Annotated in this window: 27 protein-coding genes (1 of these 27 running past the window's edge); 4 read left to right on the forward strand and 23 right to left on the reverse strand. The window is 68.9% G+C overall.

Going from position 1 to position 57,671, the window contains the following annotated elements:
* The 14 genes from PV766_RS14670 to mftE form a co-directional block, all read right to left on the reverse strand.
* A partial coding sequence (locus PV766_RS14670; protein ID WP_421097287.1) for an amino acid adenylation domain-containing protein occupies positions 1-9,956 on the reverse strand: 9,956 nt, incomplete at its 3' end.
* Positions 9,957-10,097: 141 nt separating this feature from the next.
* Positions 10,098-30,959, reverse strand: a complete 20,862-nt coding sequence (locus PV766_RS14675) for a non-ribosomal peptide synthase/polyketide synthase (protein ID WP_421097288.1) — start codon at positions 30,957-30,959, stop codon at positions 10,098-10,100.
* Between the two features lie 282 nt (positions 30,960-31,241).
* Complete coding sequence (locus PV766_RS14680) at positions 31,242-31,592, reverse strand: hypothetical protein (RefSeq protein WP_064062529.1); 351 nt, start codon at positions 31,590-31,592, stop codon at positions 31,242-31,244.
* Between the two features lie 65 nt (positions 31,593-31,657).
* Positions 31,658-33,619, reverse strand: coding sequence for an acetoacetate--CoA ligase (locus PV766_RS14685; protein WP_421097289.1), 1,962 nt, complete (start codon positions 33,617-33,619; stop codon positions 31,658-31,660).
* Positions 33,620-33,786: 167 nt separating this feature from the next.
* Complete coding sequence (locus tag PV766_RS14690; RefSeq protein ID WP_016932945.1) at positions 33,787-34,056, reverse strand: GlsB/YeaQ/YmgE family stress response membrane protein; 270 nt, start codon at positions 34,054-34,056, stop codon at positions 33,787-33,789.
* 145 nt (positions 34,057-34,201) lie between these two features.
* Entirely contained in the window at positions 34,202-35,869 is a 1,668-nt protein-coding gene (locus PV766_RS14695; RefSeq protein WP_421097290.1) for an AMP-binding protein, read from the reverse strand.
* 98 nt (positions 35,870-35,967) lie between these two features.
* Positions 35,968-37,275: an MFS transporter gene (locus PV766_RS14700; protein ID WP_245207768.1), complete on the reverse strand. Its 1,308-nt coding sequence runs from the start codon at positions 37,273-37,275 to the stop codon at positions 35,968-35,970.
* A gap of 262 nt (positions 37,276-37,537) precedes the next feature.
* Positions 37,538-38,086 (reverse strand): hypothetical protein, encoded by a 549-nt coding sequence (locus PV766_RS14705; protein WP_421097355.1) that lies wholly within the window; start codon positions 38,084-38,086, stop codon positions 37,538-37,540.
* 141 nt (positions 38,087-38,227) lie between these two features.
* Positions 38,228-38,758: a DUF779 domain-containing protein gene (locus PV766_RS14710; protein ID WP_064062532.1), complete on the reverse strand. Its 531-nt coding sequence runs from the start codon at positions 38,756-38,758 to the stop codon at positions 38,228-38,230.
* 88 nt (positions 38,759-38,846) lie between these two features.
* Positions 38,847-40,370, reverse strand: coding sequence for an aldehyde dehydrogenase (adh, locus tag PV766_RS14715; RefSeq protein WP_026003462.1), 1,524 nt, complete (start codon positions 40,368-40,370; stop codon positions 38,847-38,849).
* Between the two features lie 66 nt (positions 40,371-40,436).
* Positions 40,437-41,735: a transcriptional regulator gene (locus PV766_RS14720; protein ID WP_421097291.1), complete on the reverse strand. Its 1,299-nt coding sequence runs from the start codon at positions 41,733-41,735 to the stop codon at positions 40,437-40,439.
* A gap of 36 nt (positions 41,736-41,771) precedes the next feature.
* A complete protein-coding gene (gene mftG, locus PV766_RS14725; protein ID WP_421097292.1) occupies positions 41,772-43,232 on the reverse strand; it encodes a mycofactocin system GMC family oxidoreductase MftG in 1,461 nt (486 codons plus the stop codon).
* A 1-nt stretch (position 43,233) separates the two neighbouring features.
* Positions 43,234-44,667 (reverse strand): mycofactocin biosynthesis glycosyltransferase MftF, encoded by a 1,434-nt coding sequence (gene mftF / locus PV766_RS14730; protein ID WP_129978262.1) that lies wholly within the window; start codon positions 44,665-44,667, stop codon positions 43,234-43,236.
* Positions 44,664-45,347, reverse strand: coding sequence for a mycofactocin biosynthesis peptidyl-dipeptidase MftE (gene mftE / locus PV766_RS14735; protein WP_037222272.1), 684 nt, complete (start codon positions 45,345-45,347; stop codon positions 44,664-44,666). The genes mftF and mftE overlap by 4 nt, the downstream gene beginning before the upstream one ends.
* A gap of 97 nt (positions 45,348-45,444) precedes the next feature.
* Between mftE and PV766_RS14740 the strand changes: the two genes are divergently transcribed.
* On the forward strand, positions 45,445-46,428 hold the full coding sequence (locus tag PV766_RS14740; RefSeq protein WP_421097293.1) for a GNAT family N-acetyltransferase: 984 nt from the start codon (positions 45,445-45,447) through the stop codon (positions 46,426-46,428).
* Between the two features lie 3 nt (positions 46,429-46,431).
* Here the strand turns inward: PV766_RS14740 and PV766_RS14745 are convergent, their stop codons facing one another.
* Genes PV766_RS14745 through mftA form a run of 7 tightly spaced genes read right to left on the reverse strand, consistent with a single transcriptional unit; the run spans position 46,432 to position 54,091 of the window.
* The gene (locus tag PV766_RS14745) at positions 46,432-48,390 is read right to left on the reverse strand and encodes a mycofactocin system FadH/OYE family oxidoreductase 2 (RefSeq protein WP_129977320.1); all 1,959 of its coding nucleotides are present in this window, start codon (positions 48,388-48,390) and stop codon (positions 46,432-46,434) included.
* A gap of 2 nt (positions 48,391-48,392) precedes the next feature.
* Entirely contained in the window at positions 48,393-49,205 is an 813-nt protein-coding gene (locus tag PV766_RS14750) for a mycofactocin-coupled SDR family oxidoreductase (RefSeq protein WP_064062537.1), read from the reverse strand.
* Positions 49,206-49,256: 51 nt separating this feature from the next.
* Positions 49,257-51,158, reverse strand: a complete 1,902-nt coding sequence (locus PV766_RS14755; RefSeq protein WP_421097294.1) for a mycofactocin system FadH/OYE family oxidoreductase 1 — start codon at positions 51,156-51,158, stop codon at positions 49,257-49,259.
* A 13-nt stretch (positions 51,159-51,171) separates the two neighbouring features.
* Positions 51,172-52,380 (reverse strand): pre-mycofactocin synthase MftD, encoded by a 1,209-nt coding sequence (gene mftD / locus PV766_RS14760; RefSeq protein WP_016932566.1) that lies wholly within the window; start codon positions 52,378-52,380, stop codon positions 51,172-51,174.
* Positions 52,381-52,399: 19 nt separating this feature from the next.
* On the reverse strand, positions 52,400-53,641 hold the full coding sequence (gene mftC / locus PV766_RS14765) for a mycofactocin radical SAM maturase (RefSeq protein ID WP_016932567.1): 1,242 nt from the start codon (positions 53,639-53,641) through the stop codon (positions 52,400-52,402).
* Between the two features lie 38 nt (positions 53,642-53,679).
* Complete coding sequence (mftB, locus tag PV766_RS14770; RefSeq protein WP_064062539.1) at positions 53,680-53,994, reverse strand: mycofactocin biosynthesis chaperone MftB; 315 nt, start codon at positions 53,992-53,994, stop codon at positions 53,680-53,682.
* Position 53,995: 1 nt separating this feature from the next.
* Positions 53,996-54,091 (reverse strand): mycofactocin precursor MftA, encoded by a 96-nt coding sequence (mftA, locus tag PV766_RS14775; protein WP_006553546.1) that lies wholly within the window; start codon positions 54,089-54,091, stop codon positions 53,996-53,998.
* A 122-nt stretch (positions 54,092-54,213) separates the two neighbouring features.
* Here mftA and mftR point away from each other — a divergent pair, with 122 nt between their 5' ends.
* From mftR to PV766_RS14790, 3 genes are all read left to right on the forward strand, one after another.
* On the forward strand, positions 54,214-54,864 hold the full coding sequence (gene mftR / locus PV766_RS14780; protein WP_064062540.1) for a mycofactocin system transcriptional regulator: 651 nt from the start codon (positions 54,214-54,216) through the stop codon (positions 54,862-54,864).
* Positions 54,861-55,664 (forward strand): mycofactocin oligosaccharide methyltransferase MftM, encoded by an 804-nt coding sequence (mftM, locus tag PV766_RS14785; protein ID WP_421097295.1) that lies wholly within the window; start codon positions 54,861-54,863, stop codon positions 55,662-55,664. Before mftR ends, mftM begins: the two co-directional genes overlap by 4 nt.
* A 65-nt stretch (positions 55,665-55,729) precedes the next feature.
* Entirely contained in the window at positions 55,730-56,176 is a 447-nt protein-coding gene (locus PV766_RS14790) for a hypothetical protein (RefSeq protein WP_016932571.1), read from the forward strand.
* A 9-nt stretch (positions 56,177-56,185) separates the two neighbouring features.
* Here PV766_RS14790 and PV766_RS14795 read toward each other — a convergent pair whose 3' ends face one another.
* Both PV766_RS14795 and PV766_RS14800 read right to left on the reverse strand, forming a co-directional pair.
* Entirely contained in the window at positions 56,186-56,863 is a 678-nt protein-coding gene (locus PV766_RS14795) for a MadR family response regulator transcription factor (RefSeq protein ID WP_421097296.1), read from the reverse strand.
* On the reverse strand, positions 56,860-57,671 hold the 3' portion of the coding sequence (locus tag PV766_RS14800) for a MadS family sensor histidine kinase (RefSeq protein ID WP_016933913.1). 562 nt of this gene lie beyond the right edge of the window; the window shows 812 of its 1,374 coding nt (coding positions 563-1,374); its start codon lies off the right edge, out of view; it ends in the stop codon at positions 56,860-56,862. The genes PV766_RS14795 and PV766_RS14800 overlap by 4 nt, the downstream gene beginning before the upstream one ends.

The following is a 57,671-nucleotide window of genomic DNA, read 5'->3' on the forward strand; positions in this document are numbered from 1 at the left end:
GCATAGGTCAGCGACCCACCCTCGAACACCAACGCCGTCGCATCCGGCACCCGCGAAACCTGCTCGTCGAACAGATCGACCAGGGTCGACGTCTGCTCCACCGCACGGTCGGTGGCGTTCCACGACTCGAGGATCTCGACCCGCTCGGATCCGTCGAGCATGTCGATGTCGCCGACGGCCGTGGCCGGGTCGGTGACGATCGCTTCGAGGACACGCACGAAGCGCTGTGCGAAGCCCGCGACCGTCGACTCGTCGAACAGATCGGTCGCATACGTGAAGGTGGCATCGATGACGTCGGGCGCACCGTCGTCGTCGTAATGGTCGAACACCGTGAGCTGCAGGTCGGTCTTGGCGAGCTGCAGTTCGAAATCGGTGGAGCTCACCGTCAGCCCGGGCAGTTCGAGCTGGGTGCGCGCCAGATTCTGGAACGACAGACCCACCTGAAAGAGCGGGTTGCGGGCGGTCGAGCGCACCGGGTTCAGCACTTCCACCAGGCGTTCGAACGGCACATCGGCGTTCGCGAACGCGCCGAGGTCGGTCTCACGGGTGCCTTCGAGGAGTCGCTCGAAGGACTGGGCCGGATCGACGTCGCTGCGGAAGACCAGCGTGTTGACGAACATGCCGATCAGATCGTCGAGCTCGCGCTCGCCGCGACCGGCGATCGGGGTGCCGATCGCGATGTCGCGCGTGCCCGAGAGTCGGGCGAGCACGGTCGCGAAGGCCGCGTTGACGACCATGAACAACGTCGCGTTCTTCGACCGCGCAAGTTCCTGCAGACCGCGGTGCAATTCGGGCGAGATCGTGAATTGCAACGATTCGCCGCGGAAGCTCTGACTCGGCGGACGCTGACGATCGGACGGGAGGTCGAGCTGGTCGGGCAGGCCGGCGAGCGCCTGCTTCCAGTACGCGACCTGCTTCGCGGCCAACGATTCGGGGTCGTCCTCGCGGCCGAGCACCTCGCGCTGCCACAACGCGTAGTCGGCGTACTGCACGGGCAACGGCTCCCACGCCGGCGCGTCGCCCCGCGACCGTGCCACGTAGGCCGTCATCAGGTCTCGGGTCAGCGGGCCGACCGACGCGCCGTCGGCCGACACGTGGTGTACGACCAGCGCGAGAATGTGCTCGTCGTCGCTGACGCGGAAGATGCGCACCGCGACCGGCACCTCGGCGGTCACATCGAAGGTCGTCGACATGAAGGCCACGATCTCGGGTTCGAGTTCGGCCTCCGCGACGTCGCGCACGACGAGTTCGGGCAGCGCACCGTCGAGCGGGAGCACCACCTGGTGCGGTCCGTCGGGCGAGTCCGGGTAGATGGTGCGGAGCGATTCGTGCCGGGCGATGACGTCGCGTGCTGCCGCGCGGAGCGCGTCGACATCGAGGTCGCCGACGAGCCGCACAGCGATCGGGATGTTGTCGACCGCCGAGGACGCCGTGTCGAACTGGTTGAGGAACCAGTAGCGCTGCTGCGCGAGCGACAGCGGAACCCGGTCGGGTCGTTCGCCGGCGACGAGGGGACGGCGCGGGCCACCCGACACTCCGTGTTCGAGGCGCGCCGCAAGGTCTTCGACGGTCGCGGCTTCGAACAACAGTCGCAGGGGCACGGTGGCATTCAGCGCGGCACCGATGCGGGAGACCACTCGGGTGGCGATGAGCGAGTTTCCGCCGAGCGCGAAGAAGTCGTCGTCGAGACCGACGCGGTCGACGCCGAGAACCTCGGAGTAGGTCGACGCCACGACCTGTTCCGTGGAGGTGGTGGGAGCGCGGAACGCCCTGACCTCGAAGACGGGATCGGGCAGTGCCTTGCGGTCGAGCTTGCCGGACGCACCCAGCGGCATGGCGTCGAGGAGCACGTAGGTGGCGGGGACCATGTAGGCCGGCAACTGCGCGGACAGTGCCGCACCGGCCACCGCCTGATCGAAGGTCGCTCCGGGCTGCGGGACGACGTAGGCGACGAGCTGGTCCTGCCGGACGAGCACCACGGCCTGGTCGACCTCGTCGAGGTCGAGCAGCGCGGTTTCGATCTCCCCGAGTTCGATGCGCAGACCGCGGAGCTTGACCTGGAAGTCGGTGCGGCCGATGTAGTCCAGTTCACCCGTCTCGTCCGGCCGGCGCACGAGGTCGCCGGTGCGGTACAGACGCTCACCGTCGCCGAAGGGCGAGGCGACGAAGCGTTCGGCAGTGAGATCGGGGCGCTGCACGTAGCCGCGCGCGAGCTGGACGCCCGCGAGATAGAGCTCTCCCGCGACCCCTACGGGGACGGGCGCGAGACGCTCGTCGAGGACGTAGACGCGGGTGTTCCACACGGGCGCACCGATCGGCACGGACACCGTGTCGGCGTCGGTGACCTCGTGATAGGTCACGTCCACGGCCGCCTCGGTGGGACCGTAGAGGTTGTGCAGACCGGCGTCGGTCAGCAGTGCGCGTGTGCGGGCGGCCAGTGCGGGCGGCAGGGCCTCGCCGGAGGCGAAGACGTGACGGAGCGAGGTGAGTTCGTCGACCGAGGCCTCGGCGACGAACACCGCCAGCATCGACGGCACGAAGTGCACGACCGTCACGGCACGCCGGTCGATCACCGACGCCAGGTACCGCGGATCCCGATGGCCGTCGGGTACGGCGACCACGAGACGGGCACCGATCTGCAGGGGCCAGAAGAATTCCCACACCGACACATCGAACGTGAACGGGGTCTTCTGCAGTACCCTGTCGGCCTCGGTCAGGGGGTATTCGTGCTGCATCCAGCGCAGGCGGTTGACGATCGCGCCGTGCGGCACCGCCACACCCTTGGGCCGGCCCGTCGAACCCGACGTGAAGATCACGTAGGCCGTGTTCGACGCCCGCAACGGGGACGTCCGCTCCGCGTCGGTGACCGGTTCGGCCGACGTCGCGGACAGATCGAGGGAGTCGACGAGCAGGCTCGGGACAGACCTCTCCCCCGGGACACGGAATCCGTCGCGTGCGGTGGTCAGCACCACCACCGGCGCCGCGGTGTCGAGGATGTAGCCGTTGCGCTCGTCCGGCTGATCCGGATCGATCGGCACGTAGGCACCACCGGCCGCGACGACGGCGTACATACCGACCAGCAGATCCAGCGAGCGACGCACGGCCAGACCCACCCGCGCATCGGGGCCGACGCCGAGCGAGATCAGGTGCCGTGCAAGGCGGTTCACACGCTCGGAGAAATCGCCGTAGGTCGACGACTCACCCTCGAACTCCACCGCGACCGCATCCGGCGACCGCCGGACCTGCTCGGCGAACAGATCCACGAGGGTGGAGGTGCCGTCGAGCACACGGTCGGTGTCGTTCCACCGCTCGAGCAGATGCACGCGTTCGGCGTCGTCGAGCAGATCGACATCGCCCACCGTGACCGAGAGGTCGCCGGTGACGGCATCCAGCAGACGGACGAAGCGGTCGGCGACACGTTCGACGGTGCGGGCATCGAACAGATCGATGGCGTAGGTCAGGCCCACCGAGTACTCGGCCGCACCGCTCGCAGTGGGCGTCTCGGTGACGACGAACTGCAGGTCGAACTTGGCGGTCGTGATGTCGAGGTCGACGGCCCCGACGGTCAGACGGGGTAGCTCGAGCGTGCCGGTCTCGAGGTTCTGGAACGACAGCATCACCTGGAACAGCGGATGACGTGCCGTGGACCGTTCGGGATTGAGCACCTCGACGAGTCGTTCGAACGGCAGGTCGGCGTGGCCGAACGCTTCGAGGTCGGCGCCGCGCACCCGGCCGAGCACCTGCTCGAACGACTCGCCGCCGTCCACCCGGGTGCGCAGCACCAGGGTGTTGACGAACATGCCCACCAGGTCGTCGAGCGCCGCGTCGCCACGGCCGGCCACCGGAGTGCCGATCGCGATGTCGTCGGTACCCGACAACCGCGCCAGCAGCACCGCCAGCGCCGCGTGCACCACCATGAAGGGAGTCGCGTTGCGTTCGCGGGCGAGCGTGACGATGCGATCGTGGAGCGTCTCGTCGAGCGTGAACTCGTACAGGGCGCCCCGGTTGGTGGCGACCGCGGGGCGGGGGTGGTCGGCCGGCAGGTCGAGTTGCTCGGGCAGACCCGCGAGCGTCTGCCGCCAGAAGCCGACCTGCGACGAGATCACCGACTCCGGATCGTCCTCCGAGCCGAGCACCTCCCGCTGCCAGATGGCGAAGTCGGCGTACTGAACCGGCAGCGGTTCCCAGCCCGGCTCCCCTCCGGCCGCCCGGGCCGCGTAGGCGGAGACGATGTCGCGGGTGAGCGGACCCATCGAGAAGCCGTCGGCTGCGATGTGGTGCACGACCAGCGCCAGCACGTGTTCGGTCGCCGACACCGCAAAGAGCTGCGCCCGGAAGGGTGCCTGCGTGGAGACGTCGAAACCGGACGAGACGAGATCCGTGATGCTCTGCACCAGCTGCGTCTCGGTGACATCGATCGGTGACAGGTCGGGTTCGACCTCGGACACCGGCAGCACCTGCTGGTAGCCCACACCGTCGACGTCCGGGTAGATCGTCCGCAAGGATTCGTGCCGGCCCAGCACGTCGGCCACCGCGGAGCGCAGCGCCTCGACGTCCAGCGCGCCGGTCAACCGGACCGCGACCGGAATGTTGTTGACCGCCGATTCCGGTTCGAACCGGTTGAGGAACCACATCCGCTGCTGCGCGAGCGACAGCGGCACACGCTCCGGACGCTCCTGCACCACGAGCGGCGTGCGGCCCTGCGCGTCGCTCTGCTCGACGCGGGCGGCGAGCGCGGCCACACCGGGCGCCTCGAACAGCACACGAACGGGCACAACGGTTCCCAGTTCCGAACCGAGACGCGCGACGACCTGCGTGGCGATGAGGGAGTTGCCGCCGAGCGCGAAGAAGTCGTCGTCGAGTCCGACGCGATCGACGCCGAGGACGCCGGCGAACACGCCGGCGACGACCTCTTCGACCGGGGTCGTGGGTGCACGGAAACCGCGGGTCTCGAAGACCGGATCGGGCAGCGCCTTCCGGTCGACCTTGCCCGAACTTCCGAGCGGCATCTCGTCGAGGACCATGAACTGCGACGGCACCATGTAGGCCGGGAGCACCGTGCTCAGCGCGGCCTGCGCGGCGTCGCGGTCGAAGGTCGTGTTCGGGGCCGGGACCACGTAGGCGACGAGTTGTTCGTGCCGCACCTGGGCGGCGGCCTGCGAGACCCCGGTGTGGTCGAGCAACGCGGTCTCGATCTCCCCGAGCTCGATGCGCAGACCGCGGAGCTTGACCTGGAAGTCGGTGCGGCCGAGGTACTCGAGGTCGCCGCTGTGGTCGTTGCTCCGGCGCACGAGGTCGCCCGTGCGGTACAGGCGCTCACCGTCGCCGAAGGGCGAGGCGACGAAACGCTCGGCGGTGAGATCGGGGCGGCCGACGTAGCCGCGCGCCACCTGCGCGCCCGCGAGGTACAGCTCGCCCACGACCCCGGCGGGAACCGGCGACAGTCGCGCGTCGAGCACGTAGGCGCGGGTGTTCCACACCGGAGCGCCCATCGCGACGGAACCACCGGTCGTGCCCGCGACGGGGCGGGCGGTGGCGTGCACCGTGGCCTCGGTGGGGCCGTAGAGGTTGTGGAGTTCGGCGGCGCTGATCCGGGAGAACTGCTCGGCCACCGACAGGGGGAAGGCCTCACCCGCGACGAGCACGGTGCGCAGCGACGCGCAGTCGTCCGGCGACGCCGACGCGGCGAAGACCGCGAGCATCGACGGGACGAAGGAGGTGATCGTCACCGCGCGCTCGCGGATGACCGTGCCGAGGTAGGCGGTGTCGCGGTGACCGTCCGGGGCTGCGATCACCATGCGTGCACCGACGGTGAGGGTGCCGAACAGTTCCCAGACCGACACGTCGAAGGTGAACGGGGTCTTCTGCAGCACCACGTCGTCGGGGCCGATCCCGTATGCGGTGGTGATCCACCGAATCTGGTTGACCACGGAGGCGTGGGCGACGGCCACACCCTTCGGGCGGCCGGTCGAACCCGAGGTGAAGATCGTGTACGCGGTGTTCGTCGGACGCAACGGCGCGATGCGATCGGCGTCGGTGATCGGTTCGGCCGGTGTCGCGGCCAGGTCGAGGCTGTCGATCGCGAGCGACGGCGCCGATGCCGTGGCCGGCACGCGGTATCCGTCGCGCTCGGTGGTCAGCACCACCACGGGTGCCGCGGTGTCGAGGATGTAGCCGTTGCGATCGTCCGGCTGATCCGGATCGATCGGCACGTACGCACCACCGGCCGCGACGACCGCGTACATACCCACCAGCAGATCCGGCGAGCGACGCATCGCCAGACCCGCCGACGTCTCCGGCCCGACACCGAGCGAGATCAGGTGCCGCGCAAGACGGTTCACACGCTCGGCGAACTCGCCGTAGGTCAGCGACTCGCCCTCGAACTCCACCGCGACCGCATCCGGCGACCGCCGGACCTGCTCGGCGAACAGATCCGCCAGGGTTCGGGCGTCGCCGAGTTCGTGCTCGGTGGCGTTCCACGTGGCGAGCACATCGGTGCGCTCGGCGTCGTCGAGCAGCGCGACATCACCGACCGGGAGTGCGGGCTCGGTCGCGACCGCGGTGAGGATCCGGGTCAGGCGCTCGGCGAAGGACTCCATCGTCCGGGCGTCGAACAGATCGGTGGCGTAGGTGAGGTCGACGAGATAGCCCTCTGCGGTGGCGTCGTCCGAGACGGTGACCTGCAGGTCGAACTTCGCGAGTGCCGCGTCGACGTCGAGCGCCGAGACGGTCAGGCCGGGCAGCTCGAGAGAGTCGGCGTCGAGGTTCTGGAACGCGAGCAGTACCTGGAACAGCGGGTGGCGGGCGGTCGACCGTTCGGGGTCGATGAGCTCGACGAGCCGTTCGAACGGCAGGTCGGCGTGGCCGAACGCTTCGAGGTCGGCGCCGCGCACCTGTCCGAGCACCTGCTCGAACGACTCGCCGCCGTCCACCCGGGTGCGCAGCACCAGGGTGTTGACGAACATGCCCACCAGATCGTCGAGCGCCGCGTCGCCACGGCCGGCTACCGGAGTGCCGATCGCGATGTCGTCGGTACCCGACAACCGCGCCAGCAGCACCGCCAGCGCCGCGTGCACCACCATGAACTCGGTGGTGGAGGTGCGGCGAGCCAGATCGCGTACGGCGGAACGGAGTTCGGATCTCAGGACGAACCGGTGCGAGGCGCCGCGGTAGCTCGCGACCGCCGGTCGCGGACGGTCGGCCGGCAGGTCGAGCTGCTCGGGCAGACCCGCGAGCCTTTCCCGCCAGAACGCGACCTGCGACGAGATCACCGACTCCGGATCGTCCTCCGAGCCGAGCACCTCCCGCTGCCAGATCGCGAAGTCGGCGTACTGCACCGCGAGCGGTTCCCACTGCGGGGCGTCGCCCGAGACGCGTGCGGCGTAGGCGGTGACGACGTCGCGGGTGAGCGGACCCATCGAGAAGCCGTCGGACGCGATGTGGTGTACGACCAGCACCAGCACGTGCTCGGTGTCGGAGACCGCGAACAGGCGTGCCCGGAAGGGGACCTGCGAGGTCACGTCGAAGCCGGTACCGACGATCTCGGTGGCCCGGGCGATCAGATCGGACTCGGCCACCGGAACCGGCGTCAGATCGGGCACCACCTCGTCCACCGGCAGCACCTGCTGATAGCCCACACCGTCGACATCCGGGTAGACCGTCCGCAGCGACTCGTGCCTGCCGAGCACGTCGGCGACCGCCGCCTGCAGAGCCGCCGCGTCGAGTGCACCCGACAGGCGGATCGCCACCGGGATGTTGTCGACCGCCGATTCGGGTTCGAATCGGTTGAGGAACCACATCCGCTGCTGCGCGAGCGACAACGGCACCAGTTCCGGGCGCACCTGCGGAACCAGCGGTGCTCGCCCGTCGGCACCGGAAGCCATGGCGGCGTCGACGAGCGAGGCCAGCTCGGCCGCGGTCGGGGCGTCGAAGAACTCGCGGACGTCGATGCGGACCTTGTGGTCGGAGCCGAGCCGCGCGACGACCCGCGTCGCACTCAGGGAGTTGCCGCCGAGTTCGAAGAAGTCGTCGTCGACGCCGAGCCGCTCGATGCCGAGGATCTGCTCGAACGCCGAGACGACGGCGTGCTCGGTGGCCGTCGACGGTGCGCGGTACTCGCGTTGCAGAGAGCTGAAATCCGGTGCGGGCAGCGCCTTCCGGTCGAGTTTGCCACTGCCGCCGAGCGGGAACTCGTCGAGTTCGACGAACAGCGACGGCACCATGTAGTCGGGCAGACGCCGGCGTACGGCGTCGGCGAGCTCGGACCGCTCGATGTCGCGGCCGTCGGTGACGAGATAGGCGACGAGGTGATCGCCGAGCGCGGGGTCGGAGTGCACGACGACGACCGACTGCCGCACGCCCGGATGGTCGAGCAGCGCCGATTCGATCTCGCCGAGTTCGATGCGCAGACCGCGCAGCTTCACCTGGAAGTCGGTACGGCCGATGTACTCGATCTGCCCGTCCTCGTTCGTCTTCACGAGGTCGCCGGTGCGGTACATGCGGTCGCCGGGCTCCCCGAACGGGTCGGCGACGAAACGATCGGAGGTCAGATCGGGGCGACGGAGGTAACCGCGCGCGAGCTGGACGCCCGCGAGATACAGCTCGCCCTCGACACCGTCGGGGACGGGGCGCAGGCCCTCGTCGAGGACGTAGAGACCGGTGTCGGCCACGGCGGCACCGATGGGCACGACGGTGTCGTCGGCCGAGGTCGCGAAATAGGTGACGTCGACCGCGGCCTCGGTGGGCCCGTACAGATTGTGCAGACGCGCCGAGGAGATCTCGTAGAAACGGGCGACCGTCTGCGGCGGCAGCGCCTCACCGGACGCGAAGACGTAGCGGAGGGTGCTCACCGACGCGGCGGTGGGCTCGGCGAGGTAGACGGCGAGCATCGACGGCACGAAGTGCGCGATCGTCACGCCACGCTCGATCATCGTCTGCGCGAGATAGGCCGGGTCGCGGTGCCCGTCGGGCACGGCGATCGTGAGGCGGGCACCCACCTGCAGGGGCCAGAAGAACTCCCAGACCGACACGTCGAAGGTGAACGGTGTCTTCTGCAGCACGACGTCGTCGGCGCGCATCCCGTACTCCGCCTGGCGCCAGTCGATGTTCGCGACGATCGCCCGGTGCTCGACGGCGACGCCCTTCGGCCGTCCCGTCGAACCCGACGTGAAGATGACGTACGCGAGGTGATCGGTCGTGAGCGCGCCGCGGCGCTCCTCCGGGGCGATGGGATCGCCGGAGATCTCGGACAGATCGAGGGTGTCGATCGTCAGCGCCGGGACGGAACCGGGAAGATCGACGGCGTCGCGTTCGGTGGTGACGACCGCGACCGGCTCGGCGATCTCGAGGACGTAGGCGAGGCGGTCGGCCGGATGGTCGGGATCGAGCGGCACGTAGGCGCCGCCGGCCTTGACGATCGCATACATGCCGACCAGCAGGTCGAACGATCGGCGGACCGCGAGACCGACGCGTGCGTCGGGGCCCACACCGAGACCGATGAGGTGACGGGCGAGACGGTTGACGCGGGCGTCGAACTCCCGGTAGGTCAGGCCCTGTCCGTCGAACTCGAGAGCGACGGCATCGGGTGTTCGGGCCACCTGGGCGTCGAAACGCGCCGCGAGCGTGCCGGGATCGACCGTGGCCGGTGCCGCCGCATCGTCGCCGAGCACCTCGACGGCGTCGGCCAACAGCGTGTCGACCACCCCCGCGAGACCCGGGGCACCGAGCAGAGCGGGCGCGATGTTCGACAGGACGACCGGGAACAGCGCGTCGAAACCGAGCGCACCGCCCATGGCGGTGTCGAGTGTGGCGATCTCGTCGCGCAGGCGCGCGTAGCCGATACGGGTGTCACCGTCGGAGAGGGCGACACGGTCGGGTTCGATGTCCGCGACGGCGGCGAGCAACCGGGGAAGGTCCTCGATCGCCAGCGCCGGCTTGCCCGCCATGTCACCCGTCATCTACGTCAGCCTCCTGAAATAACCTGCGCTCGGCACTGCGCTGTGCGCGCGCCACCGCCCCCCGCTGCCACCCGGCACCGTACTGGCCGGGCAGTCGAACGACAGCCGATCTTCCATTATCCCGAAGTGTCCGACACAGGACTAATCCGCGTCGCCCGCCGGGGCGGCGTCCACGCCGTCTGTCGTGCCGGCGTCGACGCCTTCCGCGACGGCGATCACGTCGCGCACCAGCTGTGCGAGACCGTCGGCGCCGAGTTCGGGCAGCATCCCCGGTACGAGGCCGTTCAGGACCACCGACACGAGCGCTTCGGCGGTGAGCGCACCGCCGGTCGTGGTGGCCATGGTGTCCAGACGCTGGGCGAACTCGCCGAGTGTGACCTCGCGCTCGCCGTGCCGGAAGGCGACCGTGCCCGGGGCCACCGCGGCCGCTGCGGCCACGAGTGCCGGCAGATCTGCGACGGTACGCGCCTTCTTCGGCCGGGCCGCCCGCGCCCGCTCCGCATCCGTGCGGATGTCGATCGAACGGAGAACGACCTGCGGGTCGGCGCTGACGGTCTCGAGGATCCGGACGAAGCGATCGCCGAAGGTCTCGACCGTCGCGGCGTCGAACAGTGCCGTGGCGTAGGTGAAGGTCACATCGAGCGCGGTCAGCGCTCCCGACTCGGAGAACCGTTCGACCACCGTGCACTGCAGGTCGAACTTCGCCTGATCGGCGCCCGTCTCGAGCGCGGTCACCTCGAGTCCCGGCAGGGTGAAGGTGCCCGTGTCGATGTTCTGGAAGGTGAGCATCGCCTGGAACAGCGGGGTGTACGCGCTGTTGCGGCGCACACCGAGCCGTTCGACGACCCGCTCGAACGGCACGTCGGCGTTGCCGAACGCCCCGAGGTCCTTCTCCTTGGCCTGCGCGAGCAGCTCCGCGAAGGTCGCCGAACCGGCCACCCGGGTACGGAGCACGAGGGTGTTGACGAACATGCCGACGAGGTCGTCGAGCGCCTCCTCACCACGACCGGCGGTCGGTGTTCCCACCGCGATGTCCTCGCTGCCGGACAGGCGGGCGAGCAGCACCGCGAAGGTGGCGTGCATCGCCATGAAGACCGTCGCGTTGTGTTCACGGGCGGTCTTCTCGATCCGCTGCGCGAGTTCCTCACCGATCGTGAAGGTGAACGACTCCCCCACCGTGGACTGGCGGGCGGGTCGCGGGCGATCCGTGGGCAGGGCGAGTACCTCCGGCACACCGGAGAGTTCGCCGGCCCAGTAGTCGAGCTGGCGCGACAGCTCGCTCTCCGGATCGTCCTCGGAACCGAGAACGCTCTGCTGCCACAGCGTGTAGTCGGCGTACTGGACCCCGAGCGGTTCCCATCCCGGGGTTTCCCCCGCGACGTGCGCGAGATAGGCGGTCATCACGTCGCGCACGAGCGGACGCATCGAATACCCGTCGGCGCTGATGTGGTGCGCGACGACCGCGAGGACGTGTTCGTCCGCGGCGAGCCGCAACAGCGCGACCCGCACCGGCGGGACCGATGCCGTCACGTCGAATCCGCTGCCGAGGATCTCGGTGAGACGGTCGACGAGCTCGTCGGCGGTCACGTCCACCGGGGCGAGTTCGGGCACGGCCTGCGCGACCGGCAGCACGATCTGCACCGGACCGTCACCCTTGTCCGGGTAGACGGTGCGCAGCACCTCATGTCGTGCGAACAGATCGGCGACCGCTGCACGCAGGGCGTCCACGTCGAGCGCACCGGTCAGGCGCACGGCGACGGGGATGTTGTAGACACCCGATTCGGGATCGACCCGGTTCAGGGTCCACATGCGCTGCTGCGCGAGCGACAGCGGCACCCGCTCGGGACGCGGGACGGTCGTGAGTGCCGGACGGGCACCCTCGCCCACCGACGGCCGGATACGGGCGGCGAGCGCGACCACCGTCGACGACTCGAAGACGGTCCGGACCGGCACGCGGGTGTCGAGTGCGGCACCGAGCCGGGCGGCAAGCTGCGTCGCGAGCAGCGAGTTGCCGCCGAGTTCGAAGAAGTCGTCGTCGAGACCGGCCCGTTCGACACCGAGCAGTTCGGCGACGGTCGCAGCCACGATCTCCTCGACGGGATCGGTCGGGGCGCGGAACTCCCCCGCGTCGAGTTCGGGATCGGGCAGGGCACGCCGGTCGAGCTTGCCGTTGGTGTTCAGCGGCAACACGTCGAGTTCGACGAAGGCCGACGGCACCATGTACGACGGCAGCCGCTCCGCCAGCGCCGTCCGTGTCGCATCGGCGTCGAACGCCTCTGCGGCCGGCACGACGTACGCGACGAGACGGTCGCCGAGGTGAGCGGTGCTGCGCACCAGGACGGCGACGTCCTTCACGTCCGGCAGCTCGCGCAGGACGGTCTCGACCTCGCCGAGTTCGATGCGGTAACCGCGCACCTTGACCTGGAAGTCGGCCCGATCGAGATATTCGAGGCGACCGGCACGGTTCCACCGGACGATGTCGCCGGTGCGATACATGCGTCCGCTCCCGGACGGGTCGGCGACGAACCGGTCGGCGGTGAGGTCGGGACGGTCGTGGTAGCCCCGCGCGAGCTGGGCACCCGCAAGGTACAGCTCGCCGGCGACGCCCGGAGGTACCGGCCGCAGCCGGTCGTCGAGGACGTAGACGGCGGTGTTCCACTCGGGCACACCGATCGGGACGACGATCCGGTCGGCGTCGTCGACCTCGTGGACGGTGACCGAGACCGCGGCCTCGGTCGGTCCGTAGAGGTTGTACAACCTCGCCGTGTTGTCGGCACGGAACTGCTGGGCCACCGCCGCGGGCAGGGCCTCACCGATCGCGAGGATCCGTCGCAGCGACGGCGCCACCGGGCCGGCCGCGACCGTCATCAGCATCGACAGCATGGACGGAACGGTGTGCAGCGTGGTCACCTGCTCGTCGCGCAGCAGTGCGAGCAGGTGGTCGGGATCGCGGTGTCCGTCGGCCGTGGCGATCACCAGGCGAGCACCGCTGGTGAGCGCCGACCAGAACTCCCACACCGACAGGTCGAACGTCGCGACGGTCTTGAGCAGCACCGCGTCGTCGGATCCGAGACCGAAATGCTCACGCTTCCACAGCAGCTGGTTGACGATCGCGGCGTGCGAGACCGCGACACCCTTGGGGCGGCCGGTCGAACCCGACGTGAAGATCACGTACGCCGTGTTGCCCGGCCGCAGTGGAGCGGACCGGTCGGTGTCGACGATCGGTCCGTCCGCGACCCCGACGAGGTCGAGGCGGTCGAGTTCGACGACCGGCGCGGTGCCGTGCTCCACACGGTCGCCGCTCGTCGTGACGATCGCGACGGGTGCGGCCGTGTCGAGGATGTAGGTGTTGCGCTCGGCGGGCTGGTCCGGGTCGACCGGCACGTAGGCCGCACCGGTCTTCGCGATCGCGTACATGCCCACGAGCAGCTCGGGCGAACGGCGAATCGCCAACGCGACCCGATCCTCCGGTCCCACACCGAGACCCAGCAGATGCCGGGCGAGACGGTTGACCGCCGAATCGAACTCGCCGTAGGTCCACCGCCGGCCCTCGTACACGAGCGCGACGGCATCGCGGTGCGCGGCGACCTGCTCGTCGAACAGGTCGACGAGAGTCGCTCGCGTGTCGGTCCCGTGAGCAGTGTCGTTCCACTCCCCCAGCACGGTGCCGCGTTCCTCCGGCAGCAGCACGGCGTGGTCGCCCACGGGCAGCGACGGCATCTCGACGAGCGCTGCGAGCAACTGCTCGAAACGGGCCGCGACGGTCTCCGCCGTCTCGCGGTCGAACAGATCCGTCGCGTACGTGAGGATCGCGTCGATGCCCTGCGGCGCGCCGTCGTCGCCGTAACGGTCGGCGACGATCAGGTGCATGTCGAACTGGGCGGTACCGCCCTCGAGGTCGACCGGTTCGATGTCGAGGCCGGGCAGGGCGAGTTCGGATCGGCTCTGGTTCTGGAACGAGAAGCCGACCTGGAACAGCGGATGCCGGGCCGTCGACCGGGCCGGATTCAGGATCTCGACGAGACGCTCGAACGGCACGTCCGCGTGTGCGAAGGCCTGCAGATCGGTTTCCCGTGCCGCCGAGAGCAGTTCGTCGAAGGACGCATCGCCGTCCACCTGCAGCCGGAGCACCAGCGTGTTGACGAACATGCCGATGATGTCCTCGGTGGCCTGCTCGGTGCGACCCGCGATGGGGGTGCCCACCGCGATGTCCGTCGAGCCGGACAGGCGCGCGAGCAGTGCCGCGAAGGCGGCGTGCACGGCCATGAACACGGTCGCGTTCCGGTTGCGTGCCAGATCGCGCAGCTCGCGGTGCAGATCCGCGCCGATGGTGAACTCCACGCGGTCGCCGCGGAAGCTCTGCTGCGCGGGCCGCGGACGGTCGAGCGGCAGGTCGAGCTGGTCGGGCAGGTCGGCGAGCGCGGTGCGCCAGTAACCGAGCTGCTCGGCGGCGGTCGAATCCGGATCGTTCTCGGAACCGAGAACTTCCCGCTGCCACAGGGCGAAGTCGGCGTACTGCACCTCGAGCGGCGCCCACGCCGGTTCGGTCTCGGCGGAGCGGGCGGCGTAGGCCGTCATGACGTCGCGGACCAGCGGCACCATCGACGAACCGTCGGCGCTGATGTGGTGGACCACGGTGACGAGGACGTGATCGTCGTCGGCCACACGGAGCAGATGCATCCGCACCGGCACATCGACGGTGACGTCGAAGCCTGCCGCAGCGATCTCCCGCATGCGTGCCTCGAGATCGGCGACGTCGACGTCGACCGGTTCGAGCCCGGGCCGGACCCGAGAGGCCGGCAGGATGCGCTGGATCGGGCCGGAGTCCGTCTCGGGATAGACGGTGCGCAGCGACTCGTGCCGTGCGACGAGGTCGGCGACCGCGGCACGCAACGCGTCGACGTCCAGTACGCCCTTCATCCGCAACGCGAACGGGATGTTGTAGGCCGTCGAGTCGGGATCGAACCGGTTGAGGAACCACATCCGCTGCTGTGCGGGAGACAGCGGGATCGACTCCGGCCGGGTCCGGGCCGCCAGCGGCACTCGCCCACCGCGACCGGATTCGTGTTCGACCCGCGTGGCGAGTTCCGCGACGGTGGACGCCTCGAACAACGCCCGCACCGGCACCTGTGCGTCGAGCGCGGCACCGAGCCGGGAAACGACCTGCGTCGCGATCAGAGAGTTGCCACCGAGCGCGAAGAAGTCGTCGTCGGCGCCGATACGGTCGACACCGAGCACGTCGGCGAACACGCCTGCCACGATCTCCTCGAGCGGAGTGCCCGGCGCGCGGAAACCACGTGTCTCGAACACCGGCTCGGGCAGCGCCCGGCGGTCGAGCTTGCCGTTGACCGTCAGCGGTATCGCCTCGATCACCACGAACGCCGAGGGCACCATGTACTCCGGCAGGATCACGGCGACACTGCTGCGCAGCGCTTCGGTGTCGATCGACACGCCGTCGTGCGCAACCACATAGGCGACGATCCGGACCGCTCCCGGGGTGTCCTCACGCACGATCACCGCGGCGTGCGCGACGTCGTCCTGCGCGAGCACCGCAGCCTCGACCTCACCGAGTTCGATGCGGAAACCGCGGATCTTCACCTGGTCGTCGGCGCGGCCGAGATATTCGAGATCGCCCGAGACGACCCAGCGGGCGACATCGCCCGTCCGGTACAGCAGCGCACCGTCGGACGAGAACGGATCGGCGACGAAACGTGCCGCAGACAGCTCGGGGCGACGCAGGTAACCACGCGCCAACTGGCCACCGCCGACGTACATCTCGCCGGCCACACCCACCGGTACCGGCTTCAGGCGACGATCCAGCACGTACACCCGCAGACCTGCGATCGGGACACCGACCACGCTCGCGGACGCACCCTGCGCCAGATCGGCACCGATCTCCCGGTACGACACATGCACGGTCGTCTCCGTGATGCCGTACATGTTCACCAGGCGCGGGGCTGTGCCGATCCCCCGTTGCTGCGCTCGTCCCGCCTCTCCATGGCGCTCGAACCACCCGGCGAGACGGCGCGGCTCGAGCGCCTCACCACCGAAGATCACGTACCGCAGCGACAACTGCGCCTCGTCGACCGCGACCCGGTCGGCCTCGACCAGCTGGTAGAAGGCCGACGGCGTCTGGTTGAGCACGGTGACGCGTTCGCGGATCAGCAACTCGCGGAAGGCTTCCGGCGAACGCGACGTGAAGTAGTCGACGACCACGAGGGTTCCGCCGTAGAGCAACGGCCCCCACAGCTCCCATACCGAGAAGTCGAAGGCGTAGCTGTGGAACATCGTCCACACGTCCGACGAGTCGAAGCCGTACACCGATTCGGTGTTGACCATCAGCCGCACCACAGTGCGATGCGGGATCAGCACACCCTTCGGGCGTCCGGTCGATCCCGACGTGTAGATCACGTACGCCAGGTTCGTCGGCGTGAGCGCGGCACGGCGCTCCGCGTCGAGGATCGGTGCGTCGTCGACGTCCGACAGATCCAGACGGTCGATCTCGACGATCGGCACCGAGTCCGGGAACGGCACCTCGGCATCCGAGGTGGTCACCACCGCCACCGGCGTCGCGTCCGAGACCAGGAACTCGATCCGGTCGGCCGGCGAGTTCGGATCGATCGGCAGGTATCCGGCACCGGCTTCGAGCACTGCGAGCAGCGCGACGATCAGATCGAGCGAGCGCGGCATCGCGACCGCGACGAGATCCTCGGGGCCTGCCCCGACGTCGATGAGATGACGTGCCAGGCGGTGCACCCGCGCACCGAGTTCGCGGTAGGACAACTGCTCGTTTCCGAACCGCACCGCGACCGCGTCGCCGCGCTCGGCGACGCGCGCCTCGAACATGTCCACGAGCGTCGCCCCGGCCGGCGCGACGTCGTCGCCCAGCGAGTTCCAGCGCGAGACGACCAGTTCCCGCTCGAAATCGTCGAGGATCTCGATGTCCCCGACCACGGCCGAAGGGTCCTCCACGACCGCACGCAGAATCCGGAGCAACTGCTCCGCGAACGCCGCGACCCTCAGGTCGTCGAACAGGTCCGTCGCGTAGGTGACGGCGAAATCCATACCCGCGTCCGCATCGTCCTCGCCCTTCCTCTCCGCAAACGTGAACTGCAGGTCGAACTTGGCGGTATCCGCGTCGTAGTGGAGGGCCCGGGCGGTGACGCCGTCGAGAGCGAACTCGACATCACCGGTGTTCTGGAACGTGAGCGCCACCTGGAACAGCGGGTGACGGGCCTGTGACCGCTGAGGATCGAGGATCTCGACGAGCCGTTCGAAGGGGACGTCGGCGTGCGCGAAGGCGTCGAGATCGGTCTCCCGCACCTGCCCGAGCAGGTCGTGGAAGGGGCGATCGTTCCGCACGTCGACGCGGAGCACGAGCGTGTTGACGAACATGCCCACGAGGTCGTCCAGTGCACGCTCGCCGCGACCGGCGATCGGGGTGCCGATGGCGATGTCCTCCGAGCCGGACACCCGGGCCAGCAACACTGCGAGTGCCGCATGCACGACCATGAACAGCGTCGTGTTCCGTTGCCTGGCCAGCTCTTCCAACGAAGCGTGCAGCTGTGGCTCGATCCGGAACCGGCTCGTGCGGCCGGCGTTGGACGCCACCTCCGGGCGAGCACGATCGGACGGCAGATCGAGCTGATCGGGCAGGTCCGCCAGCCGATCGGTCCAGTACTTCGTCTGCCGGGAGAAGACCGAGTCCGGATCACTCTCCGAACCGAGGACCTCGCGCTGCCAGAGGGCATAGTCGGCGTACTGCACTTCCAGCGGCGCCCACGCGGGAGCTTCCCCACGCGAGCGGTTGGCGTACGCGAGCATGATGTCGCGCGCGAGCGGTCGCAGGGAGAAACCGTCGGCTGCGATGTGGTGCACCACGAGGAACAGCACATGTTCGCGGGCACCGAGAGTGAACAGCACGACCCGCAGCGGCACCTCGCGCGTGACGTCGAAACCCTCCGAGGTGAGCTGTTCGGCCCGATCGAACAGGGCGCTCTCGTCGACACGCTCGACGGGCAACTCCACTGTGTAGGGCGGCAGGATCGACTGGTGTCCTGCGCCGTCGACGTCGGGATAGACGGTGCGCAGCGACTCGTGTCGTTCGACGACGTCGCGCAGCGCGGTACGCAGTGCCTTCACGTCGAGGTCACCGGTCAGACGCACCCCTACCGGGATGTTGTTCGCGCCGGATTCGGGATCGAACCGGTTGAGAAACCACATGCGCTGCTGCGCCGGCGACAACGGAATACGTTCGGGGCGCGTCGTCCTGGCGAGCGGGACGCGTTCACCTCGGCCGGCCTCCCGTTCGACGCGCACCGCGAGTGCGGCAACGGTGCCGGCATCGAAGAGTGCACGTACCGGCACTTGCGTGTCCAGGATCGCACCGAGGCGGGAGACGACCTGGGTCGCGAGGAGCGAGTTCCCTCCGAGCTCGAAGAAGTCGTCGTCGAGCCCGACATCCTGTACGCCCAGCACATCGGCGAACACTCGCGCGACGGATTCTTCGACCGGGGTGGTGGGTGCACGGAATTCGCGGTAACGGAGGCCGAACTCCGGTTCGGGTAGCGCGCTGCGGTCGAGTTTGCCCACGGGCGTCAACGGCACCTCGTCGAGCACGATGATCTGCGAGGGGACCATGTACGAGGGCAGCGAGCGTGCGACGTGCTCGGAGAGTTCGGCAGGGACGAGCCCCGCACCGCCCTGCACGTATGCGACGAGAGCCGTTTGCCCCGAGGGCATCTCGTGGCCGACGGTGCTGGCGAACACGACGAGCGGGTGTGTCAGGAGCACGGCGTCGATCTCACCGAGTTCGATCCGGTATCCGCGGATCTTGACCTGGAAGTCCGAGCGGCCCACGAACACCAGACGACGCTCGGCGTCCCAGCGCACGATGTCGCCGGTGCGGTACATCCGAGCGCCCGGCACGCCGAACAGGGCCGCGACGAACCGCCCTGCGGTGAGACCGGGACGATGATGGTATCCCCGGGCGAGTACGTCACCCGCCAGATAGAGCTCGCCGGGTACCCCTGTGGGAACCGGTCGCATCCGGCCGTCGAGAACGAGAGCGTGCACACCCGCGGTGGGTGCGCCGATCGTGATCGGCCCGTCGGCCTCGAGCTGTTCGCGAGTCGAAACGATCGTGGTCTCGGTCGGCCCGTAGGCGTTGAAGAATCGCCGGCCGGGAGCCCAGCGTGCTACGAGGTCCGGAGTGGACGCGTCGCCACCGACGTTGAGGGTGTGCAGCGAGTCCAGGTCGCCGGGATCCACCGAACCGAGTACCGCCGGGGTGATCACGGCGTGCGTGACCTTCGTCTGCGCGATGAGTGCCCGCAGTTCGGCACCACCGTAGATCGACGGCGGCGTGATGACGAGTTCGGCGCCCGTCGAACCCGCCATCGTCCAGTCCAGCACGGAGGGATCGAAACTCGGCGAACAGATGTGCAGGATCCGGGACCGGGCGGTCACCCCGTACAGTTCGACGGTTTCCCGGACCAGACCGGCCAGGCCGCGGTGGGTGACCCCGACGCCCTTCGGGCGACCCGTCGAACCCGAGGTGTAGATGACGTACGCGAGATGGTCGACTCGCAGCGACGCCGTGCGGTCGGCATCCGTGATCGGGGCCGCCGACCGGGCGGAGTAGTCGGCGACGAACGCATCGTCGTCGAGCCGAACCCATTCGGTCCGGGAGGGCAGCTTCGCCGCGTGCGCCGTCGCGGTCAGCCCGAGCAGGGCTCCCGAGTCGTCGAGCATGTGGGCGACGCGTTCGATCGGGTATTCCGGGTCGATCGGCACATAGGCCGCACCCGTCTTCGCGACCGACCACACCCCCAGCACCATTTCCCACGAACGAGGGAAGGCGAGTGCAACGAGCTCGTCGGGACCGGCACCGCGTCCGATCAGATACCGTGCGATCCGGTTGGACCGTTCGTCGAGGTCCCGGTAGGTCAGGACGGTGTCGCCCGCCCGGACGGCAATGCGATCGGGATGGTCGGATACCGCGGAGGTGAGCAGTTCCACGAGCGTCGCCGTCCGCGCGACCGCCCGTCCACGGACGGAGAGCAAGTGCTGCGCCTCTCCGTCCGAGAGGATCTCGAGATCACCGACTGCAGTCGACGCATCGGCGACGACCTCTTCGAGCATCCGGACGAATCGCGCACCGAAATCGGAAACGGTGTCCGCATCGAACAGGTCGGTGGCATAGGACAATTCGACGACGTAACCACCGTCCGTCCCGTCACCGTCCTCGTCGAGGACGGTGACGGCGAGATCGAACTTCGACAGGTCGCTGTCGAACGCCAGATTCGAAACCGACAGTTCCGGCAGCTCGAACGAGACCGGGCCGATGTTCTGGAAGGCGAGCATCACCTGGAACAGCGGATTGTGCGCCTGGGTGCGCACGGGGGCCAGGACGTCGACGAGCCTCTCGAACGGAACATCCGCGTGTGCGAACGCCCCCAGGTCCACGTCGCGTACGTGGCCGAGAAGTTCCTCGAACGGAGCCGAGACGTCGACCTGTGTACGCAGCACGAGCGTGTTGACGAACATGCCGACGAGCTCGTCGAGGACACGCTCACCGCGGCCGGCGATCGGGGTGCCGATCGCGATGTCGTCCGACGCGCTCATGCGTGCGAGGAGCGCTGCGAGCACCGCGTGCACGACCATGAAGTCCGTCGTCCGATGTTCCTTCGCGAGGCGTCCGATCGCGGCCCGCAGCTCTGCGCCGACGGTGAATCGCGACGTCGCTCCACGGTAGGAGGCGACGGCGGGCCGAGGACGGTCGACCGGGAGGTCCAGGCTGTCCGGCAGATCCTTCAGCGCTTCCATCCAGTAGTCGATCTGCTGCGCTACCAGGGAATCCGGGTCTTCCTCGGAGCCGAGGACATCGCGCTGCCAGAGGGTGTAGTCGGCGTACTGGATGTCGAGCGGTTCCCAGCCGGGTGCCTCCCCGGTGGACCGAGCGGCGTAGGCGATCATGATGTCGCGCGTGAGCGGTCCCATCGAGAACCCGTCCGCCGCGATGTGGTGCAGCACGGCTACGAGCACGTGCTCGTCCGGAGCCGACTCGAAGAGCCGGACGATCAGAGGGACGTCGCGAGCAAGGTCGAACGGGGTCGCGGCGAGCTGTCGGAGTTCGGCAGGAAGATTCGCCGGGTCGATCGACAGCGGTTCGAGTCGGATCGTGACATCGGCCGGGGCGAGCACCTTCTGGTATCCGTAGCCGTCGATGTCGGGGTAGACGGTGCGTAGCGACTCGTGACGCGAGATCACGTCGTGGAGCGCGGCTTCGAGGGCCTCGACGTCCAGCTTGCCCGACAGATGCACGGCGACGGGGATGTTGTTCACCGCCGATTCGGGGTCGAAGCGGTTGAGGAACCACATGCGCTGCTGGGCGAGCGACAGCGGCACCCGTGCGGGTCGCGGACCGGCGACGAGCGGGATCCGGTCGATGCCGGACGACGCTGCCTCCACGGCCGCGGCGAGACCTTCGACGGTGGACGACTCGAAGATCGCACGCAGCGCCGTCCGGACGCCGAGGGCTTCGCCGATGCGGGAGACGGCCTGCGTCGCGATCAGCGAGTTGCCACCGAGCGCGAAGAAGTCGTCGTCGAGACCGACGCGGTCGAGTCCGAGGACATCGGCGAAGACCGACGCGACGATCTGTTCGACCGGGGTCGTCGGTGCGCGGAACTCCTTGACCTCGAAGACCGGAGCCGGCAGGGCCTTGCGATCGAGCTTGCCCGACGATCCGAGCGGGAACTCGTCGAGCACGACGTAGACCGCCGGCACCATGTAGGCCGGCAGCGAGCCGGTGAGACGGCGCGAGACGGAGGCGGTGTCGAGCGACCGCCCGTCGGCGGCGACGAGGTAGGCGACGAGATGCTCACCGGAGTGGGCGTCCGAACGCACCAGCACGACGGCCCGGTCGACGTCGTCGAGCGCGAGCAGGGCCGTCTCGATCTCGCCGAGTTCGATGCGCAGACCGCGCAGCTTGATCTGGAAGTCGGTCCGGCCGATGTATTCGAGTTCGGCACGTGCTGCGCCTGCGTCGGAGACCTCCCGGGCGGCCCATCGCACGAGATCGCCCGTGCGATAGAGCCTCTCCCCCGCCTCGAACGGCGAGGCGACGAAGCGCTCCGCAGTCAGGTCCGGCCGCGCCACGTAGCCCCGTGCCAGCTGGACACCCGACAGGTAGAGCTCACCCGCGACACCGACCGGCACCGGGTGCAACCGGCCGTCGAGGACGTGGACACCGGTGTTCCAGACCGGGACACCGATGGGCACCGACACGGTGTCGGCCGCGGTGACCTCGTGGTAGGTCACATCGACGGCCGCTTCGGTCGGGCCGTACAGGTTGTGCAGGCGAGCGCCCGGCAGGATCGTCCGCAGACGTGCGGCGACCGATGCGGGCAGCGCCTCGCCCGACGCGAAGACCATCCGCAGCGACGACGCCGACGCGGCGGCGTTCTCGGCGACGAAGACCGCGAGCATGGACGGCACGAAGTGCGCGACCGTGACGCCGCGTTCCGCCATCACCCGCGCGAGATAGGCCGGATCCCGATGCCCCTCGGGCAGCGCGATCTCGAGCCGTGCACCGATCTGCAGGGGCCAGAAGAACTCCCACACCGACACGTCGAAGGTGAACGGCGTCTTCTGCAGCACCACGTCGTCGTGGGTGAGTCCGTACTCGTCCTGCATCCACAGCAGGCGGTTGACGATCGCACCGTGCGGAACCGCCACGCCCTTGGGCCGTCCCGTCGAGCCGGACGTGAAGATGACGTACGCGGTGTTCGCGGGGGTGAGCGCGGCGGTGCGCTCGGCGTCGGTGACCGGGCCGGACGGCAGGCCCGACAGGTCGAGCGTGTCGATCTCGATCGTGGGCACCGCAGCGTTCGCCTCGAACGCGTCGCGGGTGGTGGTCAGCACCGCCACGGGCGCCGCCGTCGCGAGGATGTACGCGTTGCGTTCGGCGGGCTGATCGGGATCGAGCGGAAGGTAGGCACCGCCGGCCTCGACGATCGCATACATGCCGACGAGGAGGTCGAGGGAGCGGCGCACCGCGAGTCCGACGGTCGACTCCGGGCCGACCCCCTGCGAGATCAGGTGGCGGGCAAGCCGGTTCGCGCGCGCAGCGAATTCCGCGTAGGTGAGTTGTTCGCCCTCGAAGGCCACGGCCACGGCGTCCGGATCCGTCGCCACCCGGGTGTCGAACAGATCGACGAGAGTGGCCGGTTCCAGTGCGTGCGCGGTGTCGTTCCACAACTCGAGGACCGCGTGACGCTCGTCGCCGCCGAGCAGGTCGATATCCCCGACGGCGACCTCCGGCTCGCGCACCACGGCCTCGAGGATGCGGACGAAGCGATCGGCGAAGCCGCGCACCGTCGCACGATCGAAGAGATCGGTCGCGTAGGTGAACGCCGCTCCGAGACCGTCGGGCGTGCCGTCCTCCGCGAAGTCCTCGGTGAGGGTCAGCTGCAGATCGAACTTGGCGACCGCCGTGTCGATGTCGAGCACGTCGAGGGTGAGTCCGCGCAGTTCGACGTGCGCGGCCCGCAGGTTCTCGAACGAGAGCATGACCTGGAAGAGGGGATGCCGGGCGGTGGACCGGGCCGGGTTGAGCACCTCGACGAGTCGTTCGAAGGGCACATCGGCGTGGCCGAAGGCACCGAGCGCCGCGTCGCGTGCCCGCGCCAGATGCGAGGTGAACGGCGTACCCGAATCGACCTCCGTGCGCAGCACGAGGGTGTTGACGAACATGCCGATGAGGTCGTCGAGCGCCTGCTCACCGCGACCGGCGACAGGTGTGCCGATCGCGATGTCGTCCTGGCCGGACATCCGCGCGAGCAGCACGCTCAGGGCGGCGTGCACCACCATGAACAGCGACGCGTTGCGGGTGCGCGCCAGCGCCACGAGCTCGCGGTGCAGCTCCGGGTCGATCGAGAAGTCCACGGTGGCACCGGAATAGGACTGCATGGCCGGCCGCGGGCGGTCGGCGGGCAGATCGAGCTGATCGGGGACGCCGGCGAGGGTGCGACGCCAGTAGTCGAGCTGACGGGAGATCAGCGACTGCGGATCGTCCTCGGATCCGAGTACCTGCCGCTGCCACAGCGTGTAGTCGGCGTACTGCACCGGGAGCGGCGCCCACGACGGCTCCTCCCAATCGGTGCGCGCCGTGTAGGCGACCATGATGTCGCGCGCCATCGGACCGGTGGACCAGCCGTCCGCCGAGATGTGGTGCACGACGAGCGCGAGCACGTGTTCCTCGTCGCCGAGTTCGAACAGCTCTGCGCGGATGGGCACGTCCGACGTCACGTCCAGTCCGGTGAAGACCAGGCGACGCACCGCCGCGGGCAGCTCCCCGGGGGTGATCCGGGTGGGGGTCAGGTCGGGCACGACCTCCGCTGCGGCACGGACGACCTGATGCGGTCCGTCCGGCGAGTCGGGGAAGACGGTGCGCAGCGACTCGTGCCGGTCGATGACGTCCATGATCGACACCTGTAGTGCCGCGACGTCCAGTTCGCCGGTCAGACGCAGCGCCATCGGGAGATTGTAGGTGGCCGAGCGCGGATCGAAACGGTTGAGGAACCACATCCGCTGCTGCGCCAGCGACAGCGGAACCCGTGCGGGCCGCGGCAGTTTCGTCAGCGCGACGCGCGCGCCACGACCCGCCTCCTGCTCGACGCGCACCGCCAGCGCCGCCACCGAGCTGGATTCGAACAGCGCCCGTACCGGCACCTGTGCGTCGAGCGCGACACCGAGCCGGGAGACCACCTGCGTGGCGAGCAGCGAGTTGCCGCCGAGTTCGAAGAAGTCGTCGTCGAGACCGACTCCCTGTACGCCGAGAACTTCGGCGAAGACGTTCGCGACCGTCTCCTCGATGGGAGTCGTCGGGGCGCGGAACTCGCGGTAGCTGATGCCGAGCTCGGGTTCGGGCAGGGCACGGCGATCGAGCTTGCCGACGGGGTTGAGCGGCACCTCGTCGAGCACGATGATCTGCGAGGGCACCATGTACGAGGGCAGCGACCGGCCGACGTGATCGGCCAGCACGGCAGGATCTATCTGCTGATCTCCGTGCACGTATGCGACGAGCGCCGTCTGGCCCGACGGCATCTCGTGCCCGACGGTGGTCGCGAAGTCGACGAGGGGGTGGGTCAGCAGCGCCGCGTCGATCTCACCGAGTTCGATGCGGTAACCGCGGACCTTGACCTGGAAGTCGGAGCGACCCGCGAACTCGATGCGTCCCTGCTCGTCCCAGCGAACGACGTCGCCGGTCCGGTACATACGCGTTCCGGCCGAACCGAACGGGTTCGCCACGAACCGGTCGGCGGTGAGCGACGGACGGCGGTGATAACCCCGGGCGAGCACGTCGCCTGCGAGATACAGCTCTCCCGCGACACCGGCGGGGACGGGACGGAGCCGGCTGTCGAGGACCAGGGCGTGCACCCCGGCGACGGGACGGCCGATGGTGATCGGTCCGGACGGCTCGAGGACGCCTCGCGTCGAGACGATCGTGGTCTCCGTCGGACCGTAGGCATTGTAGAACCGGCGGCCGGGCGCCCAGCGGGACACGAGGTCGGCGGTGGACACGTCACCACCGACGTTCACGAGACGCAGGGTGTCGAGCCCGCTCGGGTCGACGGAACCGAGTACCGCCGGGGTGATGACCGCGTGGGTGACCCCGGTGCGTTCGATGAGCGCGCGCAGTTCGGCGCCGCCGTAGATCGTCGGCGGTGTCACGACGAGTTCGGCGCCGGTGGACCCGGCCAGCGTCCAGTCGAGGACCGACGGATCGAAGCTCGGAGAGCAGACGTGCAGGAGTTTCGATTCCTCTGTCACGCCGTACAGTTCGACGCTCTCGCAGACGAGGCCGGCGAGACCGCGGTGGGTGACCGCGACGCCCTTGGGCCTGCCCGTGGAGCCGGAGGTGTAGATGACGTACGCGGTGTGGTCGAGCCGCAGCGGCGCCGCGCGATCGGCGTCGGTGAGCGGACCGTCCGGGTAGGACGCGCAGGACGCGACGAACTCGGGGTCGTCGAGCCGGATCCACTCGGTGCCCGAAGGCAGACCGGTGGCATATTCCCCGGTCGTCAGACCGAAGACGGCCGACGAGTCGTCGAGCATGTGGGTGACACGTTCGGCCGGGTATTCGGGGTCGACGGGTGTGTAGCCGGCGCCGGTCTTGGCGACCGACCACACGGCGAGGACCATCTCCCACGACCGCGGGAAGGCGAGGGCGACGATGCCGTCGGGACGAGCACCGCGCGCGACGAGGTGCCGGGCGATGCGGTTCGACCAGGTGTCGAGTTCGCGGTAGGTCAGGACGGTGTCGCGGTCGCGGACGGCGACACGATCGGGATGGTCGACGGCGCCGGTGGTCAGCAACTCCACGAGGGTGCGGGCTTCGGCCGGCTCGGGCCCCTTCGCGGTGAGGAGGCGATCGGCCTCTCCGGGCGAGAGGATCGCGAGGTCGCCCACGCAGGTCGACGGGTCGGCGACGATCCCGGCGAGGATCCGGGCGAAGCGTTCGGCGAAGACGGCGACCGTCTCGGCATCGAACAGATCGGTGGCATATTCGAACAGCGCGTCGAGACCGGCGGGTTCGCCGTCGTCGCCGGCCTTCTCGGTGACCCAGAGCTGGATGTCGAACTTCGAGATCGGCACGTCGAGTTCGGCACCGACGGCGTGCACCCCCGCGAACGAGATGTCGCGTGCGGTTCCGGGTTCGAGGGACAGCGCGGCCTGGAACAGCGGATGGCGCGCGGTGGACCGGGGCGGATTGAGTACCTCGACGAGTCGCTCGAAGGGGACGTCGGCGTTCGAGAAGGCTGTCAGGTCGGTTTCCCGGACACTGCCGAGATACTCCTCGAACGACACGCCGGGATCGATCCGGGTGCGCAGGACGAGGGTGTTGACGAACATGCCGATCAGGTCGTCGAGGTCCTTCTCCCCGCGACCCGCGACCGCGGTACCGATGGCGATGTCGTCGGACCCGCTGAGCCGGGACAGCAGCGCCGCGTAGGCCGCGTGGACGACCATGAACAGCGATGCCTGTTGTTTACGGGCGAGGTCGACGAGACCGCGGTGGGTCTCGGCATCGATCTCGAAGCGGTGCTTGTCGCCACTGTAGGACGAGACGGCGGGCCGACTCCGATCGGCGGGCAGATCGAGCTGGTCGGGCAGACCGTCGAGTTCGTTCACCCAGTAGTCGAGTTGCTGCGCGGCAACGGAATTCGGGTCGGCTTCGTCACCGAGGGCCTCGCGTTGCCAGACCGCATAGTCGGCGTACTGGACGGGAAGCGGCGTCCAGTTCGGCTTGTCCCCCTCGACGCGGGCGCTGTATGCCGTGACGACGTCGCGGGCGAACGGGCCGAACGAGGAGCCGTCGGCGGCGATGTGGTGCAGCACCATCGCCAGGACGTAGCGGTCGGGGGCGAGCCGGTAGAGCGCGACCCGGAAGGGGACGTCGCGGACGACGTCGAAACCGCGACTCGCGAGATCGACGACGGCGTCGCGCAGATCCTGCTCGTCGACGTCGATCGGCTCGAGCGGGACGACGACCTGCTCGACCGGAAGGATCACCTGCTGCGGTTCGCCGTCCCTCTCGGGGTAGACGGTCCGCAACGTCTCGTGTCGCGCCACCACGTCGGCGAAGGCGTCGGACACCGCACCGGGATCGACGGCGCCGGTGAGCTGCACCGTGAACGGAAGGTTGTAGGCGGCGGTGCTGACGTCGAAGCGGTTGAGGAACCAGATCCGTTGCTGCGCAGTCGACAACGGGAGTACGTCGGGTCGGGGGCGGGCGACGAGCGGCGATCGCGCGCCGGTACCGATCTGCTTGGCGAGCCGCGTCGCGAGACCCACGACGGTGGACGCCTCGAACAGCACACGTACGGGCACCTGGGTGTCGAGCGCGGCCCCGATCCGGGAGACCACCTGGGTGGCCACGAGGGAGTTGCCGCCGAGTTCGAAGAAGTCGTCGTCGAGACCCACACGGTCGATGCCGAGGACCTCCCCGAACGCTTCGGCGACGGCACGTTCGGCAGGCGTGCGCGGCTCACGGAAGATGCGGGTACTGCTGAAGACCGGCTCCGGCAGCGCCTTCCGGTCGAGCTTGCCGCTCGTGTTGAGCGGCAGTGCGTCGAGCACCATGAGCGACGCCGGGACCATGTACGACGGCAGGGAACGGCCGGCGTGGTCGGCGAGATCGGAGGTGTCGATCGTGCGGCCGGGGGCGGCCACGACGTACCCGACGAGCTGATCGCCGGTGGGAGTCGCCACCACGAGCACGACGGCCTGCGAGACGGCGGGATGCGTGAGGAGCACCGTTTCGATCTCGCCGAGCTCGATGCGCTGGCCGCGGAACTTGACCTGGAAGTCGGTGCGCCCGATGTACTCGAGCAGACCCGCACCGTCGTCCGTGGTCTCCCACCGCACCAGGTCGCCGGTGCGGTACATGCGCTCGCCCGGCCCGCCGAACGGGTCGGCGAGAAAACGATCCGAGGTCAGGTCGGGACGATCGAGATAACCACGCGCGAGCTGGATACCGGCGAGGTACAGCTCGCCGGGACGCCCCACCGGCACCGGGCGCAACCGCCGGTCGAGGACGTACGCGCGGCTGTTCCACTGCGGAATGCCGATCGGGACGCTGTGCACGTCGCCGGGGGCGGCCCGATGGTAGGTGATGGACACCGCGGCTTCGGTGGGGCCGTACAGGTTGTGGAGCCCGGCCGGGCACATCCGCGCGAAGTCCGCGGCGGTCCCGGACGGCAGCGCCTCACCGATGACGAAGACGTGCCGCAACGAATCACATGTTCCGGCAGGCGCATTGGCGACGAAGACGGTGAGCATCGACGGCACGAAGTCGGTGATCGTGACCCCGTGCTCGGCGATCTTGTCCGCCACGTAGACCGGGTCGCGGTGCCCGTCGGGCGTCGCGACCACGAGGGTCGCGCCGACGCGCAGGGGCATGAAGAAACCCCACAGCGACACGTCGAAGGTCGTCGCGGTCTTCTGCAGGTACACATCGGAGGACGTCAGGCCGTACTGGTCGTTCATCCACTGGATCTGGTTGTCGATCGCGACGTGGCTCACCGCCACGCCCTTCGGCCGTCCCGTCGAGCCCGAAGTGAAGATGACGTAGGCGGTCGTGTCCGGCAGGATCGGGCCGCGCCGTTCGGCGTCGGTGAGCGGCGTCGCGTCGAACCGCGAGTGGTCGAAGGTGTCGACCTCGATCGTGGGGATGCCCTCGGGCAGCGTCACGTCGTCGCGTGCCGTGGTGAGCACCGCCGCGGGGTGGGCGGTCTCGAGGATGTAGGCGGTGCGATCGGCCGGGTGGTCGGGGTCGATCGGCACCCAGGCGCCACCCGCCTCGACGATCGCGTACATGCCGACGACGAGGTCGAACGAGCGGCGGACACACAGTCCGACGAGCGATTCGGGTCCGACACCGAGGTCGACCAGGGCGCGGGCGAGGCTGTTCACCCGTGCCGCGAACTCGGCGTAGGTGAGCGACTCGCCCTCGAAGACCAGTGCGGTCGCGTCGGGAGCGACGGCGACCCGCTCGTGGAACTCCGCGAGCAGGTCGCGGCGCTGCACAGGGTGATCGGTGCGGTTCCAGTCGCGGACGACGTGTTCGAGTTCGGTGCGGCCGGCGAGCGGGATGTCCCAGACGGGCCGATCCGAAGCCGAGCCGACGAACCGGTCGAAGAACTCGACGAACCGTCCGTGATCGGCGGCGGACCGGTCGGGTCCGTAGAGGTTCGGGTTCGACTCGAAGTCGATATGGGTGCTGTCGCCGCTGGTGTAGATGTTGACGCCGAGGTCCTCGATCAGACCGGTCGACAGGATGTTGATCCGCCCGACCATGTCGCCGAGGCGGACCTCGTTGTCGAACAGCATGATGTTGACCCACGGACCGAAGAAGGTGGATTGTGCTCCACCCGCGGAGGTCGCGTCGCGGTCGCGGACGATGTCCTCGTGCCGGTAGCGCTGGTGCCGCAGGGCACCCGAGACGGCGGCTCCCGACGCCACGATCAGATCGTGCACGGTGGTCTCGTCGGTCACGCTCAGGCGGAGCGGCACGACGTTCGAGACCATGCTGCCGGAGCGGCGCAGCAGCGCGGTGGTGCGCGCCGCGACAGGCAGGCTCAGGACGACGTCGGTCTGTCCGGTCATCTGGGCGACGTAGGCCGCGAACGCCGCGATGACCGCGGTGGCCAGGCTCGTGTTCTCCCGCTCGGCCAGTTCGGCGACGCGCCGTTCGGTGTCGTCGGACAGCGCGGCGCTGTCGATGCGGCTGACCGGGGCGGGCGCCGCGGTGCGGCCGGCGAGGCTCGTGGCCTCCTCGATGCCCTCGATCTGTCGTGCCCAGTACTCGCGGTCGTCGGCGAACCGCTTCGACCCGCGGTACTCCATCTCGATCTCGTAGACCTTGCGCAGATCGGACGCGAGACTCGGGGGCGGTTCGACACCGTCGACCGCGGCCGTGTAGAGCTCGGCGATGCGGGTCATGAACGTCGCGGCGGCGAAACCGTCGAGCGCGAGATGATGAACGCGGTTGTACCAGAAGTAACGACGGTCACCGATGCGCAGCACCGTCGCGGAGATCAGCCGGTCGCGGAGGACGTCGACGGGACGGCTGCGATCGTTGCGCATCCAGTCGAGCGCGGCCTGGCGGGGATCGGGCTCACCCCGAAGATCCTCGTACCCGACGGACTCTTCGAGAGTGGGGTCGACGAGCTGGTAGGGCTGGGCGTCGACCTCGATGAACCGGAGGAAACCCGATCCCATCTCGTGGGCGGCGCGGACACTCGCGGCACGCAGCAGGTCGCGGTCGACGTCCCCGTCGAGTTCGACGTACTGAGCGATGTTGGCGGGCACCGTCGGATCGACGTGCTGAGCGAACCACATGCCCAGCTGTGCCGGCGAGAGCGGAAAGGCCCCGGGCGGCACGATGCCCTGCGCGTTCGCCGCTTCCGATCCGCCGCTACCCAGCGAGTCCAATCCCCAACCTCTCTCTCACCGTCGCGCAACCCCCATCGGCGGCAGCTTGCGCAGCGCACAACCTTCTCGGTTTATCTGCTGACCAGGTGGGAATCGTTACGGCGCGGCCGGGCGGTAGGACTCTCCGCAGGACCGGACGCAGCAACGAATCCCCGGCCTTTCGGCCGAGGCGCCCGAAGCAGGTTACCCGCCGGTCATCACCGGAGCCCATGACATACGCACCGGGACCAATCTACAGGGTGCCCACCCGGCGCCGACCGGCTGTCACCCGAGTGCGGACGATCACGTCCACGCCACGGCGATGATCACATTGAGAATGCCCAGACCACCGGCGACGTGGGCGAGGGTCGCGGTCGAGCCGGGGTTCTGCTTCTCCTTCTTCATGCCGACGATCGCGACGACGAGGATGGCGAGGGCGACCAGCAGCTTGATGCCGATCTTCATGTGGTCGAGGTCCGCGTCGTTCGCTTCGTTCAGTCCGACCAGCGCCAGACCCGAGACGACCTGCAGGATGGCGCCGTGCAGCATGCCCGCGACGACACGCGGATCCTTGATGACCGCGAGCCACGAGCCGATGATGCCGGCGAGACCGATGAAGTGCAGGATCAGGAAGATCTTGATAGCGATGTCCATGGGCGCAATCCGACCATTCGGGACGGGGACTGTCCAGTTAGGCGACACTCATGGTGTGCCCTGGATCACGCCTGGTCGCGGTACCAGTCGAGCAGGTCGGGTTCGTCGATCGCGGTGCGGTCGACGACGCGGCCGGGATCGGCTCCCTGCAGGATTCGTTTGAGCGGCACCTCGAGTTTCTTTCCGGTGCGGGTGTGCGGTACGCCGGGTGCGGCGACGATCTCGTCCGGTACGTGCCGCGGGGAGGCGTGTTCGCGCACGGCCGTGCGGATACGTTCCTTCAGATCTTCGGTGAGTGCGGCGCCGTCGGCAAGGACGACGAACAGCGGCATGCGGTACGTGCCGTCGGGTTGTTCGATGCCGAGGACGAGCGACTCGACGACCTCGGGCAGGTTCTCCACGGCCTGGTAGATATCGGCACTGCCCATCCGCACACCGTGGCGGTTGAGGGTGGAGTCGGACCTGCCGTGCATCTCGAAGGTTCCGCGCTCGGTGATCGTGATCCAGTCGCCGTGGCGCCACACGCCCGGATAGACGGAGAAGTAGGCGTCGCGGTAGCGACTGCCGTCCGGGTCGTTCCAGAACCGCACGGGCATGGACGGCATGGGGACGGTCACCACGAGTTCTCCGACCTCTCCGCGCACCGGCCGGCCCCCTTCGTCGAACGCGTCGACGGCCACACCGAGGCAGGGCACCGAGATCTCCCCCGGCCACACGGGCACCGTGGGGACGGCGCCGACGAAGGCCGTCACGACGTCGGTCCCGCCGGAGATCGACATCACCTGCACGTGCTCGCCGGCGTTGTCCGACAGCCACGCCGACGACGAGGCGGGCAGCGTCGCCCCGGTGACCCCGACCGCGCGGAGGGCCGACAGATCGTGGTCCGCCTGCGGGACGACACCGGCCTTGATACACGCCAGCACGTAGCCGGGGCTCGTCCCCAGCACCGTGACGTGTTCGTCGGCGGCGACCCGCCACAGGCGGTCGACCTCGGGGTGGGACGGGGCGCCGTCGTAGGTGACGACGGTGCACCCCACGAGCAGCCCCGACAGCAGGAAGTTCCACATCATCCAACTCGGGCCGGTGTACCAGAAGAAGCGGTCGCCGGGTCGGAGATCGAGGTGCAGCGACAACGCCTTCAGGTGCTCGAGCAGCACACCACCGTGGCCGTGCACCAAGCCTTTCGGTGGGCCGGTGGTGCCGGAGGAGAAGACCACCCACAACGGATGGTCGAAGGGAACGGGCAGGGGTTCGAGAGCGGCGTCGCCGGAGACGGCGTCCCGCCAGTCCAGAACGGTCCCGGTCTGCCCGGACGTGTCGAACCCGGACGTGTCGAACGATGTCCCACCCTCCGACACGACGACCGTCAGGGCGAGGCCGGGCATCGCGGCGCGGAGTACGTCCACCTCGTCGACGCGGTCGTACCGGCGACCTGCATACCGGTAACCGGTCGCCGTGACGAGTGCTCGTGGTTCGAGCCGGCCCAGACGGTCGATCGCCGCGGGTGCGGCGTAGTCCTGTCCGCATCCGGCCCAGACCGCACCGATACTCGCCGTGGCGAGCAGGGCGACGATCGCTTCGGGGATGTTGGGCAGGTAACCGACGACACGATCACCCTCCCCCACCCCGTGCGCGCGGAGCGTCGCGGCGAGCGCGGCCGTCCGGCGTTCGAGTTCGGACCAGCAGACCTCGCGGCGGTGTCCCTCCTCGTCGAGGTGGACGACGGCGGCCTCGTCGGGCGGACGCTCACGGAAGACGTACTCGGCGAAGTTCAGTCGCGCTCCCGGGAACCACACGGCGCCGGGCATGGAGGCGTCCGCGAGAGCAGGGCCGGGGTCGGTGTGGGAGACGACGTCGAAGGCGTCCCACACGGCCTGCCAGAATGCGCCGGGCTCGTCGACGGACCACTGCCACAACGCCCGGTAGCCGGGCAGGTCGAGCCCGTGTCTGCCCTCCACGAACCGGGTGAACCCGGTGACGTTCGCCTCCTCGACGTCGACGTCGCTCGGGATCCATTGCGGTTCCACCACTGTTCACCTCCCCGTCCGGGACCACCTCTGCGCACGTGGTCCGGGAGCGCATCCAGGCACGGCCGGAGGCTCCGCCCGGACCGGCCGAGGACCGTCGTGCACGGGCGACTGCCGGTACACGACGTTCGCGGCGTCCGAGCGGAGCCCCGCGCGACGACTCGCGGCTATCGCCGCTCGCGCGTCGCAGACGTGTAGATGAGGGTGAGCACCACAGCGACGGCGATGGAGATGATCCAGCGGATCCAGTCGATGCCGGAGGTGTTCTCGTTACCTTCGGACGAGATCAGACCCCAGATCCAGTAACCGATCAGCGCACCGATGATGCCGATGACGATGGTGATGAGCATCCCCATCGCCTGCTTACCGGGGATCACCAACCGGGCGAGGATACCGATGACTGCGCCGAAGATGATCGTGCCGATGATCTGTCCCATGGTGAGCCTCTCTGTTCGGCGCCGCACCCGGGGCGGCGCAACCTCGACGACCATGTACCCCATCAGTGTCGATCATGAACGTCTCACACGAGGCGGATTCGACGTGCCTTTCGAGTGAACATCCTTCTCCGGCAGGGCCGTGGTCTCACCGGCCCCCGTCCGCTCGTGTCGCCTCGAGCAAGGTGATCGCCTGCTCGCGCATCTCCACCTTGCGGACCTTCCCGGTCACCGTCATCGGGAACTCCTCGACCACGTGCACATAGCGCGGGATCTTGTAGTGGGCGAGCTTTCCGGTGCAGAACGTCCGGAGCGAATCGGCATCGAGCGGTTCGGCGCCCTCGCGCATCCGGATCCACGCCATGAGTTCCTCGCCGTACTTCGTGTCGGGCACGCCGACTACCTGGGCGTCGAGGATGTCCGGATGGGTGTAGAGGAATTCCTCGATCTCGCGGGGATAGATGTTCTCGCCTCCCCTGATGACCATGTCCTTGATCCGGCCGGTCACCGAGACGTACCCGTCCTCGTCCATGACGCCGATGTCACCGGTGTGCATCCATCGGCCCGCGTCGATCGCCTCGGCGGTCTTGTCGGGCTGATCCCAGTAGCCGAGCATCACCGAATAGCCGCGAGTGCACAGTTCACCGGGCTCCCCCCGCGGCACGGTCAGCCCGGTGACCGGGTCGACGATCTTGACCTCGAGATGCGGGCCGACACGCCCGACGGTACTCACCCGCCGTTCGATGCTGTCGTCGCTGCGGGTCTGCGTGGACACCGGCGAGGTCTCGGTCATGCCGTAGCAGATGGAGACCTCGCTCATGCCCATCCGGTCGATCACCTGCTTCATCACCTCCACCGGACACGGCGATCCCGCCATGATTCCGGTCCGCAGACTCGACAGGTCGTAGTTCTCGAATCCGGGGTCGGCCAGTTCGGCGATGAACATCGTCGGCACCCCGTACAGCGACGTGCACTTCTCCGCGGCGACCGCACCGAGCGTCGCGGCGGGGTCGAATCCCGGCGCCGGCAACACGATGGTCGCGCCGTGACTCGTGCACGCGAGGTTGCCCATCGTCATCCCGAAGCAGTGGTACAGCGGCACGGGAATACACACGCGGTCGTGTTCGGTGTAGTGGCACAGCTCGCCGACGAAGAAACCGTTGTTGAGCACGTTGTGGTGACTGAGAGTGGCGCCCTTGGGGAAACCGGTGGTGCCCGAGGTGTACTGGATGTTGATGGGATCGTCGGGCGACAGGGCCGCCTGGGCCGCGTCGAGCGATGCCCGGTCCTCGGCGAGCGCAGCGCGACCGGTGTCGACGAGGTCGTCCCACCGCGGCGAGTCGAGGAGGACGACGTCCTCGAGATCGGGACAGTTGGGCCGGACGGTCTCGATCATCTGCGCGTAGTCGGAGGTCTTGAACGTCGGGGCGGAGACCAGCATCCGAATGCCCGCCTGCTCGAGCACGTACTGCAGCTCGTGCGACCGGTAGGCGGGATTGATGTTGACGAGGATCGCTCCGATCTTCGCCGTCGCGTACTGCACGAGCACCCACTGCCAGCAGTTGGGCGCCCAGATGCCGACGCGGTCGCCCTTGACGATGCCCGATCGCAGCATGCCGAGCGCGAGCACGTCGACATCCTCGACGAATTCGGTGTAACTCCAGCGCTTTCCGGCGGCGGAATCGACAAGCGCCTCACGGTCGCCGAAGCGGGCGGCGGTGCGGTCGAGGTTGTCGCCGATGGTGTCGCCGAGCAACGGGACATCCCAGGCACCCTGGGTGTAGCTCGGCAGACGGTCGACGTCGAGGCCGGACATCGCATTCTCCTTCTCGAGACGGGGATACGGCTGTGGTGGCGGTCGTCGGGCTGCTGCCGGACGACCGCCACCGGGGGGTGGATCGGTGGGGCGGTGGATCAGAGGGCCCGGTCGCGGGTCTCCACGAGCGCCGCGGTGCAGACCAGGCTCACGAGGCCGATTCCGGCCAGCATGATCCCGATCGCGATGCCGCCGTAGGAGGCGGCGAGCGGGGCGGCGATCATCGGCGGGATGGCGCCGCCGAGGACACCGGCGAAGTTGTAGCCGAGACCGGCACCGGTGTAGCGGTAGCGGGTCGCGAACATCTCGGGCAGCAGTGCTCCGCACGGCCCGTAGGCGACACCGAAGATCGCGAGGGTGATCATCATTCCGAGCACGAACGCGATCGGTGAACCGGTGTCGAGGAGCGGGAACAACACCAGTGCCCAGACCACGGAGAACGCGCACGAGACCATGATGACCTTCCGGCGCCCGACGCGGTCGGAATACAGCGCGGACAGCACGATCGCGAGACCGAACACCAGCGACGAGGCGATACCCACCATGAGGACGAACGGCCGGTCGAACCCGAGCTTCGAGGTTGCGTAGCTGGTCAGGTAGGCCGTGCCCATGTAGAAGAAGGCGAACATGATGGCCAGCGCACCGCCGGCGAGGAAGATCTCCTTGGCCTGGTAGCGCAGCGCGTCGAGGAAGGGCAGCCGGCGCGGGGCCTGGGCCTCCGCGCCCGGGGTGTTACGACGGGCTTCCTGTTCTGTACGGAGGCGAGCCTCCTGATCTGCGCGGAAGACGGGGGTTTCTTCGATGGCGAGGCGCATGTAGAGGCCGATGCCCACCAGAACGATGCTGAGCAGGAACGGGATCCGCCAGCCGTAGTTCAGGAAGGCGTCGTTGGTGTCGCCGAGGGCGAGACCGGTGAACAGGAAGGTGCCGCTCGACAGTGCGAAGGCGATGGCGGGACCGAGCTGCGGGAACATCGCATACAGACCGCGTTGACCCGGTGGCGCGTATTCGGCGGTGAGCAGCGTCGCGCCGGCCCACTCGCCGCCCACGGCGAATCCTTGTGCGAAGCGCAACAGCACGAGGATGATCGGGGCGGCGACACCGATGGTCTCGGCGCCGGGCAGAAGACCGATGAGCAGCGTGGAGATGCCCATCAGCAGCAGCGTGGAGATGAGTGTCTTCTTGCGGCCGATGCGATCGCCGAAGTGCCCGAACAGCATTGCACCCACGGGGCGGGCGATGAACGCGACCGCGAAGGTCGCGAAGGAGGCGACGGTACCCGCGGTCGATCCGAGCGCCGGGAAGAAGACCGTCGGGAAGACGAGCGCGGCAGCGGTGCCGTAGATGAAGAAGTCGTAGAACTCGATCGTCGTGCCCATGCAACTGGCCACGGCGACGCGCCGGATACCGGGCCCGTCCTTCTTCTGCCCCGCGCGGCGGGGCGCGGATGAGTCGGGACGGGAACGTCCCACCGGTCCGGCGACGGGGGGTTCGGCAGCCCCCGGGGTCGACACACTGGTCACGTGAGTCCTCCGTTGTCCGTTCGAACCGCGGGCGTGGTCGCCTCCGCGGATGAACGAAACGTAGTGATTCCGGTCACCCCTTCACCACCCCCGGAAGGGGGTGGGGGTGACCGGCATCACATAGTATGCCGAACGAACGACATTGTCAGCGTCCGGCGGCGCCCGCGATCTCCCGGCGCATCTCGCTCCACACGGAGGCGTAGGAGTCGATGTTGGCCGCGGTGGCCCACGCGAGCGAGCCGCTCTTGATCTTCTCCAGTGCCTCGGCGAACAGATCCTGGTAGCGCGACAGTCGCGGCACGAACGCCGATACGTCGTCGAACAGGCTCTGCGCCTGCCGGTCGAGGGCGATGAGGCCGTCGACGAATCCGTCGGAGTCCGCGTTCTCGAGGAGCGTGGCCAGTTCCTCGTCGAGGGGGAGGAACCGGTCGTAGAGATCCGAGATCGAATCCTCGTCGATGGAGACCCGCTCCGCGTCGAGCTGGTCGTTCAGCTCGGAGGAGCCCTTGTCGGTGAGACTGATGCCGCCGTCGTTCTCCGCGGCCTTGCCCTGCTCGAGGAGCGCGGTCACCGCGGCCTGGCCGGCCGCCACCGAGACACCGAGGTGCGCGGCGAGCACCTCTGCCGTGACCTGCTTCTTCAGACGCACCGTCTGCAGCAGTGCCAGTTCGTCCACGTTGCCTGCGAAGGCCATCGCCCACTCCTCGCCGCACCCACCGGGCGCCCACATCGTCATCCGGAATCCGGACGGATTCCGTCCCGATTCTGACGCACCCGGGCAGCCGGCCGGGGAGTCACCCTCCTCGGCGGGATCTCGAGGTCGGACGAGCGTGGATCACGGGGACAGGCCGGGCACCGGACACGCGTCGGCGGCCTCGGCGACCACGGTCGGCGTATCGGACGCGGCGGGCTGGTCACCGGCCTCCCGGTCGCGGCCGGTCCGCGGCCGGTCGGTTTCGAGAAGCGCCAGTTCGTCGGGGGTGAACGCGCGCCCCCTGCTGAGGAAACGCACTCCCTCCGGGCTCTCGAGACTGAACCCGGAGCCGCGTCCGGGCACCACGTCGAGGACGAGACAGGTGTGCTTCCACGCCTCGAACTGCGAGCCGGAGATCCACACCGGCACAGCGTCGGCACCGACCGGCCGATCGGCGCGGGTCTCTCCCGCCCCGAGACGCAGATCGAGGACTCCGAGGAGGACGTCACGGTCGCCGACGAGGAACTCACCGTCGGGATAACACATCGGCGCGGAGCCGTCGCAGCATCCGCCGGACTGGTGCATCATGAGCGGTCCGGTGCGCTGCGCGAGGCGGCGCAGCAGTGCGACGGCGTCGACGGTCGCCACGAGGCGTGGGACGGTCACAGACATGCCCTTTCCGTTGGGGTGCACGGTGCTCGGTGCGTATGGCGACGGCGCCTGCCACGTCGTGCGGACGTGACAGGCGCCGAAGTGTGCATCAGAAGAAGCCCTGTGCCTTGGGAGCGTAGGACACCAGGAGGTTCTTCGTCTGCTGGTAGTGGTCGAGCATCATGTGGTGGTTCTCGCGGCCGATGCCGGACTGCTTGTACCCACCGAAGGCCGCGTGCGCGGGGTACTGGTGGTAGGTGTTCGTCCACACCCGGCCGGCCTGGATGGCGCGACCGGCACGGTAGGCGACACCACCGTCGCGGGACCAGACGCCGGCACCGAGACCGTAAAGGGTGTCGTTGGCGATCGAGATCGCGTCGTCGAAATCACCGAAGGACGTCACGGACACGACCGGGCCGAAGATCTCCTCCTGGAAGATGCGCATCGTGTTGTCGCCCTGGAAGATCGTCGGCTGCACGTAGTAGCCGCCCGAGAGGTCGCCGCCGAGATCGGCGCGCTCACCACCGGTGATGACCTTGGCACCCTCGCTCTTGCCGATCTCGATGTACGACAGGATCTTCTCGAGCTGATCGTTCGACGCCTGGGCGCCGATCATCGTGTCGGTGTCGAGCGGGTCGCCCTGGCGGACGGCCTTGGTACGGACCGCGGCAAGCGAGAGGAAGTCGTCGAAGATGTCCTGCTGGATCAGTGCACGAGACGGGCACGTGCACACCTCGCCCTGGTTGAGGGCGAACATCGTGAAGCCTTCGAGGGCCTTGTCCTGGTAGTCGTCGTTCGCCGACAGCACATCGGAGAAGAAGATGTTGGGGCTCTTGCCGCCGAGCTCGAGGGTCACCGGGATCAGGTTCTGCGAGGCGTACTGCATGATCAGCCGGCCCGTGGTGGTCTCACCGGTGAACGCGATCTTGCGGATGCGCGGGCTCGATGCGAGAGGCTTGCCGGCTTCGACACCGAAACCGTTGACGATGTTGATCACCCCGGGCGGCAGCAGGTCGCCGATGATCGAGATCAGGTGCAGGATCGACGCCGGGGTCTGCTCGGCCGGCTTGAGGACGACGGCGTTGCCGGCGGCCAGGGCGGGTGCCAGCTTCCACACGGCCATGAGGATCGGGAAGTTCCACGGGATGATCTGGCCGACGACACCGAGCGGCTCGTGGAAGTGGTAAGCGACCGTCTCGGAGTCGATCTCGGAGATCGACCCTTCTTGCGCGCGAATAGCTCCCGCGAAGTAACGGAAGTGGTCGATCGCGAGCGGGATGTCGGCGTTGAGAGTCTCGCGGATGGGCTTGCCGTTGTCCCACGACTCGGCGAGGGCGATCGATTCGAGGTTCTCCTCGATGCGGTCGGCGATCTTGTTGAGGATCAGCGCGCGTTCGGCGGGCGACGTCCTGCCCCAGGCCGGTGCGGCGGCATGGGCAGCGTCGAGCGCGAGTTCGATGTCTTCCTCGGTGCCGCGAGCGACCTCGGTGAACACCTGGCCGGTGACGGGGGTGACGTTCTCGAAGTACTCCCCCTTCACAGGCGGCACCCACTGGCCGCCGATCCAGTTGTCGTACCGGGACTGGAACGACATGAGGGCGTCGGGCGAACCGGGACGGGCGTACACGGTCATGTGCATCTCCTGCAGCGTCGAGCGGTCGGTATGTGATCCGGAACACTACGGACGCGAGGGTTGCAACTACGTTGCGAGCAGCCTGTCCAATCGGGTCACTGTGGCGTCGACCTGCGCGAAGCGGGGTGATCGAGGATCGATCGAGGCCCGGTAGGCCGCCCACGCGGTGATGTCCTCGCGGCCGTGGACGGACGAGGTCCACTGCGCGAGCAGGTGCTCGTCTCCGCAGCGCAGCAGTGCGGCCCGCACCCCCGTGCGGAGTTCGTCGCGGATCTCCTCGACGCCCGGCGCCACCGAGCCGGGCAGGATCTCCCCGGCGCACAGACGCACCGCCGAGGCCACGTCGCCGCGGTCGAGCGCGCGGCGCACATCCGCGACGTCGGTGTCGAGCACGGTCAGCAACCGGTAGGGCCGTGAGCCGAGATGTTCCGCCCCGAGCACCTTGCGCAGACGCGACATCTCGGCGCGGATGGTCACCGAGTCCAGCTCGTTCTCGTCGAGCAGCACCGCGAGCCGGTCGGAACTCAGGCCCTCGGGATGATCGGCGAGGATCAGCAGGATCTCGGCGTGCCTGCGGGACAGGCCGACCCGTTCGCCCCCGCGGTGCAGGGCGGGACGCCCGGTGCCGATGGTCTCGATGCGCGGCGTCGCCGAGGGGAGCAGCGGGCGGCCGCTGAGGGCGTGGAGCCGCAGCTCGGCTTCTGCCGCAGCGACCGTGGCGCGGACGAGCTGCAGGACCTCGGGGGCGGCGACGCGGTGCCCGCCGGTGATGTCGATGGCACCGAGGATCCGTCCGCTGGTGGGGTCGTGCACCGGAGCGGCCGAACAACTCCATTCGTGCACCGTGCGGTTGAAATGTTCGGCGCCGAAGATCTGTACCGAATGATCCACGGCGAGAGCGGTTCCCGGCGCGTTGGTGCCGACGCGGTCCTCGCTCCAGTCGGCTCCTTCGACGAAGCTCATCGACAGGGCGCGGTCGCGGGCGGCGTGATCGCCCTCGACCCACAGCAGCCGGCCCTGCCCGTCGGTGATCGCGACCAGCAGTCCGCTGTCGGCGGCGTCCTCGACGAGGAGTTTGCGCACCACCGGGCGGATCAACGACATCGGGTGACCGGCGCGGTACTCCTCGAGTTCGCGCCCGTCGAGCAGCGCGGGTTGTTCGACGACGTCGGGATCGATGCCGCGCTGCAGGCTCCGGCTCCACGAGTCGCGGACCACCGAGCGCACCCCGTCGAGCCGATCCGTGCCGCGTGCGGAGACGAACGTGCCGTGCGCGCGCAGCACCGCACGTGCGTGCGCGGCCACGTCCGCTCCCGGACCCAGTGCCACCCAGGGGTTGGTCGTCGCGATTCCACGATCCGTCATGTACGGGCGCCTCCTCCCCCGCCACTGTAGTCGGGATCACACCGGATACGGCAGTCCGACCTTCGCAGCGGTCGCGACGCGATGGGCGAGCATCACCGCGGTCGCGTGCGGTCCCCGTCTCGGTGCCTGCGGAAACACCGAGGTGTCGACGACGCTCAGCCGGTCGGTCCCGCGCACGCGGCACCACTCGTCGACCACGGCGTTCTCGTCGTCGCCCATCCGGCAGGTGCCGGACAGATGCAGCGACGTTCCGAGCCTGCCGTTGCCGGCGTCCACGCTGCCGGTCTCGACGACACCGGCGACGCCTGCGAGCAGATCGGTCGCGAGCCGGACACCCTCCTCCAGGGTCGTCCGGTCGGCCGGGTCCGTCAGGTACCGGTAGTCGAGCAGCGGTGGGCGCCTGGGGTCGCGTTCGTCGAGCACGATGCGTCCGCGGCTGCGCGGGCGGGTCAGGACGACGCCGAGGACCGGATCCGGAACGCCGCTGCCGGGGATCGCCGCGCCGAAAGACGCGGTGTACGGACGCACTTCGAGGTTCTCGGTGTGCAGGACCGTCTCGAGCAGCACCGTGTGCGGCGGGAGACCCGGGCGGAACCGGTACGGGACGGTGAACTCCGGATGGTCGGAGAATTCGCGGCCCACCCCGGGAAGGTCGTGCAGCGGGTCGATGCCGAGCCGTCGCAGTTCGTCGGCCGGGCCGATGCCGGAGAGCATCAGCAACTGGGGAGATCTCACCGCGCCCGCGGCGACGATCACGTGCCCGGCCGAGACCGTGCGCGGTCCGTCGGGTCCGGCGATCTCGACACCCCTCGCGCGATCACCGGAGATCACGACGCGGGTCGCGGTCACCCCGCCGACGACCGTCAGATTCGGCCGGTCCAGGACAGGTTCCAGATACGCGAGGAACGGGCTCACCCTCGTCCCGTCGCGGACGTTCGACGGGACCGCGCCGACCCCGTCGGGTCCCGGAGCGTTGAGGTCGGCGACGGAAGCGAAACCGGCGCGTTCGGCGGCGTCGGCGAAGGCCCGCGAGAGCGGATGCATCCGGTCGCGCGGTACCCGGGCGACCGGAATCGGACCGGATGCCCCGTGGAGGTCGCCGGTGAAGTCCGCGTCGGTCTCCGTGGCCCGGAAGTACGGAAGCACCTGCTCGTAGGACCACGATGCGGGCCAGGACGCGAAGTCGGCCGGTCGCGCGCGCACGAAATAGGCGCCGTTGACCGCCCCGGATCCGCCGAGCACCCTGCCGCGCGTCACGGTCGCGTCGACGTCGGGGGTCAACCGTGCGGGAAAGCTCGTCGTCCACGGGCTTTCCGGACCCACCGGAAGGACGGCGGCGTCGCGGATCTCCTTCGGAACGGCGGACACCGATCCGAAGACCGCGCCCTCCTCGAGCATCAGCACGGTGCGGTCGGGATCGTCGCTGAGCCGGGCGGCGAGAACGCACCCGCAGCTACCACCCCCGACGATCACCACATCGGCGCGCGCCGGGATCATGTCACTTCCGGATGTCGGGTACGAGCGCCGACGCCGTACGGGCGTCGAACGCACCCTTCCACAACCCTGCTCCGTATGCGAGGTCGTCGAGGCGCTTGTAGAGCAGATAGCGGACAGGATCGAGCCCGCCGCTCTCGCGGTGCGCCTTCCAGTCCCAGATACCTTCGGCCACAGCGAAGGCCAGAACCGCACGGCGAACCTTGCGGGAGAACACCGCTGCGACGACCGTCACCGGCCAGTAGTGCCGGCACACCGCCGACGCCACCTGCCACAGACCACCGGCGAATCCCTGGGCGGTGAGCAGCGCGGCGATGCGGTCGGGCCGGTCGAGTCCGGAGAACATCCGCCGCAACCGCACGAAGGTGACCACCTGCGTCAGCACGGCTGCGATCACCCCGACGCGGGTGAAGGTCGCGATCGCGACACACGCGAGGAGCGTCCAGATCGACATCACCATCGGCGGGACGGAACCCGGATGCCGATCCGCGAGCGGGGCCGCACCGGTGCCGTAGAACGCCTTGCGTGTCAACCACGTCCGGAGACGGGTGCGATGGTCGTGCGCGACCCGCGAGATGGGTTCGTACCGCAACCGCCACCCCGCACCCTGCAGTCGCCGGCACAGATCGACGTCCTCGGCCACGTGCATCGTCTCGTCGAAACCACCGCAGGCGACGAGGGCGTCGCGACGTACGAGCAATGCCGCGCTCGGCACGTACGAGACGGGACCACCCGCGACGACCGCGGACTCCCGGCTGCCGAGATCGAGCGACGACCGTGCGTGCTCGTACTTCGCCAGTGCGCTGCTGTCGGGTTCGAGGGCCACGATGCGTGGCGCGACGAGAGCGACCGCAGGATCGGTGAAATGCCCCAGCGATCGTTCGAGCCAGCCCAGCTGCGGCACCACATCGGAATCGAGGAAGGCGACGAATTCCGTTGTCACCTCCTGCAGTCCGGTGTTGCGGGCCGCCGCCGGCCCGCGTGCGGTCTCGTGCCTGATCACCCGGACTCGACCGCGGGCCGGTGGCTCGACGGGCTTGTCGGATCCGTCGTCGACGACCACGACCTCGTGCCCTTCGACAGCGGCGAGCAGACGGGCGAGGCCCGGCGCATTGTCCTTGACCGGTACGACGACGGTGACGGCGGAACTGGGCGGCAGTTTCGTCGGGCGAGGATTCCCGATACCCGAGTCGAGCAGGCGTCGCGCGACCGCGGCACTCCGCGCGTCGACCACCTCGACGAAGTCCTCGTCGATCATGGCCGCGGCGGCGGGTGCGAGTGTCAGCATCCGCGTGGGTGACCCTCCGACGAGGACACGTCCTCCGGCGAAGCTGCGCACGCGAGCGTCGATCCGCACACCGAAACCGTCGGGGAGCCGGGTCGCCCGGGGCTGCGCCGCCTCCGGGGACGTCGCCTGTGGAGTAATCGCCCGACTCACCGAAGCCTTCCTTCCGTTCCCGGCTCCCACCGGGCGACCTGTGCACGCGCCCGCTCGACCAGACTCGCGAACAGACGCGCGCCGAGTTCTGCGGTGGCCTCGGTAGGGTCTCCCAGCACTCCGTTCGCGGACACCGAGACGATACCGGCTTCGCGCAATCGAGGCATCAGTGCGCCGATCGATTCCGTCGCTCCCACCGCCGCGCGGGCCATGTCGACCGTCCCGGGTGCCAGGTGCAGCATCAGACTCGTCTCGGTGACACCGGCGTGGGCGTCGGACGCGGGCACCGCGCACGGAAGCCAGGCAGCGTCGCGGCCCTCGTAGCGCAGGAGGCTCACCGCCTCGATCAGCGGATAGGCGTTGCCACCGTGCCCGTTGACGAAGACCACCCGTTTCGCCCACCGGCACACCGACCTGCCGTATTCGACGATCAGCGCCTTCGTCACCTCGGCACCGATCGACACGGTACCGGCGAAGCCTTCGTGCTCGCCGCTCGCCCCGTAGGGCAGAGGCGGCGCAAGGACCGTCTCGGGCAGCGCGGCGGCGACAGCGGCTGCGATCCGGGTGTCGGTGTCGAGGGGAAGATGCGGGCCGTGCTGTTCGAGCGCACCGACCGGGACGGCCACCGTCACCCGGCCGGGTTCGATGTCCGTCCAGTAGGCGTCGGCGAGCTCCCGCATCACCGCTCCGATGCTAAGGGTTTCGCGGGCGTGCACGAAACCCGGAGGTCCAGGCAGGCCCGCCCGGACGCCGGGACCGGATCGGTACGCTTTCCCGGTGCTGATCGAACCTCGTCCACTGGACGATCCGGACGTGCTGGCCCTCATCGGCGAAGTTCAGCTCGAATACGTGCGGAGATACGGCGGGCCCGACGACACCGGGCTGTTGCCGCACGAATTCCGGCCCCCGCGCGGCGTGTTCCTCCTGGCGCTGACCGACGGGGTCCCGGCCGGGATCGGCGGTTGGCGTGCTCCGGAGCCCTCACATCGAGGACTGCGCGACGGGGACGCCGAGATCAAGCGGATGTACGTGCGGGCGAACGCGCGGCGCCGCGGTGTGGCCGAACGGGTGCTGGGTGCGCTCGAACGGACCGCGACCGATGCCGGTCGCCGTCGCATGGTCCTCGAGACGGGGAGCGAGCAACCCGAGGCGATCGCGCTGTACGCGAAGGCCGGGTACGTACCGATGACCGAACGGTTCGGCCTCTACGCGCACTCGCCGACGGCGATGTACTACTACAAGGATCTGCCCCCGATCCGTCTGGCCACCGACGACGACCTGCCGGTGCTGCAGGAGATCGAACGCGCAGCGGGGAAGCCCTTCGCCGAGATCGGTATGACCTTCGTGGCCGACGACGATCCCCCGTCCGTCGAGGATCTGCGCGTCCATCGGGACGCGGGTCGCTGCTGGGTGTGGTTCGACGGAGACGGGCTCCCGGTCGCGTATCTCGCGGCCGACATCGTCGACGACGGCGTCCACATCGAGCAGGTGTCGGTGCATCCCGACCACGCGCGTCGCGGTATCGGTCGCATGCTGATCGAGCACGCCGCGGGGTGGGCGCGGGACGCCGGCTTCGGATCCCTGTCGCTGACGACCTACCGCGACGTGCCGTGGAACGGCCCGTACTACGCGCGTCTCGGCTTCCGCACCGTCGCGGACGATGCCCTCTCCCCCGCCCTCGCCCGGATCCGCGCGGAGGAACGGAAACACGGTCTCGACCGCTGGCCGCGGATCGTCATGCGCCGCGAAGTGGAGGCGTAGAAGCTAGAGCCCCCTGGCGACCCGGTCCCCCTCGACGATCGCGGCGTGCAGGCGGCGTGGCGTCACCGCGTCGCCCACGCGGATCACCCTCGCGCCGCATTCCGAGAGCTCGTGCCACAGCTCGTCGACGGGATCCTGATGGGTGGCGACGACGACCGCGTCCACCGTGAGCCTCGTCTGCTCGCCGGTCGCGTGGTGGACCAGGGTGACCTCGGCGCCGTCCGGCAGGTCCACGACACCGCCGAGGGCGACGCCGGTGAGTCGTTCGATCCGCTTCTCCCGGGCGCGGCGCAACCAGCCGTCGAGCTCGAGCGTCGGACCGAGATCCTGGCCCACGACCATCCCCGGCGTGCATACCGTCACCGCACATCCCCTGTCGGCCAGCAACTCGGCGACCGAGGTGGCCTGGTGGAAGCCGAGATCGTCGACGACGAGGACGCGTCCGGAGGGTGCGGCACGACCGGTGAGCACGTCGCGCACGTCGCTCACCCGTGCCGACGCGCCCGCCCGGTCGGGCCTGCGGGGGCGCGCTCCCGTCGCGACGATCACGACGTCGGGTGCCAGCGCGTGCAGTGTCGTGGCATCGGCGGTCGCGCCGGTGCGGATGTCCACTCCCCTGCGGCGGCACTCGGCGTCGAGGTGGGTCACCGCACCCAGCAGTTCGGCGCGGTGCGGCGCGGCGGCGGCCTCGCGGACCTGGCCGCCGGTGCGCCGGCCCCGCTCGAACAGGACCACCGAATGCCCTTGTGCAGCAGCAGTCGCCGCTGCCTGCAATCCCGCGGGTCCGCCGCCGACCACGACGACCCGTTGCGGTACGGCGGGCGCGGCGGAACCGTCGGATTCGTACCCGGCGTGAGCATTGACCGCGCACGCGATGGGACGGTTGAGCCCGACCCGTCCGATGCAGTCCTGATTGCAGCCGATGCACGGCCGTATCTCGTCGTCGCGTCCGGAGAGCGTCTTGTTCGCGAAGTCCGGGTCGGCGATCTGTGCGCGCACCGCGCCGACGAGATCGCACACTCCGTCGGCGAGCGCGGCGCCGACCTGGTCGGGGCGGGTGAAGCGCCCGACCCCGACGACCGGCAGCGACACCGCTGCCCGGATGGCGTCGGGGACGAACAGCGAGTAGCCGTGAGGGGTGGACATCGGGGCTTCGATCAGATGCAACGTCTCGGTCGCGACGCCCACGGACGTGTTGAGGTAGTCGACGTCGCCACTCGCCTCGAGCATCCGCGCGACCTGCACGGCGTCGTCGATACCGACACCGCCGTCGGTGCCGTCGTGACCCGTCAGTCGCACGCCCACGACACGGTCGCGCCCGACTGCCCGTCTCACGGCGGAGACGACCTCGAGCAGCAGACGCGCCCGCCCGGCGAGATCCCCGCCGTAGCGGTCGGCGCGACGGTTCGTCGCGGGTGCGAGGAAGGCACGCAGGACGGATGCCTGGGAACACTGGATCTCGACGCCGTCGAAGCCGGTCTCGGCACAGCGGCGGGCGACGTCGGCGTAGCCCGCGACAAGGTCGGCGATGTCGGATCTCGTCATCGGGCGCGGGACCTCGCGGAAGAGTGGGTCGGGTTCGGGGCTCGGAGCCCACAACGGTTGCCCGGTGTACATCGAGGTGCCCTGCGCGCCGTTGTGGTTGAGCTGCGCGAGGATCCGCGTGCCGTGCCGGTGCACGGCGTCGGTGAGACGGCGGTAACCGGTGACGACATCCGGATCCCAGCCGCGGATCAGCTTCTCGTAGGGACGATCCGAGGGGTGCACGGTGTGCTCCTCGGTGACGATCATCGACGCGCCGCCGCGTGCTCTGGCCTCGTAGTACGCGATGTGCCGGTCGGTGACGGTGCCGTCGACCGAGAAGTTGGTCAGGTGCGCAGGGAAGACGATGCGATTGCGCAGGGTGACCGGACCGATCCGCAACGACGCGTGCGGAACGGTTCCGGCACCCGTGCGCGACACCGTCAGACCTTCGAGTTGCCCTGGTCCACGGCCATCTGGCTGCCGGTGATCGTGGAGGCGCGATCGCTCGCGAGGAACAGGACGGCTTCGGAGATGTCGTCGGGATCGGCCGTCGGCTTGCCCTCGAGGATCGGAACGAAGTTCGGGCCCCACGAGGGATTCTTCTCGAACAGTTTCAGGACGCTGACGTCGGTGCCCATCGGGGTGTTCACGCCGTAGGGATGGATGGAGTTGACCCGGATGCGGTACGGGCCGAGTTCCTTGGCCGCCGCCTGGGTGACGCCGACGAGGCCGAACTTGGCTGCCGCGTAGTTGATCTGGCCGGGCATCGCCTTGAGACCGGAGACCGAACTGATGACGATGATCGATCCGCCGTTGCCGGCCTCGATCATGGCGGGGGTGGCGGCCTTGAGGGTTTTGAACACACCCGTCAGGTTGATGTCGATCAGTTCTTCGAACTGGTCGTCGGGCATCTCCCAGAAGCGGTTCCAGGTGCAGATGCCGGCGTTGGCGACGACCACGTCGAGCCGTCCGAACTGGGCGACACCCTCGTCGACGACGGCTTTCAACGCCGCGCTGTCGCGCACGTCCGCCACGCGGGCGAGGATCTTCCCACCGGCCTCCTCGACGAGCCGTACCGTCTCGCGGAGGTCGTCCGGGGTGGTCTGCTCGTAGGTGATGTATTCCGAGACCGGGCCCGCGATGTCGACGCCGATGACGGCTGCTCCCTCGCGGGCGAACCGGATGGCGTGGTTGCGGCCCTGCCCGCGTGCGATCCCGGTGATGAAGACGACCTTGCCGTCGAAATCTCCCATGTCGGCCCTTCCCGTCGACCCAGATTAGAACATGTTTCAGTGTGCCTCACGTTACAGCGTCACAGCCACCCGGTGTCCCTCCCGGATCGCGTCACGCATCGTCCTCGGGGCCACCCGATCCCCGATCGACCACACCCCCGGCCGCTCGGTCACTTCGCCCGGTAACAACGGTGCGCAATCGATCAGAACGGCATCCGAGACCGGCATGGTCTCCCCGGACACACGGTCGACGAGCACGACCCCCTCGGCGTCGACCGAACCGACCCGGCACCCGAGATGTCTCGTCACGCCCGCCCGCTGCAGCCGGACGTCGAAGGCGACGAGATCGCCGGTCGGCGCGAGACGTGATCCCGCGACGAGGTCGCCGGTCGCGTAGTGGACCTCCACACCGTCCTCCACGAGCCGATCGACCACGGCGCTCGCCACCGGCCCACCCGGCGGATCCCACACCACCGCTCGCTGTGCCGTCGGCGGGCGGGTCCCCGACAGCACCTCCGCGGCGGTCGCGTAGTTCTCGGGCACGGTCACAGGGAAGGACGGTGGACGCGGAATCCCGCCCGTGGCCTGCACGACCACACGTCCGCGAGCGAGCGCGTCCTCGATATCGGCGTCGCCGGCCTCGGTGCCGGTACGGATGTCGACACCGGACTCGCGGCACTGCTGTTCGAGCCAGTCGACGAGCGCCGGGAAGTCGGGGCGGCCGGGCGAGACCACGGCGGCCGTGCCGCCGATCCGATTCGTCGCCTCGACCAGGACGACACGGTGACCGCGTGTCGCCGCCACCCGCGCCGCTTCCAGACCGGCGGGCCCGGCACCCACCACGAGCACGTCGCGAGCGGTGGCCACCGGCCCGAAGAGTGCCCGGGTCTCGTCACCCACCTCCGGGTTCGCGATGCATCCCACGACCGGATTGTGGAAGTCGTCGACGAGGCACGCCTGGTTGCAGCGCACGCAGGGGCGTGGCCGGCGAGCACGACGGGCGGCTTCGACGAGGTCGGGGTCGGCGATCTGGGCGCGGGTCATCTCGACCAGATCACACGTACCGTCGTCGAGCGCGCGTTGCGCGTGCCCGACGTCGACGATGCTGCCCTGCAACACGATCGGGACCGCGCTACCGGCTACCTCCCGAATACGCCGACACACTTCGACGTTGAAGCCCGCAGGGGTGTGCGTGTCGGGCCGGTACGACTCGGGGGAGAACAATCCGCCACGCACGACGGTGAGCAGGTCGATCGCCGGGGCGATCGCGGGAACGTATCCGGCGGCGAGGTCGGGAGTGATGCCCGCCCACGGCGCGTTCTCGTCGCACGAGAGTCGCAGCGCAAGAACACGATCCGTGCCCATCTGCGAGCGGACCGCGACGATCACCTCGCGGAGCAGGCGCAGCCGGTCGTCACCGTATCCGTCGGCGCGGTGGTTGGTGAGTCCCGAGAGGAACTGCCGCAGCAGCGAAGTCGGGCCGACGTCGAGTTCCACCCCGTCCAGGTCCGCGGCCACGGCGACGGCGACGGCCCGGGCGAAGGACTCGACGAGTTCGGTGATCTCGTGCTCGGTCATCTCGACGGGGAGTTCGCGTGTCGCCGGATCCGGTACGCGCGAGGGCGCCCACAGTGGTGCCCGGGTCCACGCGCTCGAACCCTGGAGCCCGCGATGACCGAGGCCCGCGAGCACGAGCGCGCCGTGCGGACGGCAGGCGTCGACGATCCGCCGGTATCCGGCTCCGCAGTGTCCGGCGAGCGGCGCGCGTTCGTACGGGTGGTCGAGCGAGTGCACCGACGCCGTCTCCGTCACGACGATCCCGCACCCACCCCGAGCACGTCGCGCGTAGTACGCGACGTGCCGGTCCGAGAACGACCGGCCGTCACCGAGATTCGTGACGTGCGGACCGAAGATCACCCTCGACGGAGCGGTGCGTCCGGCGAGGGTGATCGGTTCGGTGAGCGCGGGGCCCATGTCGTCGGCTGTGTCAGATGCCGAGGTCGCGGCGGAAACCGTCCGGCACGAACACATCGTCCGGGGTCAACTCGTGGATCGAGTTCTTGCCCAACCCCATCAAGGCGGAACCGATACCCCCGGACAGGATGTCGAGGACGTTCTCCACCCCGGCCTGACCGTTCGCGGCCAGACCCCACAGATACGCGCGGCCGATGAGCACCGCCTTCGCACCGAGCGCGATCGCCTTGACGACATCGCTGCCGCGGCGGATACCTCCGTCGAGCAGCACCTCGACGTCCGTGCCCACCGCCTCGGCGATCGCCGGCAGCGCCCGGATCGGCGCCGGGGTGCCGTCGAGATTGTTGCCACCGTGGTTGGACACCGAGATCGCGGTGACCCCCGCATCGACGGCGCGCTTGGCGTCGTCGACCCGCATCACGCCCTTGAGCATGAAGGGCGCATCACCCCACTGCTCGCGCAGCCACGCCACATCCTCCCAGGTCGGCAACGGGGTGGTCATCCACTCGCCGTAGGCACCGAAGAAGGTCGGGGCCCGGCCGCCGGGCGGGGTCAGATTCGGGGTGGTCAGATCCGGCACGGCGCCGGTCTTCGCCCATTCGAGCAGCCATTTGGGGCGGATGATGCCCTCGGGCGCGAACTTGACCATCGCCTCGAGGTTCATGCGTTCGGGGATGGCGGGGCTGCCCCAGTCGCGGCCGTTGGAGAACGACCAGTCCAGGGTCATGATCAGGCCCTTGGCACCGGCGGCGCGGGCGCGTTCCATGCGCTGGACGAGCACTTCGCGGCTGCCGACCCAGTACATCTGGAAGAAGGTCTTGTCGTTGACCGCCGCGACCTCCTCGACGGATTTGGACGCGAACGAACTCAATCCCATCGCGGTGCCGCGCGCCGCGGCGGCACGGGCGACGGCGACTTCACCGTCGGGGTGCACGGCCTGCACGCCCGTCGGGGAGATCATCACCGGCAGCGACACATCCTGGCCCAGGATGGTCGTGGCCATCTCCCGCTTGTCGGACAGTCCGGCCACGTGGGGGGCGAAACCGAGTTCGCGGAAGGCGGCGGTGTTGTCGTCGACGGTCAGGCCGGCCTCGGAGCCGGCGACGAGTGCGCCGTAGACGGACTTGGGCAGACGCTTACGCGCGCGTTGCTGCGCGACCGCGACGGTCTCGAACCACGGGTCGGTCGCCCAGGGGTTCTTCAGCCAGGAGGGCTTGGCCATGACGAATCTCCTCGGAAATCTACAGGCCTGCGAGCGGGTTCTCGTCGCAGAACTTGGCGGGGGGCTTGGTGAGCAGGGTCAACGGCACCGGCGCGGCCGGAGTGCGCCGCTCGGCGCGCTTGCCGGTACGCGAGTGGTCGACACTCGACTGCGGCACGGTGCGCTCGGCTTCGAGCGCCGATTGCCCGTAGCCCTGCACACATTCGGGATCGGGTCCGTCCATCGGCAGACCGGTGAAGAACTTCGCGGCCATGCACCCCCCGCGGCACGAGTCGTAGAAGTTGCACGAGCTGCACGCCCCGGCCGACTGCGGTTCGCGCAGTTCGCGGAACAGCTCGGAGTTCGTCCACACCGAGGAGAACCCCCCGTCGGTGAGGATGTTGCCGGCGAGGAAATTCTCGTGGATCGCGAACGGGCACGCGTAGACGTCGCCGACCGGATCGATCAGGCACACCACCCGGCCCGCGCCGCACAGGTTCAGCCCGGGCAGCGAGCCGCCGCCCTCGCCGCCGAAAGCCGACAGGTGGAAGAACGAGTCGCCGGTCAGCACGCCTTCGCCGTGGGCGACGAGCCAATCGTAGAGCTGCCGCTGCTGCTCGTGGGTGGGATGCAGATCGTCCCACACGTCCACCGCACGGCCCGACGGGCGCAACCGGGTGATGCGCAGGGTGGCACCGTACTTGTCGGCGAGGGCCTTGAACTCGTCGAGCTGGTCGACGTTCTGGCGCGTGACGACCACGGAGATCTTCGCGTCGCGGAAACCGGCCTCGGACAGGTTCTCGAGCGCGCGTACGGCCATGGCGAACGAACCCGGCCCGCGCACGGCGTCGTTGACCTCGGCGGTGGCGCCGTCGAGGGAGATCTGCACATCGACATAGTCGGAGGCGGCGAGTCGTTCGGCGACCTTGCGGTCGATGCGCACCCCGTTGGTGGAGAACTTCACGCCCACCTGGTGATCGGTGGCGTAATCCACCAGTTCCCAGAAGTCCGAGCGCACCGTCGGTTCGCCACCGCCGATGTTGACGTAGAAGACCTGCATGCGCTGCAACTCGTCGATGATCGCCTTGCACTGCTCGGTCGACAGTTCCCGCGGGTCGCGTCTACCGGACGAGGACAGGCAGTGCACACACGAGAGGTTGCACGCGTAGGTCAGCTCCCAGGTCAGGCAGATCGGGGCGTCGAGACCCTTTTCGAACTGGTCGACGAGACGACCGACCTTCGGAGGGGTGGGGGTGGTGGGCGGTTCGAGCAGCGAAGTCATGGGCTGGTCCTTCGGGCGTCGGGCAGAAACGAGCGGCGTCAGGCAGGAACGATCATGTGCGAGTCGGCCAGGGTGCCGAGAGCACGCACGTAGGGCCGCTCGGCACTCTCGTCGATCCCGTGCGCGCGCAACGCTTCCCGCACCGAGGTGTGGTCTCCGAGGGATCGGACGATCTCGACGATGACGGTGTTCTTCAGGAACGACAATTTGCGGGTGCCGAAGTGGTAGAGCAACGCCCCGAACGGTTCGGGGCGAAGCGCTACCTGCGGGTGGAGCCGCCAGCCGGCACCCGGATCGAACGTTGCTGTGCCCACAGCGTCGGGGGACACGTCGGTGGCTCCGGGCGCGGTCATGTCAGTACACGCCGCACATGCCGTCGATGGAGACCTCCTCGACGAGAGACTCCTCGATCAGATCGGATTCGATCACTGCGTTGTCACGATCGGACATGTTTCCTCCTCGGATCTTCTCTCTCCGGAATCGGAGCCCGGCTTCACAGCGGGCTTGCTTTGTGAGCCGCTTCACCACTGTAATGGCATCGAGTGCAGAATGTCACTACGGGGAGAGGAACAATGACGCGCAGCCGACGGAAACCGTCCGCTCGGGTAGGTCGCCGCCCGTCCACGTCGAAGGAGGAGCTCGCTGCTCTCGGCATCGAACTGTTCATGGAGGTCGGATTCGACGAGACGAGCATCGACGACATCGCCGAGGCCGCCGGCATCGCCCGCCGCACCTTCTTCCGGTACTTCCCGTCGAAGAACGAGCTGGCCTGGGGAAACTTCGACGAACACCTCGCCGGCATGCGCGCGAGCCTCGAGACGATTCCCGAGGACGTCCCGCTCTCCGACGCGCTGACCACCGCCCTGCACGACTTCAACACCTTCCCCGACAGCGAGGCCGAACGGCACCGGGCACGGATGGGTCTCATCCTGCACACGCCCGCACTGCAGGGCTATTCGTCGGTGATGTACCAGGGGTGGAGGCGGGTCGTCGCCGAGTTCGTCGCCCGCCGCATCGGAGCCGGACCCGACGACCACATTCCTCGCACCGTCGGCTACCTGGTGCTCGGCGTCGCGATCTCCGCCTACGAGGCGTGGCTCGACGAACCCGCATCGGATCTGCACGAATTCCTGGCCGTCGGGATGGGGACACTGACCGCAGGCCTCGACTACAGTGACCCCCACTCCCCTTTCACGCCTCCGAAAAAGGTTGCGAAACAATGACCCTGCTCGATCCGCTCGCTCCCTGCAGCCCGGGTCTGTGGACACACGACCATGTGACGGTCGAACGCGTCACCGCCGGGCCGCTGAACGTCCGGCGCGAGGACGACCGACTCCACGTCACGCATTCCCTCACGGCCGAGCAGATCAGCGAGCGACTCGTCGCCGAGGTGACCGCCTCGATCCAGGACGCCGCCTTCGGCCAGGACGAGTTCGAACTGACGATGGTCGGACTCGTGCGTTCCACGGTGTCGGGCGCCCTCGACTCGTGGGTCACCTACTACCGCAACTCGCTCGACGAACTGCTCGACGGTACAGCCGATTTCGCGCCCATCCACGATCGTGCGGCCGAACTCGTGCGCGGGAGCGTGCTCGATCTGGGGTCGTGTTTCGGCTTCCTGCCGTTGCGGCTCGCTGCCGCCGGTACCGCGGTCACCGCCACCGACATCCTGCCCGGTACCATGCGCCTGCTCGATGCCGTCGCGCCGCGACTGGGTCTGCGCCTCGACACGCTCGTGTGCGACGCGGCGAACGTCCCGGTAGCCGACGACAGCGCCGACACCGTGACGGCCATCCATCTGCTCGAGCACGTCGACGACGCCGTGGGGGCCACGATCCTCGCCGAGGCGCTGCGGATCGCCAGGCAGCGGGTGGTCGTCGCGGTGCCGTTCGAGGACGAGGCGACGGCGTGCCACGGACACGTGCGCACCTTCGACCTGTCGGCGCTGGAGGAACTCGGACGCACCACGGGCCGGTCCTTCGAGGTGTTCGAATACCACGGTGGGTGGCTCGTCGTCGACTGATTCCGTCACCCATCCGCCTGCATCCCCGCGACGAATACCGGGTGTAGCCGGAAGGAGGTGGCACGATGAGCGAGAACGTCGAGAGCCACTTCAGCTGGACCTCACGTCGTGTCGTCCTCCCCCACTGCCCCGAGGACAGGAAGAAGGCCGGTTCGTCCGGCCTGGTGATGGACTGCCGGCCGATTCCCGAGCGACCGGACGTACGACTGCTCGTCTATCACGACGACACGGACGACTCCGATTACGACGCCGTAGCGATCGGGAAGACGGACGGCGCGAACGACATTCCGGTACTCACCACATCGGAGGAATGTCTTCTCGTCGCCGCGGCCCGGTCGAGGACCGACCCCGCGATCGTGCTTGCCGCACCGCCGGGCGACGATCGGGGTCGACGGATTCGGGAGGTCACCGGTCAGATTCTCCGAGGCGGGCCGCTCCTGTGCCTGCTGGTGTGCACCGGAGCGCTGTCGGTGCTGGTGCCGGTGCATTCCTCCGTCCCGGACGACCGCTGACGAGAGGCCTCAGATGAGGCCTTGCTTGCTCGCCGCGTAGACCGCCTCCGCCCGGCGACTCACACCGAGCTTGCGCATGATGTTGCTGACGTGGAACTTCACGGTGGTGGCCGAGATGAACAGCTCCGCACCGATCTTCACGTTCGACAGGCCGGCGGCGAGGAGCTTCAGCACTTCGAGTTCGCGGCCGGTCAACTGTTCCGCGGGAGCGGCCTGCCCGTTGAGCGACCGCACCACCGCAGCCGCGCTGCGCGAGTCGAAGGCGCTCTCACCACGGGAGACGGCACGGATGGCGCGCACCAGTTCGGTGGTGTCGACGTCCTTGACGACGTAACCGCGAGCACCGGCGTGCACCGCCCGCACGACGAGTTGCTCGTCGAGGAAGGTGGTGAGCACGAGCAGCCCGATCCCCGGATGCGCGGAGGACAGCCGGCCGCACAATCCCAATCCCTCGAAATCCGATCCCGCCGAGAGCTTGAGGTCGAGCAGCACGATGTCGGGACGCATGCGGTCGACGAGCGCGAGAGCCTCCGCGTCCGTCGACGCCTCCCCCACCACCTCGAGATCAGGTTCGCGGTCGAGGATCGAACGGAGCCCCTGGCGGAGGATCGCGTGGTCGTCGACGAGTGCGATACGCACCGTGCCGGGCCGAGCCCGGGGGGTTGCCTGCGGCGGCGTGACGGTCATGACGATTCTCCCACCTGTTGAACTACAGCGTTGTCCTGCAACGGGATCCGGGCTGCGATCCGCACTCCGCCGAGCCTGGAACGCCGCACCTCGAGAGCACCACCGAGTTCCCGGGCGCGCGCTTGCATGTTCGCGAGGCCACGATGATTCCCGTCGAGGCCGTTGGCGGCCAGTCGCAACATCACTCGCAGACGCGCCGGGTCGCCGTCGCCGTCGTCGGCCACGGAGAGCAGGACCGCGTCGCCTCCGTAGGCGAGCCGCAGCACCACACGACTCGCGTTGGCGTGGACCGCCGCGTTGAACAGTGCTTCGCCGGCGATCCGGAGCAGGGCGTGCTCGGCCTCACCGGTCAGCTCGACCGGCGTGCCGGCCATCCTCGTCCTCACCTCGAGTTCGCCCGGCATGTGGGCGACACTGAGCTGTTCGAGCATCTCCGGCAACGACATGCGTTCGGCGTCCGACGGCCGGTTCAGCGCGTAGATCGCCGACCGCAACTGCTCGACGGCACCGCGCGTGAGCTCCTTGGCGAGGTCGAGCCGCTCGCTGCGTTCGGCGTCGGGGATGTCGCTGCGGCACACCTCGATCTGCATACCTGCGGAGAGCACGGCCTGGGTGACGCTGTCGTGGAGTTCCCGGGCGATGCGATGTCGTTCCTCGTCGAGCGCCTGGTTGCGGTGGGCGACGCCGAGCTGCCGCTGTGTGAGCGCGAGTTTCTCGAGGGTGTCCTCCAGTTCCTCGTTGCGTGCCTGCAGGTCGGCGGCGGAGCGGTTGGCTTCGCGGTAGGCCTGTTCGGCGCGCTCGAGGAGGA

Source organism: Rhodococcus sp. As11 (assembly GCF_048957735.1).
GTDB lineage: Bacteria > Actinomycetota > Actinomycetes > Mycobacteriales > Mycobacteriaceae > Rhodococcus > Rhodococcus gordoniae.

Excerpts from the sequence above, each read along its gene's own strand:
- mftE (WP_037222272.1), bottom strand. The coding sequence starts at position 45,347 with ATGCGGGAGCTCGCCGACGCCTACTGGACGGACATCGAACCCGGCCGG.
- adh (WP_026003462.1), bottom strand. The coding sequence starts at position 40,370 with ATGACCGTGTACGCCCGTCCCGGTTCGCCCGACGCCCTCATGTCGTTC.
- mftG (WP_421097292.1), bottom strand. The coding sequence starts at position 43,232 with ATGATCCCGGCGCGCGCCGATGTGGTGATCGTCGGGGGTGGTAGCTGC.
- PV766_RS14720 (WP_421097291.1), bottom strand. The coding sequence starts at position 41,735 with ATGACGGATCGTGGAATCGCGACGACCAACCCCTGGGTGGCACTGGGT.
- PV766_RS14695 (WP_421097290.1), bottom strand. The coding sequence starts at position 35,869 with ATGTCCGGCCTCGACGTCGACCGTCTGCCGAGCTACACCCAGGGTGCC.
- PV766_RS14790 (WP_016932571.1), top strand. The coding sequence starts at position 55,730 with ATGAGCGAGAACGTCGAGAGCCACTTCAGCTGGACCTCACGTCGTGTC.
- mftM (WP_421097295.1), top strand. The coding sequence starts at position 54,861 with ATGACCCTGCTCGATCCGCTCGCTCCCTGCAGCCCGGGTCTGTGGACA.
- mftB (WP_064062539.1), bottom strand. The coding sequence starts at position 53,994 with ATGACCGCGCCCGGAGCCACCGACGTGTCCCCCGACGCTGTGGGCACA.
- PV766_RS14750 (WP_064062537.1), bottom strand. The coding sequence starts at position 49,205 with ATGGGAGATTTCGACGGCAAGGTCGTCTTCATCACCGGGATCGCACGC.
- mftR (WP_064062540.1), top strand. The coding sequence starts at position 54,214 with ATGACGCGCAGCCGACGGAAACCGTCCGCTCGGGTAGGTCGCCGCCCG.
- PV766_RS14680 (WP_064062529.1), bottom strand. The coding sequence starts at position 31,592 with ATGGACATCGCTATCAAGATCTTCCTGATCCTGCACTTCATCGGTCTC.
- mftA (WP_006553546.1), bottom strand. The coding sequence starts at position 54,091 with ATGTCCGATCGTGACAACGCAGTGATCGAATCCGATCTGATCGAGGAG.
- PV766_RS14755 (WP_421097294.1), bottom strand. The coding sequence starts at position 51,158 with ATGGGCCCCGCGCTCACCGAACCGATCACCCTCGCCGGACGCACCGCT.
- PV766_RS14690 (WP_016932945.1), bottom strand. The coding sequence starts at position 34,056 with ATGGGACAGATCATCGGCACGATCATCTTCGGCGCAGTCATCGGTATC.
- mftD (WP_016932566.1), bottom strand. The coding sequence starts at position 52,380 with ATGGCCAAGCCCTCCTGGCTGAAGAACCCCTGGGCGACCGACCCGTGG.
- mftC (WP_016932567.1), bottom strand. The coding sequence starts at position 53,641 with ATGACTTCGCTGCTCGAACCGCCCACCACCCCCACCCCTCCGAAGGTC.
- PV766_RS14795 (WP_421097296.1), bottom strand. The coding sequence starts at position 56,863 with ATGACCGTCACGCCGCCGCAGGCAACCCCCCGGGCTCGGCCCGGCACG.
- PV766_RS14710 (WP_064062532.1), bottom strand. The coding sequence starts at position 38,758 with ATGTCTGTGACCGTCCCACGCCTCGTGGCGACCGTCGACGCCGTCGCA.
- PV766_RS14705 (WP_421097355.1), bottom strand. The coding sequence starts at position 38,086 with ATGGCCTTCGCAGGCAACGTGGACGAACTGGCACTGCTGCAGACGGTG.